General features: G+C 39.1%; 49 protein-coding genes and 3 pseudogenes. 37 read left to right on the top strand and 15 right to left on the bottom strand.

The features are described from left to right. Nucleotides 1–271 precede the first annotated feature (271 nt). Together IV50_RS04225 and IV50_RS04230 are read left to right on the top strand one after the other, a co-directional pair. Nucleotides 272–1126 carry an aldo/keto reductase gene (locus IV50_RS04225; protein WP_057745544.1) on the top strand — a complete coding sequence of 285 codons (855 nt, stop codon included), beginning with the start codon at nt 272–274 and terminating at the stop codon, nt 1124–1126. Nucleotides 1127–1138: 12 nt separating this feature from the next. Further along, a complete protein-coding gene (locus IV50_RS04230) occupies nt 1139–1528 on the top strand; it encodes a MerR family transcriptional regulator (RefSeq protein ID WP_057745546.1) in 390 nt (129 codons plus the stop codon). A gap of 84 nt (nt 1529–1612) precedes the next feature. On the opposite strand, the gene IV50_RS04235 is transcribed toward IV50_RS04230, so the two are convergent. Further along, entirely contained in the window at nt 1613–2563 is a 951-nt protein-coding gene (locus IV50_RS04235) for a LacI family DNA-binding transcriptional regulator (RefSeq protein ID WP_057745547.1), read from the bottom strand. A gap of 160 nt (nt 2564–2723) precedes the next feature. On the opposite strand from IV50_RS04235, the gene IV50_RS04240 reads away from it, so the two are divergent. The 7 genes from IV50_RS04240 to IV50_RS04270 all read left to right on the top strand — a co-directional run bounded on the left by IV50_RS04240 (nt 2724) and on the right by IV50_RS04270 (nt 9961). Then, nucleotides 2724–4049, top strand: a complete 1326-nt coding sequence (locus tag IV50_RS04240; protein WP_057745548.1) for an SLC45 family MFS transporter — start codon at nt 2724–2726, stop codon at nt 4047–4049. A 31-nt stretch (nt 4050–4080) separates the two neighbouring features. After that, nucleotides 4081–5766 (top strand): glycoside hydrolase family 13 protein, encoded by a 1686-nt coding sequence (locus tag IV50_RS04245; protein WP_057745550.1) that lies wholly within the window; start codon nt 4081–4083, stop codon nt 5764–5766. A 308-nt stretch (nt 5767–6074) separates the two neighbouring features. Beyond that, nucleotides 6075–6866: a DUF1254 domain-containing protein gene (locus tag IV50_RS07745; protein ID WP_057745553.1), complete on the top strand. Its 792-nt coding sequence runs from the start codon at nt 6075–6077 to the stop codon at nt 6864–6866. 47 nt (nt 6867–6913) lie between these two features. Next, on the top strand, nt 6914–7435 hold the full coding sequence (locus tag IV50_RS07750; RefSeq protein ID WP_057745557.1) for a DUF1214 domain-containing protein: 522 nt from the start codon (nt 6914–6916) through the stop codon (nt 7433–7435). A 68-nt stretch (nt 7436–7503) separates the two neighbouring features. Next, the gene (locus IV50_RS04260) at nt 7504–7965 is read left to right on the top strand and encodes a hypothetical protein (RefSeq protein ID WP_057745560.1); all 462 of its coding nucleotides are present in this window, start codon (nt 7504–7506) and stop codon (nt 7963–7965) included. A gap of 221 nt (nt 7966–8186) precedes the next feature. Further along, on the top strand, nt 8187–8768 hold the full coding sequence (locus IV50_RS04265; RefSeq protein WP_057745563.1) for a hypothetical protein: 582 nt from the start codon (nt 8187–8189) through the stop codon (nt 8766–8768). 599 nt (nt 8769–9367) lie between these two features. Then, a complete protein-coding gene (locus IV50_RS04270) occupies nt 9368–9961 on the top strand; it encodes an NAD(P)H-dependent oxidoreductase (RefSeq protein ID WP_057745566.1) in 594 nt (197 codons plus the stop codon). 59 nt (nt 9962–10020) lie between these two features. Here the strand turns inward: IV50_RS04270 and IV50_RS04275 are convergent, their stop codons facing one another. From IV50_RS04275 to IV50_RS04285, 3 genes are all read right to left on the bottom strand, one after another. Then, a complete protein-coding gene (locus tag IV50_RS04275; protein ID WP_057745568.1) occupies nt 10021–10461 on the bottom strand; it encodes a hypothetical protein in 441 nt (146 codons plus the stop codon). Nucleotides 10462–10648: 187 nt separating this feature from the next. Further along, entirely contained in the window at nt 10649–11410 is a 762-nt protein-coding gene (pnuC, locus tag IV50_RS04280; RefSeq protein ID WP_057745571.1) for a nicotinamide riboside transporter PnuC, read from the bottom strand. Between the two features lie 245 nt (nt 11411–11655). Further along, nucleotides 11656–12123 (bottom strand): hypothetical protein, encoded by a 468-nt coding sequence (locus IV50_RS04285; protein ID WP_057745574.1) that lies wholly within the window; start codon nt 12121–12123, stop codon nt 11656–11658. A gap of 266 nt (nt 12124–12389) precedes the next feature. Here IV50_RS04285 and IV50_RS04290 point away from each other — a divergent pair, with 266 nt between their 5' ends. Then, a complete protein-coding gene (locus IV50_RS04290) occupies nt 12390–13049 on the top strand; it encodes a VTT domain-containing protein (protein WP_057745575.1) in 660 nt (219 codons plus the stop codon). Nucleotides 13050–13083: 34 nt separating this feature from the next. Here IV50_RS04290 and brnQ read toward each other — a convergent pair whose 3' ends face one another. Then, nucleotides 13084–14427, bottom strand: a complete 1344-nt coding sequence (gene brnQ / locus IV50_RS04295; RefSeq protein ID WP_057745578.1) for a branched-chain amino acid transport system II carrier protein — start codon at nt 14425–14427, stop codon at nt 13084–13086. Nucleotides 14428–14965: 538 nt separating this feature from the next. On the opposite strand from brnQ, the gene IV50_RS04300 reads away from it, so the two are divergent. From IV50_RS04300 to pgmB, 6 genes and pseudogenes are all read left to right on the top strand, one after another. Beyond that, entirely contained in the window at nt 14966–16303 is a 1338-nt protein-coding gene (locus IV50_RS04300; RefSeq protein ID WP_057745582.1) for an FAD-dependent oxidoreductase, read from the top strand. 197 nt (nt 16304–16500) lie between these two features. Further along, nucleotides 16501–17196: a trehalose operon repressor gene (treR, locus tag IV50_RS04305; RefSeq protein ID WP_057745585.1), complete on the top strand. Its 696-nt coding sequence runs from the start codon at nt 16501–16503 to the stop codon at nt 17194–17196. 18 nt (nt 17197–17214) lie between these two features. Next, a pseudogene (locus IV50_RS04310) lies at nt 17215–17706 on the top strand (PTS sugar transporter subunit IIA). A gap of 25 nt (nt 17707–17731) precedes the next feature. Beyond that, entirely contained in the window at nt 17732–19237 is a 1506-nt protein-coding gene (locus IV50_RS04315) for a PTS transporter subunit EIIC (RefSeq protein WP_057745588.1), read from the top strand. Between the two features lie 11 nt (nt 19238–19248). Continuing rightward, a complete protein-coding gene (locus tag IV50_RS04320; protein WP_057745590.1) occupies nt 19249–21606 on the top strand; it encodes a glycoside hydrolase family 65 protein in 2358 nt (785 codons plus the stop codon). A gap of 4 nt (nt 21607–21610) precedes the next feature. Then, entirely contained in the window at nt 21611–22267 is a 657-nt protein-coding gene (gene pgmB / locus IV50_RS04325) for a beta-phosphoglucomutase (protein WP_057745593.1), read from the top strand. Nucleotides 22268–22302: 35 nt separating this feature from the next. Here pgmB and IV50_RS04330 read toward each other — a convergent pair whose 3' ends face one another. Further along, complete coding sequence (locus tag IV50_RS04330) at nt 22303–23412, bottom strand: GGDEF domain-containing protein (RefSeq protein WP_057745596.1); 1110 nt, start codon at nt 23410–23412, stop codon at nt 22303–22305. Nucleotides 23413–23691: 279 nt separating this feature from the next. Between IV50_RS04330 and IV50_RS07755 the strand changes: the two genes are divergently transcribed. The 12 genes and pseudogenes from IV50_RS07755 (at nt 23692) to IV50_RS04385 (ending at nt 33284) form a co-directional block, all read left to right on the top strand. Then, nucleotides 23692–24063, top strand: a complete 372-nt coding sequence (locus IV50_RS07755) for a glycosyltransferase family 2 protein (RefSeq protein WP_057745599.1) — start codon at nt 23692–23694, stop codon at nt 24061–24063. A gap of 39 nt (nt 24064–24102) precedes the next feature. Beyond that, on the top strand, nt 24103–24756 hold the full coding sequence (locus IV50_RS07760) for a GtrA family protein (protein ID WP_141324833.1): 654 nt from the start codon (nt 24103–24105) through the stop codon (nt 24754–24756). Nucleotides 24757–24932: 176 nt separating this feature from the next. Beyond that, nucleotides 24933–26756, top strand: a complete 1824-nt coding sequence (locus IV50_RS04345; RefSeq protein ID WP_236697697.1) for a glycosyltransferase family 2 protein — start codon at nt 24933–24935, stop codon at nt 26754–26756. Next, nucleotides 26753–27877 (top strand): hypothetical protein, encoded by a 1125-nt coding sequence (locus IV50_RS07765; protein WP_057745607.1) that lies wholly within the window; start codon nt 26753–26755, stop codon nt 27875–27877. The genes IV50_RS04345 and IV50_RS07765 overlap by 4 nt, the downstream gene beginning before the upstream one ends. A 68-nt stretch (nt 27878–27945) precedes the next feature. Continuing rightward, nucleotides 27946–28626: a hypothetical protein gene (locus IV50_RS07770; protein WP_141324835.1), complete on the top strand. Its 681-nt coding sequence runs from the start codon at nt 27946–27948 to the stop codon at nt 28624–28626. Between the two features lie 137 nt (nt 28627–28763). After that, entirely contained in the window at nt 28764–29630 is an 867-nt protein-coding gene (locus tag IV50_RS04360) for an NAD(P)H-binding protein (protein WP_057745613.1), read from the top strand. A 206-nt stretch (nt 29631–29836) separates the two neighbouring features. Continuing rightward, on the top strand, nt 29837–30058 hold the full coding sequence (locus tag IV50_RS04365; protein ID WP_057745615.1) for a hypothetical protein: 222 nt from the start codon (nt 29837–29839) through the stop codon (nt 30056–30058). Continuing rightward, nucleotides 30058–30204 carry a hypothetical protein gene (locus IV50_RS07840; RefSeq protein ID WP_156405015.1) on the top strand — a complete coding sequence of 49 codons (147 nt, stop codon included), beginning with the start codon at nt 30058–30060 and terminating at the stop codon, nt 30202–30204. The genes IV50_RS04365 and IV50_RS07840 overlap by 1 nt, the downstream gene beginning before the upstream one ends. A gap of 91 nt (nt 30205–30295) precedes the next feature. Then, a pseudogene (locus IV50_RS04370) lies at nt 30296–31189 on the top strand (3-hydroxyacyl-CoA dehydrogenase). A 159-nt stretch (nt 31190–31348) separates the two neighbouring features. Then, on the top strand, nt 31349–32005 hold the full coding sequence (locus IV50_RS04375) for a phosphatase PAP2 family protein (RefSeq protein ID WP_057745618.1): 657 nt from the start codon (nt 31349–31351) through the stop codon (nt 32003–32005). A gap of 38 nt (nt 32006–32043) precedes the next feature. Beyond that, nucleotides 32044–32706, top strand: coding sequence for a VTT domain-containing protein (locus IV50_RS04380; RefSeq protein WP_057745621.1), 663 nt, complete (start codon nt 32044–32046; stop codon nt 32704–32706). Between the two features lie 143 nt (nt 32707–32849). Further along, nucleotides 32850–33284 (top strand): GNAT family N-acetyltransferase, encoded by a 435-nt coding sequence (locus IV50_RS04385; protein ID WP_057745624.1) that lies wholly within the window; start codon nt 32850–32852, stop codon nt 33282–33284. A gap of 81 nt (nt 33285–33365) precedes the next feature. Here IV50_RS04385 and trhA read toward each other — a convergent pair whose 3' ends face one another. The 4 genes from trhA to IV50_RS04405 form a co-directional block, all read right to left on the bottom strand. Further along, on the bottom strand, nt 33366–34019 hold the full coding sequence (gene trhA / locus IV50_RS04390) for a PAQR family membrane homeostasis protein TrhA (protein ID WP_057745626.1): 654 nt from the start codon (nt 34017–34019) through the stop codon (nt 33366–33368). A gap of 222 nt (nt 34020–34241) precedes the next feature. Then, nucleotides 34242–35060 carry a TraX family protein gene (locus IV50_RS04395; protein WP_057745629.1) on the bottom strand — a complete coding sequence of 273 codons (819 nt, stop codon included), beginning with the start codon at nt 35058–35060 and terminating at the stop codon, nt 34242–34244. 112 nt (nt 35061–35172) lie between these two features. Further along, nucleotides 35173–36501 (bottom strand): hypothetical protein, encoded by a 1329-nt coding sequence (locus IV50_RS04400; RefSeq protein ID WP_057745631.1) that lies wholly within the window; start codon nt 36499–36501, stop codon nt 35173–35175. 109 nt (nt 36502–36610) lie between these two features. Next, nucleotides 36611–37918, bottom strand: coding sequence for a DUF1254 domain-containing protein (locus tag IV50_RS04405; protein ID WP_057745634.1), 1308 nt, complete (start codon nt 37916–37918; stop codon nt 36611–36613). 264 nt (nt 37919–38182) lie between these two features. Here IV50_RS04405 and IV50_RS04410 point away from each other — a divergent pair, with 264 nt between their 5' ends. The 3 genes from IV50_RS04410 (at nt 38183) to IV50_RS04420 (ending at nt 40183) form a co-directional block, all read left to right on the top strand. Beyond that, entirely contained in the window at nt 38183–38560 is a 378-nt protein-coding gene (locus IV50_RS04410; RefSeq protein WP_057745637.1) for a hypothetical protein, read from the top strand. 25 nt (nt 38561–38585) lie between these two features. Beyond that, nucleotides 38586–39371 (top strand): glucose 1-dehydrogenase, encoded by a 786-nt coding sequence (locus IV50_RS04415; protein WP_057745641.1) that lies wholly within the window; start codon nt 38586–38588, stop codon nt 39369–39371. Nucleotides 39372–39619: 248 nt separating this feature from the next. Further along, nucleotides 39620–40183, top strand: a complete 564-nt coding sequence (locus IV50_RS04420; RefSeq protein WP_057745644.1) for a hypothetical protein — start codon at nt 39620–39622, stop codon at nt 40181–40183. 286 nt (nt 40184–40469) lie between these two features. Here the strand turns inward: IV50_RS04420 and IV50_RS04425 are convergent, their stop codons facing one another. Beyond that, the gene (locus tag IV50_RS04425) at nt 40470–41108 is read right to left on the bottom strand and encodes a YczE/YyaS/YitT family protein (protein WP_057745647.1); all 639 of its coding nucleotides are present in this window, start codon (nt 41106–41108) and stop codon (nt 40470–40472) included. A 172-nt stretch (nt 41109–41280) separates the two neighbouring features. Between IV50_RS04425 and IV50_RS04430 the strand changes: the two genes are divergently transcribed. Then, entirely contained in the window at nt 41281–41625 is a 345-nt protein-coding gene (locus IV50_RS04430; RefSeq protein WP_057745649.1) for a YisL family protein, read from the top strand. Between the two features lie 43 nt (nt 41626–41668). On the opposite strand, the gene IV50_RS04435 is transcribed toward IV50_RS04430, so the two are convergent. Next, entirely contained in the window at nt 41669–42454 is a 786-nt protein-coding gene (locus IV50_RS04435) for a sulfite exporter TauE/SafE family protein (RefSeq protein WP_057745652.1), read from the bottom strand. Between the two features lie 69 nt (nt 42455–42523). After that, nucleotides 42524–43777, bottom strand: a complete 1254-nt coding sequence (locus tag IV50_RS04440; protein WP_057745655.1) for a peptidoglycan bridge formation glycyltransferase FemA/FemB family protein — start codon at nt 43775–43777, stop codon at nt 42524–42526. A gap of 308 nt (nt 43778–44085) precedes the next feature. On the opposite strand from IV50_RS04440, the gene IV50_RS04445 reads away from it, so the two are divergent. The 3 genes from IV50_RS04445 to IV50_RS04455 all read left to right on the top strand — a co-directional run bounded on the left by IV50_RS04445 (nt 44086) and on the right by IV50_RS04455 (nt 50014). After that, entirely contained in the window at nt 44086–45336 is a 1251-nt protein-coding gene (locus tag IV50_RS04445; protein ID WP_057745658.1) for a peptidoglycan bridge formation glycyltransferase FemA/FemB family protein, read from the top strand. Nucleotides 45337–45591: 255 nt separating this feature from the next. Beyond that, nucleotides 45592–46791, top strand: a complete 1200-nt coding sequence (locus IV50_RS04450; RefSeq protein WP_057745661.1) for a cation:proton antiporter — start codon at nt 45592–45594, stop codon at nt 46789–46791. Nucleotides 46792–47203: 412 nt separating this feature from the next. Further along, nucleotides 47204–50014 carry a phage tail tip lysozyme gene (locus tag IV50_RS04455; protein WP_057745664.1) on the top strand — a complete coding sequence of 937 codons (2811 nt, stop codon included), beginning with the start codon at nt 47204–47206 and terminating at the stop codon, nt 50012–50014. A gap of 29 nt (nt 50015–50043) precedes the next feature. Here IV50_RS04455 and IV50_RS04460 read toward each other — a convergent pair whose 3' ends face one another. Continuing rightward, nucleotides 50044–50481, bottom strand: coding sequence for a threonine/serine exporter family protein (locus IV50_RS04460; protein ID WP_082626059.1), 438 nt, complete (start codon nt 50479–50481; stop codon nt 50044–50046). Beyond that, nucleotides 50481–51223 (bottom strand): annotated as a pseudogene (locus tag IV50_RS04465) (threonine/serine exporter family protein). The gene IV50_RS04460 and the pseudogene IV50_RS04465 overlap by 1 nt, the downstream one beginning before the upstream one ends. A gap of 155 nt (nt 51224–51378) precedes the next feature. Between IV50_RS04465 and IV50_RS04470 the strand changes: the two are divergent. Continuing rightward, nucleotides 51379–51894 carry a DUF1836 domain-containing protein gene (locus tag IV50_RS04470; RefSeq protein ID WP_057745666.1) on the top strand — a complete coding sequence of 172 codons (516 nt, stop codon included), beginning with the start codon at nt 51379–51381 and terminating at the stop codon, nt 51892–51894. A 113-nt stretch (nt 51895–52007) separates the two neighbouring features. Further along, nucleotides 52008–52808: a LicD family protein gene (locus tag IV50_RS04475; protein ID WP_057745669.1), complete on the top strand. Its 801-nt coding sequence runs from the start codon at nt 52008–52010 to the stop codon at nt 52806–52808. The last annotated feature ends 28 nt before the right edge of the window (nt 52809–52836 follow it).

Genomic DNA, 52836 nt, shown 5'->3' on the forward strand with positions numbered 1-52836 from the left:
TTTGCCTGTCGCTGAAATGACTCTGGATTTTTCTAACAGAATGTTGCCAAAATTGATGACTTTAGATGTAATCGAAAGTAATGATCCATGGATGATTTCCAATGCGAAGTGTAATGGTCAATAAAACTGAAATTTAAAATGACGCTGACTTAAGAAAAAATACCTGCTCTAATTAAAATAAAGCTTGCTTTGGAGTGAACTCCAAGGTATACACTTGAATTATTCAAAGTTAAGAATTAAGGCATATGGATTGAAAAGGGAGATAAAAATTATGACAGATAAGGTGATTTTAAATAAAAACACTGAGATGCCAAACTTAGGGTTTGGTGTATATCAAGTGACTGACCAAAATGAAGCAAAGCAGGCTGTGATTGATGCCATTGATGCCGGATATCGGTTAATTGATACCGCTGCCAGTTACGGTAATGAAAAGGCTGTCGGAGAAGCAATCGAGGATTCAAACGTGTCTCGTGAAGAATTATTTATCACATCAAAATTATGGGTGGATGATACTGGATACGAGGCTACTAAAAGAGCTATCAAAGAGTCATTAGAACGATTGCAGTTAGATTATCTAGATCTATTCTTGATTCATCAACCATATGGTGATGTATTTGGGTCATGGAAGGCGATGAATGAGGCAAAAAATGCTGGTTTAATTCGAGCTGTTGGTGTTTCCAACTTTTCTATTGCGCAAATCACAAATATAGCAGAATTTAGTGGCATTAAGCCCGCAATAAATCAAATCGAGGTTAATCCATTCAACCAAAATAATGAAGCAGTCGAATATCTACAAAACTACGGTGTTCAAGTAGAGGCGTGGGCACCATTTGCAGAAGGTAAGAATGGATTGTTTACAAATGATACTCTGCAAGAAATTGCAGACAATCACAATAAGTCGATTGCTCAAGTTGTGCTACACTGGAATGTGCAACGTGGTATAGTACCTGTTTCAAAATCAACCAAGCCAGAGCGAATGGTACAAAACCTTGATGTCTTGGATTTTGAACTTACTGATAGTGAAATGGAGAAGATAGCACAATTAGATACTGGAGACAGTCAATTCTTCTCACATGAAGATCCAGAGATGATTAAATGGATGGCACATCGAACAGTTGAAAAGTAAGGTGATTGGAAAATGAATGTCAAAGAAGCTAGTCAGAAAACTTGTGTTTCAACAGATACAATTCGTTATTATGAAAAAGAGGGATTAATTCCCAGAATTGACCGAAACGGCGCAGGAAATCGTGAAATAGATGAAAAAATCATTCGAAGGATTACATTCGCAAAACAAATGCGGGATGCGGGTATGTCGATTAAGGCATTGAAGGAATATACAGATCTAGTTGATGATGCTGACGATAATTCTGAGAAACAAAAGGAGATTTTGAGAGAGCAAATTGAAGCTATGCAAGAACGTAAAGATGACATTGATTTCGCAATCAATCATTTGAAGTATAAACTAGAACACTATGATGAACACATGAAAAAAACTGAAGATGTGTTGCATGAATTAGAGAAAAAATGAGTTAGAAGACTCGCATGAAAATCATTGCCAAATAATTAAATTAACAAAAAAGACCTACCAAAAATGGTAGGTCTTTTTTTGTATCTAATCTGCTAATTTTGTGGTTGTTTCCCCTTGAAGTAATGTTGGTGGTATAACCGACTGACGAATATTTTGATGATTTGAACTAATCGCCGAAAGTAATGTTTGAACCATTTTCTGGGCAATTTTTTGTAGTGGTTGACCAATGGTTGTGAGATCTAATGGACTGAGATGGTTAATAAAAATGCCATCGAAACCAACAATGCCAACATCATTGGGGACGGCGAGTCTCTTATCATAACAACTATAGAGGGTACCGAGCGCAAGTCGGTCACTCGCCGCCACGACACCTGTTAATGGTGGGAGGGTGATTGAGTTGAATAATTGACGTGCTTCCTTATCACTATTAGGTAACTGATAGATTGTTTCGGTCATATAGTCTGGAGTTTCAATCGCTTTGAACCCATTTAAACGTTCAACTACGAATTGCTCATTTAAATCGATGCCCAAATAAATCAAATGTTGGTAACCACACATAATGAGATGTTGTTTTGCCAGCATCGTACCAAGTTTATTATCAACATCTACGCTCGCAAATTCAGATTGATTACCATATGCGACAATTGGAAAAGTTAATGCATTCAGCTTAGCTTTATCAGTCGCCCGAGCCCCACTGACGAGAATGCCATCAATGTCATGAAAATGATCGTCCAAGCTACGATGTAGCTCTAAGTTATAACCTTCTTGATAAAGAAAATCGGAGACGTAAGTGATGAGTTGACCAAAATAAGGATCAACATTTGAAACTTCATCAAGCATGACAAAAGCAATTGTATAGGTGCGACTGGTTGCCAGTGCTCGACCAGCACGTTGTTGTACATACCCTAATTCATTAATCGCGCGTTGTACGGTATCGGATATCTCCGTGGAAACTTGTTCGGGGTGATTTAAAACACGCGAAACAGTCATCTTAGAGACGTGCGCCTTTTTGGCGACATCAGCAATAGAAACCATAGTGACCTCCAGTTTATGTATGTAAACCCTTACATGCTCTATTCTATCATGTTTATTCTGTTACCGGTAACACACTTAAAAGCAGTGCAAGCGTTTTCATTTAACTGTATATTAAAGGTACAGCTAGCTGAGCAAATGAATGGAATATAGGAGCAGGAAAATGGCTGAAGTGCATAAAAAGAATTTACCGGAATTAGCAAAGAAAACAATCATGTTAATGACTTTTGGAAATCTGGGTGTTTCCATGGCCTTCTCACTACAAAGTTCGAGCATGGGTAGAATCTTTCAAACCATCGGAGCGGACCCCACAAAGTTAGGATTTTTCTTTATCTTACCACCATTGGTTGGGATGTTTATTCAACCATTAGTGGGCTACTTTTCAGATAAAACGTGGATACCGAAATTGGGTGGCCGTCGGATGCCATATCTTTTAATTGGGGCTTTAGTTTCAGTGCTTATGATGATGTTATTACCAAATTCGGGATCATTCGGCTTTGGCTTTGGATCAACAGCGGCCTTAGCCTTTGGCGCATTTGCCATTTTATTTATGGACTTATCATCAAATATGGCTATGCAACCATTTAAAATGATTATTGGAGACATGGTACCAGACGATCAAAAGAATTATGCTTGGTCATATCAGACAATTTGGGGAAATATCGGAAGTATCTTGGCAACATTGCTACCCTTTATTTTGACAACGATTGGTGTTTCGAACGTTGCTGCTAAAGGGTCATTACCAAATTCAGTGATTTGGGCTTTCTACATTGGGGCCTTTATTCTAGTAGTCAGTGCTTTATTTTCTGTCACATCAGTAAAAGAGTATAATCCAGAAGATTATGCAAAATATCATCAAGTAGAAGAGAAGAAAACTGGTCAAAAGATGGGGCTATTAACGTTAATTAAACATGCTCCTAAAGTCTTCTGGACGTTGGCAGTCGTACAATTCTTTGCATGGGCTGCTTTCCAATATCTCTGGACATATGGATCAGGGGCAATTGCTCAAAATGTTTGGCATACGACGAATCCTTCATCAGCCGCCTATCAAGCAGCCGGGAATTGGTTTGGGATTTTATCAGCAGTCCAAGCGGTCGCTTCAGTTGCTTGGGGCTTTGCCTTATCAAAGACAGCAATCAATCAGCGCTCAATTGCTTACGCTGGTGGATTAATCATTGGTGGAATTGGATTCATGTCAGTATTCTTCATCCACTCGCAATTTGCGTTGATTGCGGCGTTTATTATGATTGGAATTGGTTGGGTAAGTATGAATGCTATTCCATTTATGTATTTGACGAGTGAACTAGATGGCGAAAATGACGGTACCTACCTTGGTTTATTCAATAGTACAATTTGTTTACCTCAAATTGTGGCGTCAGTGGCATCATTTGCTGTCTTCCCGCTTGTCGGACAAAGCATGCCAGCCATGTTATTGATTGCCGGAGCATTGATGGTTTTGGGTGCAATCGCAACACGTTGGGTTAAATAATGAAAATAATAGGAAGTTGAGGGATTTAATTATGGGACACACACGTTGGTGGAAAGATGAAGTGATTTATCAGGTGTATCCACGTTCATTTCAAGATACAAACGATGATGGTATTGGAGATTTACCAGGTGTCATCCAACATCTTGATTACTTAAAGAAATTAGGAATCACAATGATTTGGTTGTCACCAATATATAAGTCACCGATGGTCGATATGGGATATGATATCGCCGACTATCAGGCCATTGACCCGCAATTTGGAACAATGGAGGATTTTGATAATTTATTGGAAGCTGCTAAGCAAAGAGATATGAAGATTGTCATGGACTTGGTCGTTAACCATACTTCTGATCAACATGAATGGTTTCAAAAAGCCTTAGCGAATAAAAATAGTCCATACCGCGATTACTATATTTTTAAAAAGACGACGGATGGAAATGTCCCAAATAATTGGCGCGCTATCTTTGGGGGCTCAACTTGGACCGAAGTGCCAGGGGAACCAGGGACTTATTATTTCCACACCTTTGCGCCCCAACAACCTGAGTTAAATTGGGAGAATCCAAAGTTACGTCAAGAGATTTATCAAATGATTAATTGGTGGATGGACAAAGGTGTTGCCGGATGGCGCGTGGATGCGATTACGCATTTGAAAAAGGATCTGGATTGGGCAAGTATTCCTGCTGACGCTGAGGATGGGCTCGCGTCCGTTGTTAAGAAGGGGCAAAATCGTCCAGGAATCGATGTGTTCTTGGATGAGTTAAAGCGTGAGACCTTTGATAAGTACGACGCTATTACGATTGGTGAAGCGTATGGTGTTCCTGAAAGCGATTTGCCAAGTTACATCGGACCGGACGGCTATTTCTCAATGATTTTTGATTTTTCATATATGAACATTGAAGTGGCTGATGTGAATGAATGGTATCTGGGACCATCAAGTTGGTCGACCAAGGATTTAAAAGATATTCTGTTTAAGAGTCAAGCGGATATAAAAGCTGTTGATGGTTGGAGTGGAAATGTTCTAGAAAATCATGACCAGCCACGAGCGCTATCAAAATTAGTGCCAAATCCAAAGTATCAGACGGGGACAGCAGCAAAAGCATTAGCGACGATGTATTACTTTTTGCCTGGCGTACCATTTATCTATCAAGGTCAAGAAATTGGTATGAAGAATTTTGAACGACACGCTATTCAAGAGTTTAATGATGTTTCATCGATTAATAACTATGAAATGGCGCTAAAGAAGGGCTATTCTGAGGCAGAAGCGTTAAAAACGGTTAATGCGAAATCTCGTGACAATGCTCGGACACCAATGCAATGGGATGATTCAAAGTATGCTGGCTTTTCTAAACATGAACCGTGGCTTGAAATGGGTAATGATCGCGCAGGTATAAATGTTGTTGATGAGTTATCGAATGCTGACTCTGTTTTGAATTTTTACCAACGGATGGCCGTGATAAGAGCAGATGCGCATTACCATGATACTTTGATTGATGGGACATTGATTGAACTTCAAAATGTACCAGATAATGTGATTGCTTACCAACGAGAACTGGATAATCAAGTTATAACAGTGCTTATTAATCTTGGCACACATGAGGAAGAGGTAGCGCTACCTGAGGTGGCAGACCAAGTGATTTTAGATAATAACGTGCATGTAAGAACTACTGAACCGAACATAGTATTACCACCGTACACATCGATTGTCTTCGCTTCATAAGACGAACTTGAGTTATTTATAACAATGAAATGAATTAATGCCGCTAGATGAACGCATATTACAATGTGTTCATTTTTTGTATATAAAATGAGTTTGTGTGGGATGCGTACGATTCAGCTATTTTTCGATAATTGTTTGGGAATAGCAGTTATACACAAATACAGTGGTACATTAATAAAAATATGGACTTATCACTTTTAGTTGTAAGGTTGCTTTTGTTTACATTAGTCATCTTAATTGATACTGTAGTGTTCTGATTGTATTTAAGTTATAATGAATTAAAAATAAATTAGAGTTGGAGTATGTATATGACAAAGTTGAGCGATTTACCTCTTGAAGTGAAAGCAGCCATTTTCGGTAAGCCATTAGTTCAAAATATTGATCAAATTAAAACGTCAGTTTCAGAAGGTTTTGGTTCAAGTCCTAAGGCGCCATACAATGAGTTTAGTAATGCCAGCACTCTTTCAGATGCAAATAATCATTTCGTCAGTGTGAATAACGATACGCTTTACTCACAAGTTATGATGGACTTGTCAGCTGGGCCAGTCGTACTTGAAATTCCGGAAATTAATAATCGTTATTATGTGTTCCAATTGGTAGATGCCTGGACAAATAATTTTGGTTACTTAGGACAACGTACTTTGGGTGAAAAGGGTGGCAAGTTTATCTTTGCTCAAAGTGACCAAATGAATGATATTCCTGCCGAATATAGTGACTATCAAGTCATTAAAGCACCTTCACAAGTAATTGCAGTTGTTGGACGAATTGCATGTACTGGTGAGGATGATTTGGTGAATGTACATGCCTTGCAAAAGCAACTGGTAGTGCATGGTGTCAATGAAAATGCTGAAATTACTGGAACACCGACTGTCGATACGGACGACACCGATGCTTTGATTTTCTGGAAGAAGTTACGTACGTACATGCAAGCTTACCCAGTTTCAGAATCATTCAAGCCAATTTTTGAAGATATTGAAAAGCTAATTGGTTTAAATGATGACCGCAATGCGAATGATTATTTTGCTGCTCTGTCTGAAGAAGCGCAACAAAAGTTGATTGACGGAGAAAAAAAGCAACTAAGGTTATTGTTGATCTCTTAGAGAATTCAAATGCGCGTACTGAAAACGGTTGGCAAGAACAATTCCACGTGTTTGATTACAATGTTGATTACTTTGAGTTTGGTGCATTAAAGGGTAAGGAATGGGAAGTGGGTTATGCCAAGACCACCGAAGCCTTGGAAGAAGCCAGCGTTTTGAGAAATGTAGCAGCGACGGCAGGATTATGGGGAAATAATGGCTATGAAGCACTATACTTCCCTACATATGTTGATGGCTCTGGCAACCAACTTGACGGTAATAATGTGTATGAGCTAACTTTTACGGAATTGCCTCCAGTTGATGCTTTCTGGTCAATTACCATGTATGATGCTGAAAACTTCTTCTTAGTTGATAATGAAATTAATCGTTATTCAATCGGTGATCGTACGGCAGGTATTAAGTACGAGGATGACGGGTCATTGAAAATTCAAATTTCTGCTGAGAAACCAGAAGATACAGCTAATTGGTTGCCAGCGCCGAAGGGGCGTTTCCGACCTGTTCTACGTGCCTACTTACCACAAGAAGCAATCTTTAATGAGACGTACAAGCTTCCTGGAATTAACCTAAAGTAAGTTTTCCTGGGGCATGAAAAATCTTGTCGTTTAATACATGAGACAATTTTTAAAGAGCGGAGCAGACAATGCGAATTTTATTAGTAGCGATTATCAGTACCTTAGCCTCAATCCTACCAGGTGGTTGGATGACGGTTTTTGCCTTTACTTTTTTGCATAATTGGATTTTAAAGATTTTTCGATTTGTTTTCCTAGGCAACAAATATGTTGCTTTCAGTTTAGAGCAAACTGGAGAACATGAATTGACGCTGGAAAATTCAGGAACCGAAGAAATCACGGACGTTGCACTTCAAGTTAAAGATGCAAAGCATAATAAAATCGCTAATGAAGATCTTTTGGACTTCAAACCAGGCGATACTGTAAAGATTACCATCGACGCCGAAATTAAAAATACTGAATACCTTGAAGCTGAGCATCTTTATAAGAAGCACGCACGTCATAAGCGTGTATTCATGCCAATGTACAATAAGTATAAGCACCAGCAACAAAAAGCAAAGCGTGCGGCAAAGAAACAAGCAAAATCAAATTAGGTATCTTAAAAAGACATATCCAATAGGGGTATGTCTTTTTATTAGTCGTTTAGTGAGGGGATTAAACAGCACCGGCTTAGATGCGAGAGATAATCACGCAGTGGGATTTTAATGTGAACGTACCCATTCATGGCAATAAATACATGGGATAACACTGACTAGTGCCAAGCTGATAACTCATATATAATATGGGTATGAGACTAGTGAGATGGAGAAGATAAATGTCTGATAAAGAAACACGAAGTGGACGTCATGAAGCAAAGAAACGGGTACCGTGGATTTTAGTAATTATGGTTGTATTAGTTATCATCGTAATTGGTGTAACAATCGGGGGTGTGATGGGATCCCAAGGAACTAATAAAAGAAGTGTGAACGAGTCTTCAAAAATCTCCGAATCAAATCCATCAACCAAATCTTCAACTGTAATAGAGAGCAGTAGTGAAGAAGTTTCAGGATCACTGGATTCAGATGCAGTAACGAATAGTGGAGATGATACGCGGTCGACTGAAGCGACATATAGTAGTGTTTCTGATGTGCCGATCAATGAAGATGTTGACGAATTACCAGCAGATGCAAAGCCTGATGGTGCAGGAAATTATGTATCTTCCGATGACAGGATTGCGTATATTCCACAAGATAATGGCACCTACATAACCTTGCCAACTAGTGCAACGCCATACACAGGACGGGGTTACAAACAGCAGCTAAAGAGAGCTGAGTTCAAACGCGAAAACCTAGAAAAGGGCGTTAATAAATTAAGCGATGAACAATTGCGTGTATTAGAAGAAATCGGCGAAAACTAAATTCTATACAAGAGGTGAAGTAAAACAGACCTACTTAAATCATTAGGTAGACTTGTTTTTTTCTTATTTGTATATCAATTGGATGACGCAATTTTTGACGTAGAATCTGTTATCAAGCTAAATCAATTGTTTGGGATAAAGCAGATGGACTTCGTCTATACACGGATTCTGCAAATGTTAGTCCAGGAAAATATCACAGCAATTTGATGTGGACCATTAAAAATGGTTATTAATTGGACATTGGTAAGGTTAGATGACATGAAGTGAATAAATTCAAATACTAATGACTGATTTGAATTTAATTGACTGTATAAAAAATAGCAAGAGCTCGCAAAGTTGTAATGCGAGCTCTTTTTTATAAAAATTTTTTTTAAATAAAGCAGGTGATTATTAATTCAGGGATTAAATGTGAATGATATATTTTTTTATACATATATTTAGTTTTTTATCTATCGTATGCGTGTGCTACAGTAAAATAAAATGCCTAATTTTACAATGCGTATATGCTTTTTACTGTGAATTTATTACTAGAGAAATATTTTTTATGATGATACGATGTATATACAAAATAAATTAATGCAAATATGAGGGACTAAAAAATGAAAACAGTTATTGTATATAACCATCCATATAAGAAAAGCTTTAATCACGCAATCCTAGAACGCATTGTCTCAACAGTACAGTCAACAGGTAACGAGGTTGATGTGATTGATTTAGATGAAGATCAATTCAATCCAGTTATGTCGACTGAAGATTTAGCAGCCTTTGTGAATCAGAAACCAGTTGATCAAGCATCGATTGGATATATTAAAAGATTGAAGGAGGCAGACCATTTGGTATTTATTTTCCCAATTTGGTGGGAACTAATGCCAGCGATGATGAAGGGGTTCATTGACAAGGTGATTTTTCTTGGTGGAACATATGAATATGCTAAGAATGGTATTAAGATGTACAGCCAGTTGCCAAAATTACAATCGGCAACAATTGTGACCACGATGAATACACCGAAGCCATTTTACAAGGTGGTATATAGTAATGCGATTCAACGTGCGATGGTGCGGGGAACGCTTAAATTATCAGGGATGAAAAATGTAAAGTGGATCAGCATGAATATGGTTAAGATGGCATCTGATAAGAAACGGCAAAAGTGGTTAGACAAATTAGAAACTTTTTTTCTGAAACAGAATGAGTAACCGATTGCATAATAAAAACAGCCAATTAGTACGCTAACTGGCTGTTTTAGTCTTTTAAATTAAATTGCTTTAACTTTTTGATTTGTTAAAATACGCGACACGATAAATGCTAAGGCGAATGCAGTTAATACCACGATGATTAAGATGAATAGCCAAGTATTGACATGATGGCTGAAGTGTTCCATTACCTCAAAGGTTGAGCTACAAGCTTTGATATATCCAGCCAGCGCAACGAAAAACCAAGCAATAGCTTTATTTCGAAGGGAGTTGAATGCTTTTAAAGCGGCTTTTTGTTCATCGGTGAGTAATAACTTTAACTGGTTTAAATCACGTAAATGTATTTTACGATCTGCGAATGCGTGATTATGAATTTCATCAAAATCAATATTTGCTAACAAGAGATCGCGCTGTTCGTCTAATTCTAAATAAGCCTGATAAAGTGGAAATATGAATAATAACCATTCCGCGATGCAAACCATGGTTGTGCCAAAAATACCCATGTTGAGTACCCCTAATTTCAGTAAGATTAAAGATAAATCTTATACCTTCTAAATATAGTTGTCAAACATTTTAAAGTAGCATAGGCTGAATCTTTGTAATAGAAAAAACTCCCAGATGATGGGAGCTTTTTTTTAATTTGGATTAATGAATAATCTTATTCGTCATTGGTTTATGCGTGTTTTTAATTTAATTTTCGCGCATCCATTGATAAGTACCATAAAATGAATTTAGTAACATAATGATATTGGTTGTTAACATTGTCGTTGATCCAGCTTGGCCTTGTTGAAGTAAGTGAATGTAAATAGCGACATTCAAAACATTAATTGTTATCCAGAATAGCCACTGAGAGCGTTGACCGAATGACATCAAAATTTGTCCAACAATACCAAGGGGTAATAATGCTGCTTCAAAAAGGGATAACACACCATGATTCGCAGCAATATTTTGGTTTAGTACAAAATAAAGAATAACTGCGGCCGCTATAACTGCGGCAAATTGAAGATGGGTGAGACGCTTTGCATGCACGCGATTACTGTGCGTTGCATTTAAGTCATTTTGCCAGAAATACATGCCAACGAATTGCATAATGATATAAAAATATTGGGTATAAGTCGAACCGATTTGATGGTTCATCATGGCGATAATCAACCAAGCAATTGCGGAAATTAATCCCCACGCATAATTAGCTAGAAGTCCCTTATTAACAAAAATGAGGGAGACAACCATCGTTAGTCCGGCAATCAGTGAGATGATAGCACCTGTTGAATAGTCGTGGGCTGAATAGAAAACCGCAACTTGCGCAACAAGCATGATTGTAAGCAGAAGCCAGTCAATTTTTGTAAATTGGTTAACTTCTTTGGCTTCATACTTCGGACTGAAGGCGTGAATTAAACCTTCAAAAGTTGTTGTAAGGACAGACTTGCTTCTATTGAGAATAGTATTAGACATTGGTTTTCCTTCCCATAAATACTGAATTTCCAGTGTTTCTAAGGTGTCTTGACACCCTAGAGAATATCATAACAATATGACTGATCAAAAGGAAGGCTTTAATGGTGCTTTTTAATTTATTTATGATGGTTTTAGCATTTAAATAAATGTTATAGAGATTATCCGTGTATTGAAACGTTTTATGCAAATGTTATGAATCCAAACCAATAAAAAAGAACCATCAAGTACATGGTGGTTCTTTCTTATTATTTAATAACAGTATGTTTAGGATCATTAACCGTAAAACTTCCGTCAGGGTTTGGGTAAGCAGTTAACAAACTCGTATGATCATTATCTGATCCAATTAATGTATATGAGTTACCTGCATTGCGTTTAACTGCTAGTGTTGACGCATTTGAACCGGCTAGGTCATTTTCACGTGCAAGAGCACGCAATTTTTCAGTCAATTGTGGCACAGTCACTGTATATTTAGCTTCTGTTTTAGATGACTTGGGTGAGCTACTTTTAACGTCAACTTGTGATGTACTAGAAGATGGAGCGTTGGTATTGGTTTTCGATGTTTCAATTTTTTGAGAGGAGCGTTGGTTCGATGATGATGAATGATTTGATTCATTTGTTTTTGAATAACCAATGAAACCACCAAGACTAAAGCTAGCACCCACTAGCAAAATCAGTATGACAAGAGCAACAAAACTTTTAACGTTTTTTGACATATTCAGATTCCTTACCATGAATTATTTTCTAAATTAAGTATAGCATTGATTTAGAAGATATCGTGTGAACTACGATTAATTGCTCATAAAGTGAAGGGGGGGCGCACCGTGTATATAAACTGATACGTTGGTTAGGCGAGTTTAGACACAATTGTCATAAAATCGTTGGGTATTTCTCAAATAGATGATACATAATTATGTCGCAATATGATAAAGTAGATTTTTATGATATTTATAATAATAAAACAGAGTGAGGAATATTTTAAATGAATGCTATTTCTACAGTTATCAATGTGTTTTTACATCTTGATAAGTATTTAGACCAATGGGTGAATGTTTTAGGACCATGGACGTACGTCTTAATCTTTGCCGTAATCTTTATTGAAACGGGATCAGTTGTGTTTCCATTTTTGCCGGGAGATTCATTGTTGTTTGCAGCAGGTGCTGTAGCAGCATTGCCAAAGAACGTGCTGAATCCGGTCCTATTAATTGTAATCGTTTGGATTGCTGTTATCTTGGGTGATTCATTGAATTTCTACATTGGTAAAAAGGTGGGATTGCCACTTATTCATAGTAAATTTGTGGGACGGTTTGTGACTCAAAAGAACTTGGATGATACCAATAAGTTCTTTGAAAAGTATGGTATCTTTGCCGTGATTTTGGCGCGTTTCATGCCAATTATCCGAACACTTTCGCCATTTGCAGCGGCACTTGCTAACTACCCATACAAGAAGTTTATGATGTTGGATATGATTGCTGCAACTTTGTGGACATTAATCTGTATTCCAGCCGGTTACTTCTTCGGCCGTATCCCATTTATTCAAGATCACTTCTCACTTGTGATTTTCGGGATTTTGTTCATTTCAGTTATTCCAGCTATTGTTACTGGATTAAAGTCTTACTTAACCAAAAAGAAGCATGCCTAAATAAAAATGACCTACCATTTCTGGTAGGTCATTTTTATTTAGCGTTTTGTCGTTTAACGGCGTAAACGCTTAAACCAAGCAGAGCACCAACTAATCCTGGTAGAACCCAACCAAGTCCTTGACTCGCGAATGTGACATATTGGTGGTAGAACGTAATAACCGGCAAGACCAATGCATTTTTTGCCAGTGGTGAAGCAGCTAACGCATCAAAACAGGCTGATGGTGTTACGAATAGCATGGTCAATTGATAAACGATTTGAGAGCCATTAAAGTATTTTTTAGTGAGTGAAAGGACGATTAAAGCAAGTACAAATGGGTAGATAAACATCAACACTGGCGCAGACCATGAAATGATGTTCGTTAAACCAGCATTTGCTGTTGCAAATGAACCAATGGCTGAGACTGATAGCCAAACATTATATGAAAATTTCGGAAAAATCAGATGCATATCATGTGCAAAAGATGAAAATAATCCGACTGCAGTGGTGAAGACAGCTAAAATCACGAGTACGCCAGTTAGAATCGAACCAAAAGTACCAAAATAATGATTAATGATAGCCATCAATGAAATTCCGCCATTTTCTGCTGGCTTCATGATTGCAAGACTTGAAACACCTAATGCAATGAGAGCGGTATAGATAATAGCTTCAAAAATAATGCTTAACAGCCCTGCCTTTGCGAGTGTCTTTGAAACAGCAGCCCCACGATAACCAAGTCCGCGCACTGCGTAAACAACTGAAACAGCAAGTGCTACCAGTGCAATACCGTCCATAGTGTTATAGCCATCTAAGAAACCTTGCATAAATGTATTGGTCTTATACGCTGTAGCGGTGGGTTGATTGAGATCACCCATGGGATTAAAAGCTGAAACAATGAGAATAAAGGCTAAAAGTACAACTAAGATTGGTGTTAAATATCGACCAATCCAGGCTGTTACACGCGAATCTGTGATACTGAGAAAAAAAGCAAGTCCAAAGAATAAGGCTGAAAAAATAACCATACCGAGGGTTTGCCATTGTTCAGGTAAAAAGGGCGCAATCCCCATTGTAAAACCTGTAGCAGCAGTACGTGGTGTACCAAAGAATGGCCCGATTGTCATATGAATTAAGACAAGTAGGGCCATACCGAACCATGGGGCGACAGGTTTAGCTAAATCATAGACGCTTTGTGAATGTGTTGTTGAAACAGCCAACATGGCCAAATAGGGGACGACAGTCCCAGTAATCAAGAAGCCAGCAGTTGCCAAAACCCAATGTGAGCCAGCCATTTGACCAAGTTGAACTGGGAAAATAAGATTACCAGCTCCAAAAAACATCCCAAAGACTAATGATGCCATAAGCAGTAGATCGGTAAAAGATTTTTGACGCGAATGTTGCATAATGGAATACCTCCTAATGTATACCGAGTAATAAAAAAAGCACAATTGGCTACAACAGCCAATTGTGCAAGAATGTCCGCATTCCATACAATTGAACTGCTCGCTTTGTTGGTTTAACAAAGTGAGCAACTCAAAGGAAAGCTTACTTCGTTAAACCGAAATAATCTTAATAATTGCAATATGTTCAATTGTTGGATTCATAAGACGCATAACAATGGACTTCCTTTTTTATATTAATGATTGTTCATAAGATTAAAACTAAATGATAAAAATGTCAACAAAAAAAGAGTTATTTTTGAAGATTCATGGATTGAATTTTATGCAATGCGTATATTCAATCGGCCACCAAGAAATGACTCCCCCTTAATTGAACACATCTGCCAATGTGTTCGATTTTTAATGTAAATGATACCTTGTGGTAACACTTACCATTAGTAACTGTGTGTATAATATTATTAATGAGTTCACAAAGCTAAAGCGAATTAGATTGTTTTGTGAATATGGATGCTATGACAGGGTTAAAAAATGGAGGTCAACTATGAAGGTTGCAGTTATCGGAAGTACACACGCTGGTGTTTTTGCAGCGAAACAGATTAAAGCTGAAGTTCCCGATGCCGAAGTGCATGTCTTTGAGAAGAACCAAACAGTCTCGTTCCTTTCTTGTGGAATTGCCTTATGGATTGGGGACCATGTTTCATCGACAGAACGTATGTTTTACGAATCACCTGAATCATTAGAAACTCAGGGCATTCAAATGCATATGCAGACAGAGGTGACCCAAGCTGATTTAACCGATAAACGTCTTAAGATTAAAAATTTGACGAATGACGAAATGCGTGAAGAGCAGTTTGATAAAATTATCATTACGTCTGGCTCAAAGGCTGTTATTCCACCCATTCCAGGGATTGATAGCGATAAAATTTATATGAGCAAGAGCTGGGATGATGCAAATCGCTTAAAGGCACAGACCGAAGATGTAAAGCGTGCCATTGTCATTGGAGCTGGGTATATTGGTGCCGAATTGGCAGAACAATTGTCACTTGCAGGGAAGCAAATCACCTTAATTGATGCACTTGATCGCGTTTTGGCAAAAAATGTATCACCAAAGCTGTCTGAAATCATTGCACGCAAATATGAAGAACATGGTGTAACTTTAGCCATGAATGAAAAAGTGGTTGGTTTTGAAGATACTGCTGATGGCATTCGTGTAAAAACTGATCGTGCGGAATATGAAGCAGATATCGCTATTCTCGGCATTGGATTTATTCCAAATACAGATTTAGTTGCTGACCAACTCGACACATTACCAAATGGTGCTATTAAAACTGATAAGTATATGCAAACGTCACTCCCTGATGTTTATGCCGCTGGGGATGCTAGTGCAGTGTTTTACAATCCCACGCAAGCGTATGATTACATTCCATTGGCGACAAATGCTGTACGACAAGGAATGTTGATTGGACGTAATATTTCACAACCAAAGGTAGCATATCCAGGGACGCAAGCAACATCAGCTGTTGAACTATATGAAACGGCGATTGGAACAACTGGGTTAACTAGTGTTGCTAATGCTGAAGCTAAGGGAATCTCAGCTGATGCAGTTACTATCGAAGAAGATTACCGGCCTGATTTCATGTTATCCACTGAACGTGTCGTTGCTTCTTTAGTTTGGGAGAAGGAAACGCGTCGCATTATTGGGGCAGAATTCTTGTCAGCACACGACGTTACACAAGCGGCGAATGTCGTGTCAGTTGCTATTGAGAATCAGATGACAATTGATCAGTTAGCGCTTTCTGATTTCTTTTTCCAACCAAACTTTAGTCAGCCAATTAATTATATTTCATCTGTGGCCATGGCCGCAGTTGCAAAAGCTTAATGAATTAAAGATAAAAGAAGGCAAACAGATGCCTTCTTTTTTTTGTCATTTTTTTGTCAAAAAAGTTGTCTGCACAAACAAAACCAGTCCAGTAGGGATTTATACCAACATGACTAGTCAAGTTCAAGCACAACCGAAATTACGTTGTTGTAAACGCTTACAAATGCTGATAAATTAAGAGTGTAAGGAGAACAGACATGGAAAAATATCGAGAGATTTATCAAGATATCCAAGCGCGGTTACTCGAAGGTGAATTTGAACAAGGTAAATTATTGCCAAGCGATCATAAACTCATGCAAAACTATGGTGTTGCACGAGAAACTGTTCGTAAAGCAATGAAACAGTTAGCCGAGGATGGTTATGTGCAGAGGTTACGAGGGAAAGGCACCATTGCTATTGATCAACGACAATTTCATTTTCCATTATCCGAAATCACAAGTTACACGGAGTTAGTGCAGAGCGAAGCTTTGAGTTCACAAAATCAATTAGTTGAATTTGAAGATGGGTGGTTGCCAAAGTTGTATGGGGAATCAGAACCTGTCGCAGTGAAGCGTGTGGTGCGTTTGCGTAAGGTGGATGGTGAAATCGACATCATTGATTATGACTATGTCTTGCAATCTGTAGCCCCCCAATTAACCGCTGAAGCAGCACAGCAGTCACTTTTCAAATATTTTGAACAAGATTTGGGATTGGAAATTGATTATGCGATTAAAACATTGACGGTGGAACTTGCAGATGCAGATGATCGGCGGTATATGCAGATACCTGCGTATGCGCCAGTGGTTGTTGTTCGAAGTAAAACATATTTAAAAGATAGTGCGGTTGTCTCGTATACTGAATCGCGACATCGTGCTGATCGGTTTTCAAGTGTTATTTTTGCTAAAAGGCATTAAAAGGGAGGGTATATGACAATGTTTGGATTTAAAAAGAAGCATGAACTTATCGATGATGAACGGATTTTTGCTGTGGCGAGTGGGGAACTAATACCACTACAAGATGTTGATGATCCAGTCTTTTCACAAGGGATGATGGGGCGTGGTTATGGGGTGAATCCGGTAGAAAATGCAGTTGTGCAAGCACCGGTGTTTGCTAAAGTCACCTTGGTTTAAGGTCATGCGATTGGTCTGGAACGAGCAGATGGATTGCAATTTCTGATTCATATTGGGATTGATACTGTGAATTTAAGTGGGCATCCATTTAAACCGATTGTTGCTGAAGGGGATATTGTTGAAGCTGGTGATGAACTGGTTAAAGTTGATTGGAATGAAATTACGAATCATGGATTAGCCAAAACGGTGATGGTGGTGATGCCAAATGAACAGAAACTCGGGGCGGCTGTCACGATTAATGATCAAGTTCGGAATATTGAAGTTGGAGCTGAAATAGGTACGGCAACACGTTAGCTAGCTATACTAGGGGGATTAAAAAATGGGACAACATTATAAATCACTAGCCAGTGCCATCATCACTGGTGTTGGGGGACCAGATAATATTAATTCAGTGATTCACTGTATTACGCGTCTGCGCTTTTATTTAAAGGATGAAACTAAGGTAGACAAGACCAGTTTAGAAGGACTTGATGGGGTTGCTGGGGCAGTTTACAACAAACAACTTGGGCAGTATCAAGTCGTGATTGGACCAGCAGTCGAGGATGTCTATGATGAAGTCATACATCAGTTAGGTTCAAATTATGCGGGAGGAACAGATGAAACGGATCCAGAAATAGATGATGGTCAAGCCGTTCATCCACGACCCAAAACCATAATTGGCTGGATTAAGTATGCTTTTCAGCTTTTAATTGGGACAATCACTGGATCTATGATTCCAGTTATAGGATTGTTGGCAGCCTCAGGAATTCTCAAAGGATTTTTGACGCTCTTTACGCAAAATTTACATTGGATTAATCCAGAATCATCAACTTACATTATTTTGAATGCGATGGGTGACTCGGTCTTTTACTTCTTACCCATTCTGGTTGGATTTTGTGCTGCCCGTCAACTAAAGTCAGATCCAATTGTGGTTGCTACAATCGCGGGGGTCTTGGTTCATCCGTCAATCGCGGCGATTTGGGCGACACCAACTAAGGGGATGCCAACTTTGATGGGTGTTCCATTGAATGCTAACTTCTTCGGATTACCAATTCACATTCCACAGTATGCTTATTCAATCTTTCCAATTATTTTTGCGGCGTGGATGGCACGTCCAGTTGGGAAATGGCTTAAGAAGCACACACCACTCGCCTTACGTTCGATCTTTGTGCCGCTCTTTACCGTATTCATTGTGACAACAACGGTCTTAGTTGTAATGGGGCCAGCTATTTCGCTTGTATCTGCTGGATTAGCTGCAGCGATTAATTGGTTAGTGACACTAAATGAAGCGGTTGCTGGATTTATTATTGGTGGTTTCTATCAATGCTTGGTTATCTTTGGCCTACATTGGATGGTTATTCCAATTATTTCGAACGATATTGCTTCAACAGGTCATTCGGTTTTGAATGGATTAATTAATTTTACAATGATTGCACAAGGGGCAGGTGCCTTAGCAGTATGGGCTAAGACAAAGCATGAAGACTTGAAAGGGATTTCATTAGCTGGGGCCTTATCGGCTTTTGCGGGGGTCACTGAACCTGCTATGTACGGTGTCAATTTGAAATATGGTCGTGTCTTTTGGATGGCCAACATTGGTGGTGCAATTGGTGGTTTCCTGGCTGGATTGATGAAAATTGATATGTTTGGCTTTACGGGTTCATTAATTGGCTTTCCATCATTCTTTTCACCACACAATCCATTTAATATTTGGGCCTTTGTCATTGCCGCTACGGTGACATTAATCATTTCATTTGTTTGTGTCTATTTCTGGGGATTCTCAGATGCAGATATTCAAAAAGCAAAAGCAGCCGAGAAGAAGAACGTCTTTAAGGACGTCATCGAATAAGGGGAATAATTATGAATCACGCAAATTGGGAATTAGCTTATCATGATGTGACACAAGCAGCTAAATCATACGGAGAGGAAGCGCTCTTAGCCTTGGGTAATGGGTATCTGGGCTGGCGCGGGGCGCCAGTGTGGTCAACTTTTAGTGATAACCACTATCCGGCGTTATATGTAGCTGGTGTTTTTAATCAAACTAAAACGCCTGTCGCTGACCGAATTGTCGTTAATGAAGACCTAGTCAATTTACCAAATTCACAATTGATTCAGACTTGGATAAATAATCAAGCACTTGATGAGCATAATGTAACATCGCGGGAGAGTCACTTGTCTTTTAAGACCGGCGAACTGTTTGAGACGTTTACATTTGAGATTGCGGAAGGTCCAGTGACCATTAAAACAACTAAGCTAGTTGATCCAATCGACTGGCATCAAATTGGATTGACATTTGAATTAGAAGCTGGGTTTCCAGCGCAAGTAACATTGCGTAGTGTAATTGACGGCAGTGTGACGAATCAAAATGTGAAACGTTATCGTGATTTTGACGCACAAGAATTTGATGTGAGTGACATTGATGCGGCTAATCGACAAGTTTATGTCCAGACGCGTCAGTCAGGGATTAGGATTGGGATTGGGGCGGAAACACACGTCAGTCAACAAAATAAACTGGTTGCGGGGCTGGTCGAAGCAACTGAAAATCAGTTAGTGGAGCATTACGAGACTGATTTATTACCGAATGTGCCAATTTGCTTAACCAAAACGATTTCTATTGTGACAACACAAGAAGAATCACAACCAATTACTGATGCGTTGGCAGAGCTTATGGCAGAAACGAATTTTGATTTAATTCGGAAGCATAGTACCGCATATTGGAACGATATTTGGCAAACTTCCGATATTGAAGTAGTCGCTGATGATTCCCGGTTGCAACAGTTGATCCGATTAAATATCTTTCATTTGCGACAAGCCGCTCAGAGCAAGGCCAACGCACAATTAGATGCTTCTGTTGGATCACGTGGCCTTACTGGCGAGGGGTATCGTGGACATATTTTTTGGGACGAACTGTTCCTAGTGCCATATTATGCGGCAAATGATCCAAAAGCCGCCCGTGCATTAATCCAATACCGGATTCAAAGACTTGCGGGAGCGCAAGCTAATGCTGAGAAGGAAGGCGAGGCGGGAGCCATGTATCCTTGGCAGTCTGGATTATATGGCGACGAACAGGCCCAGGTCATCCACCTGAATACGGTTGATCAATCTTGGATTCCAGACAATTCCCGCTTGCAACGACATGTGAGTTTAGCCATTGCCTATGATTTGTGGGTATATACCCGTATGACTGGGGATGTTAGTCTACTTCAAAATGGTGGATTAACCATGGTACTTGAGATTGCTAAGTTCTGGCTAAATAAGGTAACGAAGGCAAATGATGGACGCTATGATCTCGCAGGGGTTATGGGACCAGATGAATTCCATGAGGCATATCCTGGGGCAACAGCAGCGGGTGTGCAGAACAATGCCTATACAAATGTGATGTTAGCTTGGCTTTTGAATTGGATACAAGAGTTGCAAACAGCTTTACCTGCCTTTGAGGCGATTGCCGCCAGCGCTAATTTTGACGACAAGTTATTGCAACGTGTTATTGCTGTGATGCATGGTCTTCGGTTGGAACGCAATGATGCGGGCGTTTTTGCCCAGTACGAAGGTTACTTTGATTTAAAGGAACTTGATTTCACCGCATACGCTGAAAAATATGGTGATATTCATCGCGTTGATCGGATTTTGAAGGCTGAAGGAAAGTCTCCAGATGATTATCAAGTTGCCAAGCAAGCAGATTCTTTGATGCTATTCTACAACTTTGATGCCGAATTAGTGGCAAATTTGATTGAACAACTTGGTTATCAGCTTGAACCGGATTGGTTAGCTGTTAATCAGAGTTATTACCTAGCGCGAACAGTGCATGGTTCCACAACATCCCGACCTGTCTTTGCGGGGATTGATGTCACTTTGGGATTATTAGATGAAGCAGAAAAATTGTTAGCGTATGCGATTCGTTCCGATGTGGACGACATTCAAGGTGGGACAACCGCCGAAGGAATTCATACAGGTGTGATAGGGGAAACGCTAGCAGTAATTCAAAACCGATTTGCTGGTGTTAATTTAATGAGCGACATACCAGAAATAACGCCTAAATTACCTGCTGCTTGGCAATCAGTGCACTTTAAGCAACAGTATCAAGGAATCGTATTAGATATTATCGAAACACATGATTGGATATCGGTTACTGCGGATGAGCAGTTACAGATAAGTGTGGATGGTGAGACGTATACGATAACAGATGGCGAACCGTTGGTTGTCACTTTAGGGGAGTAATGACATGGAATTCACAGATATTAAAGGAGTCGCTTTTGATTTAGATGGTGTATTAGCGGATACAGCTAAATTTCATACGCAAGCCTGGCGACAGTTGGCTGAGCGTTTAGGTGTAAAGTGGACACCACAGTTACAAGAAGATTTGAAGGGGATTGACCGGATGGGTTCGTTGACGTTGATTTTAAAGTCTGGAGGCTTGGAAAATCAATATACGTCTGATGAACAACGTGATTTAGCTGAACAGAAGAATGCTGCGTATAAAAAGCTGATTGAGACGTTGACACCGGTCGATATTTTACCAGGCATGCAAGCATTTTTAGATGAACTGAAGGAACATGATTATAAATTGAGTGTTGCATCGGCTTCGAAGAATGCGCCAGCCATTTTGGAGCGACTTGGCCTTTCAGATTATTTTGAGGGGATTGTAGATCCGGCAACATTGACCGCCGGTAAACCTGACCCAGAAATTTTTGAACGAGCTGCTGAAATATTACATCTTGATCCAACGCAGGTCATGGGACTTGAAGATTCAAAAGCAGGCATTGAATCAATTCGAGGGGCTCATGAATTAGCCATCGGGATTGGCGTTCCTGGAGATGTAACGTTTGATGCAACTTCGGATATTTCGCTCAACCAGATAAAAAATCATTTTGATAAATAAAAAAAGCCTCACTCAGTGTTTGCTGAGTGGGGCTTTTATGTTGCTGGTTCATCAAATGAAAAACGGTTACGTCCATTGGTCTTAGATTGAAATAAAAATAAATCTGCTTTTTCAAAGGCACGTAAAGTGTGGTAATTATGAAAAACGGTATGGCTGACACCTGCTGAATATGTAATCGGCGTTGGCAAGCTTAGCGAACTCTGGGCATAAAGTTTCTTTTGAAAACAGAATAGTACAGACTGAATGATCTGCTTATCAGCCATCAAATCACTCGTTTCAGATGTCACTAACAGAACAAACTCCTCACCACCGTAGCGATAAATGCGATATGGACGATCTGGAATCGTTTCCGCTAAGGTTTCTTGCAGGGTATTAGCAAAAAGTTTTAGCGCAAGATTACCATGTTGATGCCCGTACGTATCGTTAATGCTCTTAAATTTATCGATATCCATAATCACAATCCAAGCGTCACGATTAGCAATGGGCGCTTTTTGGAATAGGTCGGTTGTTAACTGCTGATAGTTATAAACATGCGTGAGTGCATCATGGGATTTGTCATAAAACAATTCGTTACGCAAACGTGTGCAAACGGCATTGATATAACAAATTAACCAACTTAAGAATAGATAGGCAACTAAAATGCAAATAAATACGCTCAATGATTTAGGCGTTAGAATATCTTTAAATTGGTAACTCTGCCAAAATTCTAATCCAGAAAAGAATATCGGTAGCAGGATGGCCAAGTATTTCTTGTTCTTAACACCAATCGTTAGGACGGCTAATACAATCATTAAGATGATTTCACTAATGAATAAGATACGTGCATCGTGATGTGGAATGGGCGCATAGCGTCCAATGTACAGTGCCATTAGCCAAGGATGGATTGATGCACAGAAGATGACTTTCCAAGGTGCGGTGTCCAAGCTAATAAAGAGTAGCGGTACAAAGTAAAGAATTAAACGGTCGACCAAATTGGCATCAAGAATCAGAATGATATAAGTAAAAACGATGTATAGAATAACTATAATGAATTTTGGGAAAAGTTGATCACTATAGATTAACATATTTTGATAAACATAAACTAGGGCGACTAATATACTGGTGATAAAAAACACCACGATTAGAAAACCCGCAAAAGTGTGCATGTAAAAGTCTCCTCTATGAATCATGACGCTTAGACCATTTATGATAAAATCGAATAAGCACGACAGCGTCCCTTAGTATATCGAGTTTGTGCTCATAACTCAAATTAACTGTACCAATAAAATATAAAACTATTGACTTAAGCTGGTTAAATATGGCGCATATCGCTTTTGTATGTTTACCATTAAAATTTTATATGTTAATATACATGCTTAGACAAATTGTTTCTAAGTTAGTTTGGGGGGAGCTAGCTTAGAAAAACACATTAGAGGGGGGTTTTTATGGGGGAATTTGGTGTGCTTATTCCGGCACTTAATCCAGATGAAAAATTGGGTCAGTTGATTGATGAACTGATTAGAGAACCAATTTTGAATGAAAATATTATTATTGTTGACGATGGATCAAGTCCAGAACATCAACATTACTTCAACGATATTCGAGCGCGTTACGCAGATGAGGTGGTTGTGCTGAAACACGAGCAGAACCAAGGTAAAGGCGCTGCTTTAAAATATGGATTGAGCTATTTTAGAGAATGGTATCCTCAGATTGAGGGCGTGATTACGTTAGATGCAGATGGCCAACATGCCATCTCAGATGTTTTAAAGTTAACGAAAGCCTTTAATGGCAAGGATTTAGTCATTGGAAGTCGATAATTTAGTAAAGATATTCCTTTCCGAAGTCGGTTTGGAAACGTGCTTACTAATAAACTGACCCATTTTTTCACAGGATTAGATATTTCAGATACACAGACCGGATTAAGAATTGTGCCAAGTATCTATGAGCCAGTGCTACAGACATTTCCCGAAAATCACTTTGAGTTTGAATTCAAGATGTTACTCAAAGCGAAAGATAGTGGTATTGAAATCAAAGAGGTCCCAATTCAAACCATCTACATCGATGATAATGCATCCTCACATTTCCGAGTCATTGCAGATTCAATTTCAATTTATGCACAATTTATGAAATTTATTTTTTCAGGAATTGTTTCTTTTTTGCTGGACATTAGTTTGTTTGCCATTTTTTTGCAACTCATGGGAACTGAAAGTTTGAGTAGTGTAATGTGGGCCACGATTGCTGCCAGATTAATTTCAGGTGTTGTGAATTATGGTTTGAATCGACAAGTCGTCTTTGAAAAACAGGGCGATAACACATTGATGAAGTATTGTATCTTAATGGTGGTCCAAATGGTGTGTTCAGGGGCTTTGACCTATTTGATTGCGCATACGATTAGTCAGTCTGGTAATGTTGCTCTTGCCACGGGTGCAAAGTTGATAGGGGATGGCATTCTTTGCTTACTGAGTTTTCAAGTGCAAAAGCACGTTGTCTTCAAACGGAGGTCAGCATGATCTCAACTAAGAAAAAATTGATGTATGTCTTATCGTGCGTCCTAACTATTTTATATTTAGTTTGGCGCGTTGGGTTTACGCTGCCATGGCATGCCTCGCTATGGTTAATTGTTTTTGCCATTATTTTGGTTGTCTGCGAGATAACCTCAAATTGTACAGCGTACCTAACCATCTTTTTGCGATTGCGCGTATCAAAACATCAGTTAACGCAACATCTTGATGACTTGGCATATCCGACAGGGATGCCTTTGCCTGACGTGGACATTTTGATTGTCACACATGATGAAGATGTCGCCTTGCTACGTAAAACAGTCAATGCAGCTGTGAAATTACGTTATGACAATTCAGCTGGTGTGACTGTTTGTATTGCTGACGATGGAAATCGACCTGAGGTAGCAGCGTTAGCCTCAGATTATGGTGTTAAATATGTCGGACTTTCAGGTAATACGGAAGCTAAGTCGGGGAATATTAATCATGCGTTGAAAACGTTAAAGGCGCCATTAGTGGCCATTTTCGATGCTGATATGATTCCATATTCAACCTTCCTTGATGCCAGTGTCCCACCTTTCTTACAAAATTGGGCGCAAATGCAAGAAGATCAAAACCAAAAACCACTGGGCTTTCTACAAACGCCACAAAGTTTTTATAATGCTGACATTTTCCAATATAATTTATTTTCTGAGAATATTGTTCCGAATGAACAAGATTATTTTTCTCGGGATATCAATGTTTTGAATAGTGCTAATGGAGCTGCCATTTTTACCGGATCAAATGCGTTATTTTTACGTGAAGCAATTGATGCCGTGGGCGGCTTTCCAACTGACACATTAACTGAAGATTTTGAGTTAGGTGCCCTAATTAATTTGCAAGGCTATGTGAGCTACTCTACTCAAGTGCCGCAGGCGAGTGGTTTATCGCCACTTGATTTGAAAGGTGTGATTACGCAACGCAAACGCTGGGCTCGAGGGGTGATGCAGTCATGTCGAAATTTGCGAATTTTTACTAACCGTCATTTTCCAGCTGTTAATCGCCTTATTTTAATTAATAGTTATTTATATTGGTGGTCATTTTTTAGAAGAGTTATTTTCATTATGGCGCCGATTCTATTTGCCTTATTCAATCAACCAGTCGTGATGGCTAATTTTTGGCTATTAATGTGTTTTTGGGCGCCAGGGTATTTCTTACAACATTGGGTTTTGGGTGATACATCAGGACCAATCCGTAATGAGCGATGGGGTGAGGTACAAGAAACCTTTTTTGCGCCATTTTTGGTGGTGCCTGTTTTACTTGAAAGTCTCGGAATCAAAGAGAAAAAATTCATTGTAACTGATAAGTCTAATAAAACATCGTGGCGTGATCGATTATATCTGCTCCCATATTTAATATTATGGGGGATGATTTTACTGGCATTGATTAAGTTCAATTACGGTAAATTCGGTTCAGAAATTTTGTACGGAAGTGTCATTACATTTTGGCTATTAACGCATTTTATTAACTTAACATTTTGTTTGTTTATCGCCAGTGGCCGACAATTGTTCCGTTCAACTGAACGCTTTTCACGAAGTTTGTCTGGTGTTGTTCAGCTTGGACGAGTGGACATCAACATTCAGACAATAGATCTTTCAGACACAGCGCTTAAATTTAAATTAGTTGATGTACAGACTTCACTCATTGGTGTTGGCGAAGATCATACGGTCACGTTGCAGGTGCCAAATGAAAAACCAATTATACTGCAAGGCACGATTTTGCGTGTATTTTCACTTGATGATGGCGTCTATGCGGTTATGCAACTACAAGAGCAAGATCAAACACCTGAGCAACTGAATGCTTATTTACGACTCGTCTATGATGGAGCCAATGCAAATCTGACGAGTGAACAAGATAAGTGGATTACGACGCTAGATGTATTGTGGCTGAATGTTATGCATCGTGTTGAGAATTGGCGGAAACGCATCAATCGTCGTTTAACTGAAAAAGTGAAACGAGGTAAATCATTATGAATATTTTCGGCATTTTAATGCTCCTTGGATCGTTACTGGGTTACGAACGAATGCTCCGCGTGTGTGGCATCTCGCCTTACCTGGCATGGATTACGGCTTTTTGGATTCAAACGGTTATTTTATATTTGTTTGGTATGTTGAATCAGCTCAACCTAGGGATTTACTGCGTTAACGGGCTGGGTTGGCTTTTATTGATTGGTTATATCATTCGGATTTTTGGCTTAAAGAAGGCGCCCTTACCCGTTGAAATCCATGCTTTTGATGTATGGATGATTGTCTTGGGTGGCCTGCTCGCCATTGGTATTTATCACAGTATCATGGTCCATTATGATAATTTTTCACATTGGGCGACAATAGTGAAATTTATGCATTTCACGGGACGCCTACCAACAAATGCCAGTCTAGATGGGGTTATTTCATTTACGTCATATCCCCCCGCGATGGGATTATTCATTAATTACGTAATACACTTTGTCGGATTTAGTGAATCCAATATGCTTTTAGCGCAGTTCTGCTATATTTGGGCTGCCGTGTACAGTGTTTTTGGTTTCATGCGCGATAAGACGCGCATGATGTTATCAGGATTGTTAGTTTTGGCCATCGCCATTACGATGATATTTAATGTCCAAATCCGATTTAATAATCTGTTGGTCGACTACGTGCTCGCGGCTGTGACTTTAGCTGGGCTAGCAGGCGTTTATGTTTACCGCCAGCAATACAGACAACAATTTATTCATGTCATTTTGGCTGTTGCTAATTTATTATTAATTAAAAATTCCGGGGCATTCTTTGCAGGTATTATCTTTGCTTATTACTTGTATATGCTCTTTAAAATTAATGGCATGTGGCACAAGCGCTGCCAACAGTGGCAAGTAATCTATCGCGTTGGTCTTAAAAATATGGCGCTATGGGTGTTGGCTATCATTGTAAGTGTAATGCCGTTTTACTGGTGGCAACAACATGTGAAACATACTTTTCCGGAATCAAAACATCAAATTGATACAGCTTCATATGGGCAACAGCTATCGGGTGAGCACACGTCATATTTGATTGATATTGCCCAAAAGATGTTACATGCGAATGCTGATTTAGGCACGCTATCAACGCAGGGCTGCTATTAATTAATGGCGTCTTACTTGCAACGTGGTTGGGAATGCGTTGGCTGGGCCTTAAAAACCGATTGTTAAAAATGACAATACTGTTCGATGGCTTATTCCTGCTTTATTATGTAAGCATCTATGGCATGTATATTTTATCAATGCCACGGGCTGAAGCCGTTGTCTTAGCGGGATTCGAACGATATCTCTCAACAATGATTATTCTGTTAATCCTCTTAAGTGCAGCTACCTTAGTCATTACCTTAGATGAGCATTTTAAAGAACAGGATTTTAACAAACGTGATTTAAGGTCGTTTAGTTCGTTACCTGCCAAAAAGTGTTATCAATATGCTGGAATGTTTTTCTTCACATTTTCAGTCATTGGTGTGAATTCAGAAATCGGTGGTATGCATTTTAACGACCGCCTGAATGAACATGCGCTGCCACAGTTATTAAAGCAGGTGACACCTGAAATTAATCAATTGAACGATCAACGGATACTGTTAGTTGATGCAGATCAGGATGACGTGAATTCATATTATGCCGATTTTGTGGCAAGATACTATTTCTTCACTGAAAATGCTGATGCTAAAGAAGCTTTCAATGTTTCACCAGATCAGTTTAAAGATATTAATAGTCAATATGAATACATGGTGATGCCTAAGCCACACCAAACTTATCAAAAACTAGCTCAAAAGACATACCGTGAAAACATTACCACCGGAACCTATCAAGTTTCCGAAAATGATTTGAAGCGTAAGACTTTACCATAAACATCAGCTAAGTGTTAAAACAACACTTAGCTTTTTTAATGCGCTAATGACTGTTAAAAATACTCGCGATTTAGTTACTGAATGAATTTAGTGATATAATGTATTAAAAGTAAGCAAATACGAAAGAGGGTATATCAATGAAATTTGCTGTTACAGGCGCAACAGGTCGTTTTGGAAGTCAAGCTGTAAAAATGTTGCAGGAACAATTGACAGATCATGATCAAGTCATTGCCTTAGCTCGAAACGTTGAAAAAGCCGAAGCGATGTTTGGAGCAGGGGTTGAAGTGCGACCGGGATCATATGATTCAGTGGATACTTTAACGAAATCAATGCAGGGCGTGGATAAATTATTATTTATTTCATCGCAACCCAATGCTGATTTTCCACGATTGGACCAACACAAAAACATTTTGAGCGCTGCACAAAATGCGGAAGTTCAGTTTATTGTGTATACTAGTTTCCCACATGCTGATAAAGTTGATAACCCACTTTCAGGTGATCACAAGGCAACTGAAGCTTTAATTCGTGAAACGGGTATTGCGCATACGTTTGCACGAAATAATTGGTATCTTGAAAATGAAATGCCGCTTATCAATAAAGTGGTCAATGATGGTCAGGCCATTTATTCAGCCGATAGCGGTAAAGTAGGCTGGGCGCTCGAAGTTGAATATGTTCGAGCTGCAGTGAAGTTATTGCAAATGGATAATCCAAAAGAAATCTACGAATTTTCTGGTCGTGCCCATACCTTTGAAGAGCTTGCGGAAACTGTGGCACGTGTGACAAGCAATACGCTCGAGATTGAACAAGTTTCAGATGCTGACTATAAGCAGAGCTTATTGAATGATGGGTTCGGCGAGTCAACGGCAGACTTATTTGTGGTTTTCCAACAATTAATCCGTAACGGTGACTTAGCAAATGTACGTAACGATTTATACGAAGTTTTAGATGATGATGTACCTAATTTTGAAGAGGGCGTCAAGACGGTTCTTGGCGTTGAATCATAAGTGGACGAAGACAATAAGAGGCCTGGGCTAATGTGCGCATTAGTGCGGTCTTTTTTATTATTTAACGCAATTTAATAGATGTTATATATATTTAGATATAACTAGTTGTGATTTCCACCTTTTTTATTTTACAGAGGATTACATTTGTGTTAAGATAGTGTTAACAACCAGGGCGGTTGGAACTATATTTTTTCGGAGGACTTATGATGGCAACGATGCGAGATGGATTAAAAGCAAACCGCGAAGCGGCTGAAGAAGCAAAAGCTAAGCAAATTGATGAAGCTTTAACAGATGCAGCCGAGTCAAAAGCAACCGATGCAGATGAAGAATATTATAAGCACGAAGAAGAATATTATAAGCACGAAGAAGAACATTATAGTAAAGCGGGCTGGGTTAACGAAAAGAAAGCTGAAGAAGGTGAGCGATAATGGAAGAGCGACACGAATTTGAAGCTGCCGATGCACGAGAAGTGGAAGATGAAAAGCGTAAAACTGAACGCTTAGAGAAACAAGCACGGTTTACAGAATCAGCACACGAAACGCGTGAAGCTGAGTCTGGCGAAAAGAAAATTTAAGTAAAATCGTGAATTAGATATCCGTTTTTTTTGAAAGGGTCTCAAAACACGACAATAGTAGTGTGATTTGTGGGTATTCAAAAAAGGAGAAATGAAAATGAAGAATGTTTTAGTAGCAGGTGGTGGAACCTTAGGTAGTCAAATCGCTTATCAGAGTGCTTATTTTGGTAAGCAAGTAACGGTTTATGATGTTAGTGATGCAGCGATTACTGCAGCCGAAAAGAAGATTGATGGTTGGGCTGCCAGTTATCGTACAGATATGCATGCTACTGACGATCAGATCAATGCGGCTCATGCTAATTTGACTTTTTCAACTGATTTAGCCGAAGCGGTTAACGGTAAGGACATTGTGATTGAAGCTGTGCCAGAAAACTTAGACATCAAGAAGAGTTTCTATAAGGAGTTATCAGCGGTAGCTGCGCCCGAAACAATTTTTGCTTCAAACTCATCAACGATGACGACTTCTGAGTTGAATGGATTTACCGACCGACCTGATAAGTTTTTGAATTTGCATTTTGCTAACCAAATTTGGGTGCAAAATACAGCCGAAATCATGGTCTCAGATAAGACGGATCCTGATGTTGAAAAGGCAGTTGTCGCATTTGCCCGTGAAATCGGGATGGTGCCAATTGTCATGCAGAAAGAACAACATGGTTATGTGTTGAACGCGTTATTGGGACCTTTCACGAATGCCGCTTTGGCTCTATGAGGTAACGGTGTGGCTGATCCGCAAACAATTGACAAGACATGGATGATTGCTACTGGAGCACCACGTGGGGCTTTTGCTATCATGGATGAAATTGGGTTACCAAGTTTGCACACAATTCTTTCGAATGGACGTACAGATGATGTGCCGGATGGCTTTGATGCAGGATTAGACAAAATCCAACAGATGGTTGATGAAGGCTATAAGGGCCAAGAAAACGGTAAGGGATTTTATAACTATCCTAATCCAGCCTATGAGTCAAAAGATTTCTTGAAGTAATAACATTTAAAAAAATCGTATTCCGTTAATCGGGATGCGTTTTTTTGTGTTTTTGAAACGGGTTTGGCTTAATAAAATGCCGGCGGCTCAACGGTTTAGCGTGTTTTAAGTTAGTAGAGCTATAACTAAAATAAATAAAAAAAGAAGTTGGGACACTGTATGTCAAATGAAGTTCAAAACAAACCTACGCACAGATTATATATTGGAGCAGGAATATTTTTTATACTGTTTTTAATGCTTGGTAGCATGGTGGTCTTACATGGGGAAATCATCAATGAGTTTGATCACGCAATTTTCAATTTTCTAAATCCTGCGGAAATGCCTTTTTTAACGATGTTTATGAATGGTATATCGGACTTGGGTAGTCCAGCATTTAATACGGTATTAGCGATGTTAATTGTGGTTGTGTTATCGCTTTTTCGTCACTTTAGGTTAGGAATATTCATTTTTATGACTTTTTTTGGTGGAAGTGCGTTAGCGCTTTTATTTAAAGTATTGGTTCAACGACCACGGCCATCTGGAAAACTTGTGATTGATTCTGGTTATAGTTTTCCGAGTGGACATGTGTTTACAACGAGTATGATTGCTTTCGCGTTAGCACTAATCATCTATAAGAAAAGTCAGTCAGTATTAGTACATGATGTAACCTATGTGTTAGCAGGTTTATGGGTCATGACGGTTGCAATTTCCCGAGTCTTTTTACGAGACCACTACCCATCTGACGTTTTAGGGAGTATGCTATTAGCATGTGCCGTAATTTGTTTTGCACTTGGTCTTTTTCGCCAAGTCATGAAAAATATGGGGCGAACAAGTTAAATCCATTGTAGGAAAAAAGGAAATGGGAAACGTTTGAAATGAATACAGTTTCGACAGTTATAGATGTCTTTTTACATCTTGATAAGCATTTAGACCACTGGGTGAATATTTTAGGACCTTGGTCGTACGCATTGATTTTTGCAGTCATCTTTTTTGAAACAGGATCGGTTATCTTTCCGTTCTTACCTGGTGATTCACTACTTTTTGCAGCTGGAGCAGTAGCGGCTTTGCCGAAAAATATGTTGAATCCTTTTATTTTGATTGCGATTGTTTGGATTGCGGTTATTTTAGGTGATACGCTAAACTTCTTCATTGGTCGTCGTATTGGTTTGCCGTTGGTGCATAGTAAGGTATTGGGGCATTTTATTTCTCAAAAGAATTTGGATGATGCCAATCATTTCTTTGAAAAGTATGGTGCTTTTGCAATTATTTTGGCGCGTTTTATGCCCATTATTCGGACACTATCGCCCTTTACAGCAGCGCTATCCGGTTATCCATATAAGAAATTCATCATGTTGGATATGATTGCGGCAGCACTGTGGACTTTGGTATGTATTCCAGCCGGTTATTTTTTCGGACGTATTCCATTTATTCAACAACATTTTTCTCTCGTGATTTTTGGTATCCTGTTCATCTCTGTTTTGCCAGCAGTTATTACAGGGATTAAGTCATACCTTACGAATAAAAAGAATGCAGCTTAGTGTAAGCTGTAAAATAACAGATGATTTATTGAACCTGATTTGTTAGTGTAGACTGACAGGTCGGGTTTTTAAAATTAATTTGTTAAAAAATGAAGTATAACAGCATGTTCAATAACATGTGCTTTTAGAGAACGGAGGTAGTTATGGATAAAGTTGATATTAAAAAGCAAACCGGTCTTGGTGAATTGGCAGATGATGCTTTAATGATTCGAGATGCTGTTTTTATTGCTGAACAAAGGGTTCAAGAACAGCGCGAGCATGATGATGAAGATCAAAATAGAATCCATTATGTAGGCTATTTGGCCGATAAGCCGGTAACAACGGCTAGAGTGCAGGTGCAAGGAGATAATTGGCATATTGAACGTGTCGCAACCCTTAGTCACGCACGTGGGCGTGGATTAGCGCAGCAACTTATGCAACAAATTATGACAGATGCTAGACTTCAGTCGGCGAGGTCGATGGATCTTAATGCTCAGGTAACTGCAAAACCCTTTTACGACAAGTTGGGGTTCACGCAACGTGGGGATGTCTTTCTGGATGCTGGGATGAATCATGTAAACATGCAACGAGAATTATAGTTGCGTGTTACATGTAGACCTCTAAATGGTTTTATTTAAAACAAAAACACCACTTGTTCTTTTGAACGAGTGGTGTTTTTTCTAGAAAAGCATGTCATAGATAGAGATGTACATTAGGGTAGCGGCAATCAAAACAAAAATATGCCAGTAAACATGGGCATACGGAATTTTGGGTAGGAGATAGAAAATAGCGCCAATCGTATAAACTATGCCACCGGCAAGAAGTAGGATAAATGAGGTTGGGGAAAGTGCGGCATATACCATCGGAAAGACCAAAACGACCAGCCAACCCATGCAGACATAAATAATAACGGAAAGCCATGGCCAACGACCAACAAAAAATAAATCATAAATGAGTCCGAGGACTGTACACCCAGCAATTGTAAACCAAATTGGCCAACCGATATTAGGTGGTAAAAATAGCCAAGTATACGGGGTGTAACTTCCTAAAATAATGAAGTAAATACCGGAATGATCAAAAAATTGGAAAAGCTTACCGGCTTTGGTAAAAACAAGGGCGTGGAAGAGCGTTGAGGCGAGTAGAAAGCCAATCATCGAAATCGCATAAATAGAGAGAGCTGTTAATGTGAGCGATGACAGATGATGTTGCCATGCTTTTACGAGTAATAATGTAGCACCGATGATTGCAGCTAGGGCCCCCAGTGCATGTGTGATGGTGTTTAACATTTCATATTTGATAAGGTAGTGTCTGTTTGACGGTGTTAGGCTTGGCATATTAGACCTCTCTTTAATTATCATTAGTGTTATACAAGATAATGTTAAACCTTTCATCTAGTTTTGTAAACCAGATGAACTTGAGATTATTAAATAAATCATCATTGACAAACTTTGAAAGTAGGTATGCGCAATTGGTGATAGTTTAGATGAAAGCGTACAAATTTTGTTTGTTATATCGGTAAGCAAAAAGACCACCACTACTGAAGTGATGGTCTTTTTTTAGAAAATGTGGATTAAATCATAAATGATATAGATGACAGTTAAGTGAGCTGGGTAGAAGTAGTAAAAGAAGTTTTTATCCCACTGGGAACCATTTCCGCCACGCTTCCCATTATATAGGCCAAGCAAGGGAACCGCGATAACCATCATGAATTCAGATGAAAAGGTCAAGTAACTGAACAGGCTTTCATTTGGTACCTGCATTTGATAGTAGTTGAAAATAGATTTTGCCAAAAGAATAACTGAAAACAGTAGGATAAATGATAAGACCCATTTCTTCTGGTTGTGAGAAAAGTAGCAGACCAGAACGATTGGCAGTAGATAAATGCCACCTTCAACCATCAAAGTGACCAACATCAAAAGCGAGATGGGCAGTGCCAACATGATTTTAGTCTTTATGTGAGTTTGATGACGTAGCATTTCAATCAACCAAATGACTGAAAACATCAAGGCCAGGGTTATGAAAATATTGTGACCGCTTAGAAATAGTAAAAAGAAGCTGAATTTATGGGTGAAAGTATCAAACGCAGCCCCAGTGATCCAATTTTGAATGGTATTAATGACGAGCATAACGCTTGCACCAAGTATTAAGCGTTCCAAGTATTTACGACGGCTATGTGTGTAGAAGAAGCCTTCTACAAGTAAGAAAGTAAAAACTGGTGCGACGAAACGCCCTAAAAAACTAAACCAGTCGGGAGTCACCTCGGGGAAGTAACTATTGATATGGTCAATTAGCATAAAGAACGCGGCGATAAATTTTAATTGTGTGCCATTTAATGTGAAACCTGACAGGGGCTTGTTGGTTGCATGTGTATCCATAAGTGCTATCCTTTATAAGTTATTATATACAAAATAGTATTATAGATAATAAAAGTAGCGCCGTCAACAAGAAAGAATCAGTTTTGGCGTTTTTGATCAAGCGATTTAAAGATTACGCTGATTGGCTAATTGCTTTTAATATAGCAATAGCGGTATCAATCTGAGCTCGCATTAATTGCATATCAGGTTGTGTAAAGGGTAGTGGCTCAAGGAATAGCCATTCAGGCATTGTAATCATCGCCATATTTGGAATACCGCGTTTATAAATTGGCATGCCTTCGCCAAAATAGGCTGCCTGAGTTGGATCAAGGTAGGTGATATCATCGATGTCATCGCAGGTAGTTATCATCTTTTCTAAAAGATGACTGGTCTCATTATCAGTATTTAGGTAAGCATAGTTTTCTTGTGGAGTGGATGACTGCACAAACTGATGGGTTTGATTATCGTAATAGTGTAAACAGCCGAGATGTTCCAATGTTAATGCAAATTTTGCTTTAAGGTGTGGTCCTTGCCCATCCCATAGTTCGGGGAACTTATCTAACCAACGCCCAGTTGCTTTTGCGTTGTCCGGTCCCATTTGGCGTTGTTGAAAGTGTCCGCTAACGAACGCGACAATCAGGGTTTGAGGAAATGTTGTTCGTGAGTCCTTTAGATATTTGAGAATGGTGAGCAGGGCGATTGGACCGTTTTCCTCAATGGCATTGGGGCCATCGGTATGTGTCGTGAGCAGAAGAGATTCGTGGTTATCTGGATTAGTGCCAGGTATTTTAACGAAAAAACTTTCTGTTTCGGTATTCTCAACATAGTTTCCGACTAGTGTTAAGGTGACAGGGGTTTTTGAATCCGCCATTTCTCGAAGGGTATCAATTTGTGCCGCATTAGTCCACACCGCAGGGATGTCCATAAATTCATTCTGGAAAGGTAGGATCTCTTTGCCTGATAATTCTGGACTTAGGTTCTCCCAGACGAAAATAGCGCCGACGGCACCTTTCGTTTTAGCTGCTGCTAAAGCATTTATGGCTATGGCTGAAATATTCATAGGGTGCATAATTTCTTCAGAATTGAATGTTGCAGTGCCTACTTTTGAAATATCCATAATGAATACCGGGATTTTACCTCTAACATCTTGTGAGACATTAGTATCAGCAAAAATAAGTGGAGCCGTAATGCCCGTATCCGAAGTTAATCCAGAATATGGGAAGTATGATGAAAGTGGGATTTCTTGGTTAACAGACCTGACACTATATGCGGTTGCTTCCCAAAAATTTAAATAGTGAACATCAGAGGTGATTGCATAGTCTAACTTTTGAATTTCCTCTTTTAACCAATTAATTGACTCTTTATGAGTTGAGTTGGCCGTAAGACGTGGGCCGTAATCATTTAGGTGAGACTGCCATTGATTTAACTGTTTATTTAATGTAGGAAAGTTTGCGATTGTCATAATTACACCTAACTTTATTATTTTTATTGTAATTATATTATATCAAATAAGTGCGCATACTTATGGCGTATAAAAAAACACGCTCATTATGAGCGTGTTCAAAAGATGCTTAAATTTTCTTGATGGCAGGGAAATGGTAAGTGCCATTAATAACATCTTCAGTTGGCAAGTATACGCGAAGTACGGGACGGAAATCGGCATCTGGTGATGGTAACCAATTTGCGTCATCTTGGGGTTCCTTGTGAGAGATGCGGATTGTAAGTCCACCATCTTCGTCGTACTTAATGCCCTTAGTGCGATCACCAATTGAATATCGATCAATTGGGTTTTCAACAAGGGTAAATCCAGTCGTATTGTACATTGTCACTGACCAAAAAGCATTTGTTGGTGGTGTTTGTTCGAAGTGAACTTCGTAATCGTGACTTCCGTTTAATTGCTTATTATCTGAATCAACGTAAATTGGCAGATAAACTGCTTCAAATCCTTGGTTTCCCCAAAGGCCACCCAAAGCAGCAGCACGAATAAAGTTAGCTTGTACCAATTCCTTTTCATTGCTATGTGGTAATTTCCACTCATCGGTATCTAGTGATCCGAGTTCAAAGTAGTCGAAATTATAATCGAAAACATGAAAATCTTTTTGCCATCCATTTTCGACAGGGAACGGTACATTTTCAAGGAGATGCTTAATTTGTTGTTGTCCAGTCTTAGGCGCGGCAAGCAAGGCTTGTTTGGCGTCGTCTGAAATGTTACCATCAAAAATACCGAGCGTGCTATACTTATCAATCAAGGGTTGGTAACGTTGGGCATAATGGCTTTCATTGAAGTATGCTTTGAACTTGTTCCAAAAAATCATGTCATTGTCGCCAGTTGCAGTAGGAATGCCAGCTGGCTTGGCTTCCTTATTCATTTGGTATAGGTGAAGATTTGCCTGTAAAGCTTTCACATTTTGAAGGTCTGCTTCATCTGTAACAGCGATACGACCAACAATTTCCATGAAGAGTGTTGGCGCAGTAATTTGTGTATACCCCTCAGGTAATTCCCCCTCGTAATCAGCAGAGGTAATAACAAATTTTCCACCATTACCACCAATTGAGCGTTGACCAATGTATGCAAAGTTGTTGGTCCAGGCATCAACAAATTGAAAAACATAGTATCGATCGCCCATATCTGGGATTTCTAATAGGACAGGACCAGCGCTCAAATCAAGTTGAGCGTTGTTATACACAGTATCATTGTTTGTTGTCACGAACTTGTCGCTTGCATCAGTTAATTTTTGTCCATAACTAAATTGGTTGTAAGGAACGGCAGGTAATACACCAAATCCTTCTTCAACTGATTTCTTCATTTGGTCTAGGTTATAGACCAAAGGAACAGCAAAAATGTACGCTTCTGCGGCTAAATCTTGTAGATTACTCATTTCATCATACCTCCGATAGTGTGGCTACTTCTGTTGACTAATTGTAACACTCCTACAGATGGTAGCAAATATTTTGGGATGGTAAATGGCAAAACGCTGTGAGTCTACGTAATTTTAAAGGTCACGTGTTTCCTTGGTACATAGCGATTTGTGGTTGTTTATGAATGTAATATTAAAGCATTTATATAAAATCGTTTCATATAACACGTTTGCAATATTAGTAATATTCGTGATATATTAAAGATAAGCAAATGCAGGAAGTATTTGTCGGGAAATGAAAATTTGAATTCGGAGGGTACTATTCATGAAACCTTACTATTAGTTGGTAAGGAAAATGCAACGACACTTTTGACGAAGTACTATGGTGATGCAATGCCTGAAAAGTCTGAGCATCGGGGTCGCGCTCGTAAGGCATTTGAAGCACTTGAACAGGTTCCAGACTATTCACTAGTCCTAGTCTATGAAGACGAAAACGGTGCAATTCAAGTTCTTGTCAAAAACATCACTGAAAAATTTGATAAGTTGATTAAGACATCATTTTCAAGTAATTCAAATGATTTTATCAATAACTTGCTCAATGTTGGTAAGTTAGTTGATCCAGAGAATGAAGACATCTACGAAGCATTTAAAATTGAAGCCTAATTTATAAATAATAGGAGAGTATTGTATGTATACTGATTTACAAGGAAAGACTGCCGTCGTTACTGGCGGAACTACTGGTTTGGGACTTGCAATTGTTACACGTTACCTTGAAGAAGGTATGAATGTTGTGGCTGATTACATTGGTGAACTTAAAGTTACCGATGATTTGAAGGCTATTCAAGATAAGTTTGGTAACAAGTTGGTAACTTTCCAAGCAGACGTTTCAAACGAAGAACAAGTAGCAGCTTTAGCTAAGGCTGCTACAGATAACTTTTCATCAATTGATGTTTGGGTCAACAATGCTGGGATTGAGAAGCCTTTCCCAACAGCAGATATGCCATACGACGAATGGCAAAAGGTTATTGATGTTAACTTAGGTGGTGTTTTCTTGGGTACGCGTGCAGCACTTCGCGACTTCGAGAAGAACTTCAAGAAGGGTAGCATCATTAACATGTCATCTGTTCACCAACAAATTCCTTGGTCAACGTTTGCCCACTATGCTGCTTCAAAGGGTGGAACTAAGATGTTCACTGAAACAGTTGCATTGGAATACGCTGAAAAGGGTATCCGTGTAAACAACATTTGTCCAGGTGCCATTGATACACCAATCAATGCAGCGAAGTTCGCTGATCCTGTTCAAAAGATGCAAACACAAAGCATGGTACCAATGGGTGAAATTGGTAAGCCTGAATATGTTGCTGATGCAGCTGCATTCTTGGCTTCAGAACAAGCCCACTACATTACAGGTACTTCATTGGTTGTCGATGGTGGTATGGAATTGTACCCTGCCTTCCAACACGGTGCTGGCTAAAATTAAATTTAAACAAAAGACGCAACTTAGGTTGCGTCTTTTTTGTTCAATTGGACAGGTTGAACTAGTCTTTTTTGCACTCAATTAGTGCGATTGCAAAAGGGCTTCAAAAATGAATCGAAAGGGTGTATAATAAGACTTCATATATTATTAATACGTTATTGTTACACTTTTAGTTTTACAGAATTTAGCAATATTATATTTTTATATAAACGCGTTGTTGAAAGATGAAACTTGAAGAGGTATCTATGAATTTTGTTACAGTGTTAAATATTATCATTGCGGTGATTGCAGGAAGTGTTATTTTTATTACGCGTTCAATTGTATGGCATCGCGTTTTGAAAGTTAACCGCAATCCAATTCCAGAAATGACGCTCGTGACTTTTTTGAAAAAATATCACTTTGATTCTAAAGAACACTTTGATCGGGACACGTTAAATGAGTTCCTTAATGATATTAACGACAATGATTTTAACCATGTGCTAGATGAACTTACAGAACAAGCGAATATTGTCTTAGATCCGAAAGCCAGCGAGATTGAACAGGAAAAAAGATACAAGCAAATGGTGGAAAGCTTTAATATCATCAAAAAAAGATTTAAAAAATCAATGACTCGCGGGGAGTTATTCATTTTTGATCTGCGTCGGGTGGCCGTATTGACACTTGCGGTGGCGATGACAATGCTTTTTGCAAACTTTACATGGGCCCAACAGGATGGAGGAATGTTACCTTATCGTGGCCTTTGTCTCATCTTGTGTGGGTTTACATTGATTTGCTTAGGATTGTGTGGGTTGCCTTACTCTTTGCAATGATAAAGCATCTCATACGGTAAACATATAGTGGTTCGCAAAGATTTAATGATTGAATGTTATTTTAACGGCCATGACCAGCTGAGGGCACTTGGATTGAGCGTATTTTAGACCAATTTTGAACTGCTGGCACTTTAAGTGACGCTTTGATTATAAACGGTCACTGTCGCATTATTCGCCTAGAAATCTGTCATCATGATGAAAATTTGGGTTGTTGAACATGATAGATGTCAAAATGAATAATCAAAAAACAGGTTTGCAACATGTTGCAAACCTGTTTTTGTATGCTTTATTTTGTATGTGGGGCAATGTGTTTTTGATACAAATATGTTTTTTTGAGTAGGCGACGCCAAGTTGAAATGAAGATGCCATTACATGTGGCACAAACTAGCGTTCCAATCCCAATGGGACCGTGCAGGAAAAATGCCAAAATAGCGATAATAATATCTTGAGTTAAACGAACATAACGATATCGGATGTGACGGTTATCAGCGACAATCGGAGCGACACTATCATAAGGTGATTTACCCAAATCAGACAGCATTTCAAAGCTGGTACCAAGTGAAAACATTGCTACACCGATAATTAAAGCCAGACCCATCACCCAAAGGTTTTGTGATAGATGGAGTGGTTTGAGCAGTGGTGAAATGTATTGGATTAGAAAACCCGTTGAAACCATGCCAAGTAAGGTCCCAACGCCAATGTCTGATCGACGTTTTAGAAAAACAAAGAGCAAGAAAAAGCCATTAACCAGAATATGGATTAAACCAAGCTCGATATGAAAAGTTGATGAAAGCCCCAGGGTGAACGAAGTGAATGGATCGACACCGAGTTGGGCCTCACGTAAGATAGATGACCCCGTTGCGTGCACGGTTAATCCAATGATTAGGCATAACAAGCGATAGATGATACGGGTATTAAATTTCATATAAAAATGGAACCTTTCGATTATAGATGTTAGGGTTACTCAATCGAGTATACCTGTATTGTACTTGATATTGATTATATTGTATTGAATATAATTAATAAATACGTACTAATTTTATTTTCTAAAGTGTTATACAATGAGAGGTGAGAAAAAATAAAGGTGGATAATCAAAATGATATTTGTTTGGATTCATTTAATTACATGGGTAGTATTATTCGTTGTTGTGAGTGTAGCGCTTTTTTCACGAAATGAAAAATTGAGTAAAATTAATATGACGGTTGCGCGCCTAGGGTACTTGTTTGCAATTGCTAGTGGCCTTATGCTTGTGCCATATGCATACAACGAACATCCTGGACTAACAATCCTGAAGGTTGTGGTTGCAGTCGTATTGATTGGATTAATTGAAATGGGCTTTGCGCGTAAACAACGACAAACATTGCATACACGGGTTGCTTTTATCATTATGTTACTGATTTTAATTGTGGGATTATTTGGTATTTATTTAGCAAAAATTTAGAAAGTAAAAAAGCGTCCGAATTAAATTTCGAACGCTTTTTTATTTAAATAATTTGTGAAAGATTGTAGAGATTCAATAAAATAATTCCAGATACCATGATGATGAATAGTTTCTGAATCACATGGTTCGGTAAGCGTTTGGCTAAGGCTGATCCAAGGAGACCGCCAATAATTGCTGCCGGAATAATGTACATCAAAAGATTCGTCTTATATCCAGAGAAACCATGTGTTTTTACGCTCAGTGACAGTAAGGATGCTGCTTGAGAGAAAAAAATGATAACCAGAGAATATAAGTTAGCAGATTTAATCGGTGTACTGAACATGAAAACGAGTAAGGCGGTATTCATGGGGCCACCACCGATACTTAAACCACTTGAAAGTGTTCCGAGACAAAGTCCAGTAAAGAAATAATAGTAGGGTTTCTTTAGTGTGAGGTTGGCATGGGGCCAAAGGCTATTTAATAAGATAATAATCAGGACACCGATGGTGATGACAGTTTGACCAATAGAAACGACTTTGAGCGAGGACGCATATCTAATGAAGGTTTGTAAAATTTCACCACCTAATAAACCACCTAGGATAGATCCAGCTGCCAAAACTAAACTCGTTTTCTTATCAATGTTAATACCGGAACGTGTTTGGCGATAGATTGAAACAATCGACATGGTTAAAACGGCGACAGTTGAGAAGAAATTAATATTGTTTAAATTGTCCTGATTAATAAAGTCCATGGCAGGCTTGATAATAATACCGCCACCCATTCCCGAAACAGCACCCAGAGTATTCGCGAAAATGATAATTAAGATGTAAATAATCGTAGTTGATGACATAGTAATCCTTATTAATGGAAGTTATCCATAACATTCGTATGATTCACAGGGCACGGTGTGAAGACCGGCTTAGTCTGTTCCCTTAATCTTTTTACCAAGACGGTATAATTGGTACTTAAATCCTTGTACTGGTCGATCGAAAGTACCGACTTTTTGTTCAACATGACCATTGAACTTGGTTTTGAAATTCATGACACCATCTGATCCATCGAAGCGGCCGTCAATACCAAGGAAGTTATAGCGATCAATGCCAAGGTCATGGGTCATTTGAATCATATAATCTTGAATCTGATGTGGACCATAGAATTCACCATATTGTTCATATGAACCCGAGAAGAGATAATCAACTTCTTGTGGTGTAATCATAAATTGGGCACCGGCTAATACTAAGATATCTGAATTCTTTTCAGCTTGTAGTTCAACGATGTTGGCACGGCGTTTAGTGTGATTGTCACGTTGCTTATTTAGATCGGCTAATTGCTTATTGATTCGGCCTGCGTTACCGCCATTTGCTAACTTTTCTTCTAGGTCAGCAATTTTTTGGTTTACATCGACTAATTTTTCATCTAAATTGGCGATGTATTCAGGGAAATGTAACTCAGCAACGACGAATTTTACGCGTTCGCCAAAATCGTCATAGGTTGTCTCGAAATAGTCGAGATCTTTTGTGTGAAAATTGCGGCGGATACTTGTGTCATCTAAAATCTTTTTGAAGAGAGGCAATTCATCACGGCCTAATTCGCGGACGTGTACACCAGTGGCTTGCTTCTTCAATGCTTGTTTCACCATCTTGTGGTAAGACTTATGAATGTCATCGGCACTCATGCCAGTTAAGTCCTTTACGTATTGCCATGGGACAGCTTGCGTGTCAGTCATGCCATAAAGAAATGGCTCGTGCTTGTAACCTAATTCAGTCATTTTATGCATAACGGTTTCATCAGGCTCTGAGAGTGGCGTGCCTTCATCATCAAATTTCTGGTAAATCGTGTTGGGAGAGACGGTGATGAACATGATGTTGTGCTTCTTTGCGTAATCTTGTAGTTCAGCAAAGAAGGTGTCAACAAGCTTATCAGCATGCCAATCATTGACAACTGGACCATATTCCAAATTGTATTTCACGCCTAATTTAACTGATTGCTTCGTCAATAGCGAACCAATCAAGATGTTGTTATCGTCGTCAACTAAACCAAGAATGAGAGGGTTGTGTTGACGGTGGTTAAGTAATTGATATTGTTGACTGCTTTGCGTAAAACTTGCATCGGCATTTTGATCAACAAAGGCATTCCAGTCATCCAATCGTGTGGATAAATCGACAAATTTCATAAGTTAGTCTCCTTATAATTTGTTATGTATTTTGAGTTAACACTAACAGTGGCAATTTAAAAAATATATCATTATTTACTATAGTATAGTTATACAACTTTCACAAAGTTTTCACCCTGATTATAAGAAAATTTAAAGCAATCAAGCTCAAATGACGTCAATGACTCTAGATTCACATAAATAAAAAATATGTTAAAATGATTGACGACGCATACATGTTGGAAAAATCATAGGTATTGCCTATGTGGCCAAAAAATGAACGCGAGTATGTCGCTACCAATACCAAATTGATAAGGATACGCATTAAAATGAATAAATTTAAATTTGTGGAGTTAACGCCTGCCGAATGGGCACCATTTGAGCATAATCAACCGAATGGTGGGATGTTACAATCAATCGAACAATATGAATTACTAAAAGACCGTGGCGCCGAAGCTAAGATTTTGGGCTTAAAGCATGATGGCAAGTTAATTGCCGGTGCTGTCGTTACCTTTAATGCGATCCGCGGAGGTAAGGAAGTCTTAATTAACCATGGACCAGTTCTTGATTACGAGGATCATGGACTTTTGCACACTTATTTAGAACATTTAAAAGCCTATGCAAAGCCATTGGGTGGGCTATACATCAAATTTTCACCAAACGAAGCGTATCAGATTTTTGATAATGAAGGTCATGGTGTTGCTGATCCGAATGAGATGCTTTTAAATCGCATTGAAAAAATTGGCGCGATTCATTTACCTTTTGATAAGGGAATGACAGCGACGAATGTTGCTAGTTGGATTTACGAAAAGGACTTACGCCAACTGAATGATGAGACGCTAACTGCAAGTTACGCTCCTGATGTAAAATATTATTTGAAAAAAACGCAGCAATTTGGCGTGAAGTTACGTGAATTGACACGAGAAGAGTTACCCGCCTTTAAGGCCTTAACTGAAGACACAGCTAAGCGCGTTGGTTTTGCGGATAAGCCCCTAGAATTCTATCAAATTTTCTTTGATGATTATGGAGAACGTGCGCATTATGTCGTAGCAGAAATCAATTTTGTTGACTATATCAATAATGAAAAAGATGTCATTGCAAAATTGGATGAAAAGTTAACCAAGTTGGGCGAACGGTTGGCTGTGAAGGAAACCAAAAAAAATCGGGGACAATTCAACGAGTTTACCGATCAAAAACAACAACACCAAAAACGTATCCAAAAAATTATGGATATGTTTGGCGAACAAGTCCCAACGGATGATGTGATTATTGCTGGGGCCTTGTTTGTCGAGCAACCCCAAGAAATGTCATACTTATACTCAGGTATGTACGAGCAATATAAAGAATTCTTTGGTCCATATCTGATTCAAGACACTATGATGCGCAAGACGATTGCAGCGGGCTTACCAAAGTATAATTTCTTGGGTATCTCTGGTGAATTTGATGGTAGTGATGGCGTCTTTAAATTTAAGAAAGAATTTAATGGACAACCGGTGCAAATGCTAGGTGAATTTGAATATCCAATTCGACACCTAAAGCACAAAATGTACAAGTCACTCAAACGTATTTTAAATCGATAAATAAACTAAGCCCGCTACGGTAAACGTAGGGGGCTTTTTAATATGAAGAAAGTCTAAAAAATAATGATATTATTCAACTTACTTAAAGTTAAAAAAATTGAATAATATTAGCTAATACCATTACGTGCTTGGTAAATACATGTTAGTATAGTATTAGAGAAATATTATTTGTAATTTTAATTTTACACTGTGAAGTTGTAATTTTATCAAAAGTGAACTGTTAAGTTTGGATTTACATAAATTGGAGGTAGTTATATGAGTGAAATGGGCATGATTGCCATTATGTTACTAACAGCGTTACTTTCGGGAACGTTGTTTAGGAAAATGGGGTTGCCGTCTGTTGTTGGACAGTTGGTAGCGGGAGTGATTGTTGGACCAGCGGTATTAAACTGGGTTAAACCAACCAATCACATCGAGTTTTTAGCGGAAATTGGGGTAATGACCCTGATGTTTATTGCGGGACTTGAAAGTGATTTGCGCTTACTAAAGCGATATTTAGTTCCAGCTATATCGGTTGCTTTCTTTGGTGCGTTACTACCAGTAGGTGCTTTTTATTGGTTCGGGACATCAGTGCTACATGAGTCAGTGACGATGTCAATTTTCTTTGGAATTGTCTTTGCGGCCATGTCAACGTCAATTACGGTTGATGTTTTAAAGGAGTATAAGCGCTTAAAGACCAAGAACGGTCAAACGATATTAGGGGCGGCCATTTTTGATGATGTTTTCGCGATTAGTTTGCTGTCAGTATTTCTGGTATTTGCAACCAAGGGCGCTACAACAGGTGGCCACGGTGGTTCATCACACGGTATTGCGGTTACGCTAATGCTACAAGTTGCTTTCTTTATTTTGGCATTTTCAATTATTCGCTGGGTAGCAACACCAGTCATGCACTGGTTTGAAAAATTAGATTTCTCATATAGTGAAATTTTAGGCGCTTTCATCATGCTCTTTAGTTTGGCTAGTTTAGCGGAACTCTTTGGGTTGTCAGCGATCATCGGAACATTCTTCTCAGGTGTGGCCATCGCTGAAACAAAGGTCGCACATAAAGTCGAAAAGGCTTCTAATGTGGTGTCATATACATTCTTTATTCCAATTTTCCTTGTATCAGTTGGATTGAATGTAAAGTTTGACAGTATTATGGATTACTTACCAATGATTATCTTTGGTACGGTCATTGCGATTCTTTCAAAGGTTATCGGAAGTGGATTTGGAGCCAAAATTACGGGATACAGCTGGCTGGATTCGGCAATTATCGGTACCGGAACTGTGCCACGAGGTGAATTCTCAATTGTTATTGCACAAATGGGACTTGCTGCAGGGGTGATTGACGATGAGGCCCAAGGGATGCTTTTGATTATTATTATCTTAGCGACGATCATTGGTCCGTTGATGTTGCGTTATCTATTTAAGTTTGACCATTCAAATGAAAAACATCCAAGCAAAGCAAAAGCATAATTGTTAATTTTAAAAAGCTGTTTTTGGTTCATGACCAGAAATGGCTTTTTGCATATAATCTAAAATCAAAAAATGATTATTTATTTGATGTTTTACGGTCTTTTTGTTTGTTATTTCTTATTTATTTGATGTTTTACGGTCTTTTTGTTTGTTATTTCTTATTTACTTAAATTTTTAGCTTGTCTTAACGAGGGTGTATAACGGAAAATGATTTTCATAAAGCTCTAATATAGTCGTGAAAATCCCATAGGTTAGCGTGATTTTGTTGCTCATTTTAAATGATTGACGTTGTAAAAGTTATACGGTAAAATTAAGAATATTAAGAAAACCTTATGAAATTAAATAAATATAAAGAATTTAGCAAATATCCCCCAAACAGAAATGTTAAAAAAGATTATCAGAGGATCAATTTATGACGCGTATGAAGATGTATAAAAGTGGAAAGTTCTGGGTCAGTTCAGCGGTAACAGCGCTTGGAGCAACCAGTGCGCTCTTAGGCGGTTCAAGTACACAAGCCCATGCCGACGTGGCGAATGATCAACAAGTTGCTCAAGCAACTGAACAAAATAAAACGGCGGCTGCACCAAGTGCTGCGGACGTGCAAGCCCAAATCACTGCGGCAATGAACACAAATCCAACTAACGTACAAGTTGATACTGCGACGCAAACACCAGTGAGTGCTGCTGAGGCAATGGCCACAGCTAATGAAAAACAGACGTCAACAGAAGGACCAGCCGCGGTTAATGTGAACCAAGATGTTGATTCAGTCCAAGAAAATCAAACTGAAACTGATGCTGCGCCGGATAATCTAGCCGATTCGTCATCTGATGTGACGACAACTGAAGAGGGGTCAAGTGATTCGGTTGAACAACCAAGTGAACAAACTGTCGTTGATGACAAGTCGAACCAAGCACATGTAATTGAGGATACGACGTCGGAGGTAGCTCCCAAGGTCAAAGAGCCTACGCCAGAAAAAAACAGTAAGCCTGACACGTCAACTGGGGATAAAACTTTGCCTGGAGTAAAGACCGAGACAGCTGATAAAACGGTTACGCCAAAGCAAATCACACCAAAGACGACTACGCCCAAGGTAGCTGATAAGGTGGAAAAGCAAGTTTCTTCAAAAAAGACAAATAAGACAGTTGCGACGCCGAAAAAGGAAGCCAAAGGTGCGACTGTTTTGACGGCAACGCCAAAGTCAGTTAAGGCAACACAATATTATAATTATTCCGCAACCCAAAAAGCGAATGCTGAATTCTTATACCGTTATTTCTCGGCTCGTGGATGGACACGTAGTGCTATTGCGGGAATGTTGGGTAATATGACTGTTGAAAGTTATTTGTTGCCTGATATCACTGAAATCGGTGGCGGTGGCGGATATGGATTGGTGCAATGGACACCGGCTAGCAAACTGATTAATTGGACACGTGCGAATGGCTTGGATTATCGAACACTTACCGGTCAAGCTGCACGAATTCAATACGAAATGACGCACGGTATTCAATTCTATCCATCATATACAAGTAGTATGACGGCAGCGCAATATATGAAGAGCAATGCGTCAGCATATACGTTAGCAATTGTCTTCTTGGCAAATTATGAACGTCCGTATGATAGTAACCAACCGGAACGTGGTAATATTGCCATGTACTGGTATAACTACCTTGGTACGATTAATTTATCAGACAATACTAACAAACCTGCACCAAAACCAACACCGAATCCAACGCCAAAACCACAAGCTAAGAATGGCTATGTGTGGGAAGGATCAAACCTTTATTACTATAACAACGGAAATAAAGTTAGTGGCTTGCGGACGTATGGTCAAAATGGTTTAGAGTACTATCACCCAACTACCAAAGCGCAAGTGCGTAACCAACAAGTACGGATTGGAACGGCCGTTTATTACTTCAATGGTGAAGGAGATGCCATTACTGGGTTCCGCAAGTTTGGCAAAAACTCGGTTGAATATTATGCGCAAAACCACAAGCGTGTGTCTAACACGTATGTTCAAACCGGACAAACTTATTACTACATGGATGGGAATGGTCAAGCTACGGCTGGGTTGCGTCGCTACAGTAAGACCGGTTTGGAATACTATAATCCAACGACGCGTCTACAAACGCGCAATAACTACGCTAAGGTTGGAAATAATTACTACTACTTTAATGGTGAAGGTGATGCCGTAAGTGGTTTCCGTAAGTATGGAAAGAATGGTTTGGAATACTATAACCCGACCACACAAATTCAGACGCGTAATAATTATGTCCAGTCTGGAAAGAACTTCTATTACTTCAACGGTGAAGGCGATGCCGTAAGTGGTTTCTGCAAGTATGGGAAGAATGGTTTGGAGTATTATAACCCAACTACGCACATCCAACAGCGTAATAATTATGTACAATCTGGAAAGAACCTCTATTACTTTAATGGTAATGGAGATGCTGTAAGTGGTTTCCGTAAATATGGAAAGAATGGTTTGGAGTACTATAATCCAACGACACATATCCAACTACGAAATAATTATATGCAATCTGGAAAGAACGTCTATTACTTCGGTGCTAATGGCGATGCCGTAAGTGGTTTCCGTAAGTATGGAAAGAATGGTTTGGAGTACTATAACCCAACCACGCACATTCAACAACGTAATAACTATGTGCAAGCTGGAAAGAATCTGTATTACTTTAATGCAAATGGTGATGCTATCACTGGTTTGCGTAAATACGGGAAGAATAAGTTAGAATATTATGATCCTAAGAGTTATATTCAAGCCCGAAATCAAACAATTACGCTTGGTAAGCAGAGCTATTACTTTGGTAGTAACGGGGATGCAGTTGCTGGAACAATCAAGCGCAATGGCAAAATTGAATTTTACAATCCATCAAACTATACTCGCCGTAAGACACCTGGATACGTTAAGTTAGGCAATACTTATGCTTTCTTGGATAACAACGGCTATGGTGTTACGGGATTGCGTCGCTATGGTAAGAATGGTTTGGAATATTACTCACCAAAAACAGGTCTACAAGTACGTAACGGTCACGTCAATGTGAATGGGATTGTTTATTACTTTAATCGTGAAGGGGATGCCATTAACGGCGTTCGAAATTTGGGTAATGGGTACATTGAATACTATGTGAACCATGCCCGTGTGCAAAATAAAACCATGAAGGTTAACGGCGTTATGTATCGTTTCGATGCTAATGGTCGCGGTAAGCGCATCTAAAAAAAGCCTCGTCAGTTGACGAGGCTTTTTTAGCGCTTTGGAAAAGTTAGTTTAAAAAGTATTTCACCAACAATGAAGCCAACGGCCAATGCCGTTGCGATAAGTAAAACTGAAATGATCTCTGACCCAGCTTGGTGACTACCCAAGGTTAAATTTTTCATCCCCATAGCAGCCATACCACCTGGTACTAATGAAACCAGACTTGGAATATAAATCATAGTGACCGGAGTTTGATACTTTTGTGCAAAAACATTCCCTAAATAACCGATGACAATGGTGGCAATAAGGTTTTGCCAAACGATGTGTTGCGAATATAGTCCGAAAATACAATAGGCTAACCAAGAAGCGGCTCCCGTCAGGCCGGCTGGGATTAGCGCACGTCGAGGGATATTTGTTAATAAACCAAAGCCGAATGAAGAAATAAATCCAAAAGCAGTTTCTACGAAAAGCTTAATCCATGGTTGCATTAGTGACACACCTCAATTGCTAAAATCACACCAAAGGCAATGGCGCCGGCGACAAAGAAAGCATATGTGATACGTACGATTCCAGAAATAATTTCTTTTGCGATAATTTCACGAATTGCGTTAGTAATCGCAACACCGGGTACGAGTGGCATGAGCGAACTAATAATTATATTATAAAGGTTGTCGCCGATGTGAAATTTGACGAGTAAACTAGCTAGTAAGCCAATTGTGAAACCACCAACTACTTCAGAAATATACGGGAAATCATAGTAGTTTGTAATTTTTTACTGAAAATGAAGGCCAGTAACCCGACGAAAAAACTCAAACTAAGGTCGGTCCAAGTTGCTTTGAATACCAGCATTGGAGCCATTGAAACGAGACCGGCGCCAAGTACTTGTAACCAGAAAGGTGTTTGAGTGACGGTTTGATCGAGGTCGATAACTGCTTGATTAAATTGGTTAAAATTGATTTTCTGTTGTGTAAAGTCACGTGAGAGTTGGTTGATTGCATCGACTTTCTTAAGATCATAACCACCCATTTTAGGCTTAATGAATAGAGTATCGGTTGATTCATTAATCGAAATGAAAATAGCTGTAAGTGTTGAATAACAGACAATGGGTGTTTGAGCGGCTTTACCAATGTGTTCAATTGTATTTTCAATGCGAAAAGTTTCAGCGCCGCTGTTTAAAAGCAGATTACCAACTTGGCTGCAGGTTGCTAAGAGTTCTTTTTCAGTAGGCATAATTGATATCCGTTTCTATGAGGAGTTAGCAATTAACAATACAGGTATTATATCCTGAATCGTGCAGTATCAGTCCAAAGAATGGTAAAAAATTGAGTTTCGAATAGCAATAAGGTAATATCTAGTTATGAAGACTAGCTGATGAAGGGGATAACATGACAAATACGAAACTAAACAAATGGGATGACTTTAAATTGCCCAGATGGGATACCCTACCTGGTATTGATTTATATCTTGATCAAGTCATTGAATTAATTAATGGGTACTTAGCACCCGTAACGCCAGCCGACGAGAAGAAAATCTTAACCGCATCAATGCTTAATAACTATGTTAAGCAGGATTTGATGCCCGCCCCAATAAAAAAGAAGTATTCACGCCAACATTTAGTTTTTTTAATTGTGATTACGTTGATGAAACAAACATTTACATTGAGCGAAATTAAAAGTGTGCTGACCGAAGCATTAGCGCATCAATCAATTAAAGCCTTTTATGACGCTTTTTGTGATAAACAAGAAAAAGCGTTGCATTTTGTTGAAAACTTTCAAACAACTGAATCAGAAATGGCGGCAGCGCAACCGGATGCGCAGCTAGAGGAGTTGGTCACAATGGCGATTTCAACTAGCCTTTACAGCAAGCAATTGATTGCTGATTTAATTGGGACAGAAGAATAGTGCATTAGCGTACTGTGTGACGTTTTGTTTGGAAGGGGTTCTTGCAACTGGTATAATAAGTAGACGGGTTGCGTTAGCAACAGCCAAATAAACGACTAAGGAGCAAGGAACCCATGGTAGAACGTTTAAAAACCGAAACCGTCCACGCCGTGATGCTTGAAATGCTGAACGATGTCGCGACTTTTGCAAACGAACACGACTTAAAGTTATTTCTATTAGGTGGAACGCTATTAGGCAGTGTCCGCGATGGTGCTTTGATTCCATGGGATGACGATGTTGACGTGGGTTTCATGCGTAAGGATTATAATCAATTTTTGGCAACGTACCAGCCAAGTAATCCACGGTTTGAGCTACTAACTGAAACGAATCCGAAAAGCCTGGTTCCTTATTTACGAATCGTTGATCGACAAACACAGGCAGAATCAGACTATTATGAGCAAACCCATGGCATCTTTATTGATATTTTCCCCATTGACGCATTTAATAAAAAATCATGGCAATTAAAGTGGTTTTTTGTGAAGCAAAAGGGATTAAATATTTTGCGCAATGTCGGTCGCTCAACAGATCGTTATCCAAGTGATGCAAAACTTGTTGGTTTAAAACGTGTGTTAAAAATGTTATTGCCACATCTTTCGGCCCATCGTGTAGCGCAAAAACAAAGTAAGATGGCACAAAAATTTGCTCAAGGTGCCCAACAGCCAACGCAAGCCGGCGTCTTAAATGGGATGTATGGACCGAAAGAAATTTTTCCGGTGACCATGTGGCAAAAGGCACATCAAGTGACATTTGAAGGGATGCCGGTTTGGCAACCAGATAATGCGGATCAATATTTGACCCAATTCTTTGGTGATTGGCGTAAACCAGTAAAAAATATCGATAAACATGGCAGTTTTTATTTAAAGGAGAAAAAATAATGATATATGCACAAGTAATGGCGGGTGG

It is taken from the genome of Weissella viridescens, from assembly GCF_001437355.1.
In the GTDB taxonomy this organism is placed as follows: domain Bacteria; phylum Bacillota; class Bacilli; order Lactobacillales; family Lactobacillaceae; genus Weissella; species Weissella viridescens.

Bases quoted from the DNA above. Each gene is read 5' to 3' on its own strand.
- brnQ (WP_057745578.1), bottom strand. From the start codon at position 14,427: ATGCAACATTCGCGTCAAAAATCTTTTACCGATCTACTGCTTATGGCA.
- IV50_RS04450 (WP_057745661.1), top strand. From the start codon at position 45,592: ATGAGTGAAATGGGCATGATTGCCATTATGTTACTAACAGCGTTACTT.
- IV50_RS07840 (WP_156405015.1), top strand. From the start codon at position 30,058: ATGGAAGAGCGACACGAATTTGAAGCTGCCGATGCACGAGAAGTGGAA.
- IV50_RS04300 (WP_057745582.1), top strand. From the start codon at position 14,966: ATGAAGGTTGCAGTTATCGGAAGTACACACGCTGGTGTTTTTGCAGCG.
- IV50_RS04290 (WP_057745575.1), top strand. From the start codon at position 12,390: ATGAATGCTATTTCTACAGTTATCAATGTGTTTTTACATCTTGATAAG.
- IV50_RS04275 (WP_057745568.1), bottom strand. From the start codon at position 10,461: ATGGGTATTTTTGGCACAACCATGGTTTGCATCGCGGAATGGTTATTA.
- IV50_RS04430 (WP_057745649.1), top strand. From the start codon at position 41,281: ATGATATTTGTTTGGATTCATTTAATTACATGGGTAGTATTATTCGTT.
- IV50_RS04400 (WP_057745631.1), bottom strand. From the start codon at position 36,501: ATGACAATCGCAAACTTTCCTACATTAAATAAACAGTTAAATCAATGG.
- IV50_RS04225 (WP_057745544.1), top strand. From the start codon at position 272: ATGACAGATAAGGTGATTTTAAATAAAAACACTGAGATGCCAAACTTA.
- treR (WP_057745585.1), top strand. From the start codon at position 16,501: ATGGAAAAATATCGAGAGATTTATCAAGATATCCAAGCGCGGTTACTC.
- IV50_RS04405 (WP_057745634.1), bottom strand. From the start codon at position 37,918: ATGAGTAATCTACAAGATTTAGCCGCAGAAGCGTACATTTTTGCTGTT.
- IV50_RS04455 (WP_057745664.1), top strand. From the start codon at position 47,204: ATGACGCGTATGAAGATGTATAAAAGTGGAAAGTTCTGGGTCAGTTCA.
- IV50_RS04230 (WP_057745546.1), top strand. From the start codon at position 1,139: ATGAATGTCAAAGAAGCTAGTCAGAAAACTTGTGTTTCAACAGATACA.
- IV50_RS04460 (WP_082626059.1), bottom strand. From the start codon at position 50,481: ATGCAACCATGGATTAAGCTTTTCGTAGAAACTGCTTTTGGATTTATT.
- IV50_RS04425 (WP_057745647.1), bottom strand. From the start codon at position 41,108: ATGAAATTTAATACCCGTATCATCTATCGCTTGTTATGCCTAATCATT.
- IV50_RS04245 (WP_057745550.1), top strand. From the start codon at position 4,081: ATGGGACACACACGTTGGTGGAAAGATGAAGTGATTTATCAGGTGTAT.
- IV50_RS04470 (WP_057745666.1), top strand. From the start codon at position 51,379: ATGACAAATACGAAACTAAACAAATGGGATGACTTTAAATTGCCCAGA.
- IV50_RS04360 (WP_057745613.1), top strand. From the start codon at position 28,764: ATGAAATTTGCTGTTACAGGCGCAACAGGTCGTTTTGGAAGTCAAGCT.
- IV50_RS04265 (WP_057745563.1), top strand. From the start codon at position 8,187: ATGTCTGATAAAGAAACACGAAGTGGACGTCATGAAGCAAAGAAACGG.
- pgmB (WP_057745593.1), top strand. From the start codon at position 21,611: ATGGAATTCACAGATATTAAAGGAGTCGCTTTTGATTTAGATGGTGTA.
- IV50_RS04315 (WP_057745588.1), top strand. From the start codon at position 17,732: ATGGGACAACATTATAAATCACTAGCCAGTGCCATCATCACTGGTGTT.
- IV50_RS04380 (WP_057745621.1), top strand. From the start codon at position 32,044: ATGAATACAGTTTCGACAGTTATAGATGTCTTTTTACATCTTGATAAG.
- IV50_RS04285 (WP_057745574.1), bottom strand. From the start codon at position 12,123: ATGTCAAAAAACGTTAAAAGTTTTGTTGCTCTTGTCATACTGATTTTG.
- pnuC (WP_057745571.1), bottom strand. From the start codon at position 11,410: ATGTCTAATACTATTCTCAATAGAAGCAAGTCTGTCCTTACAACAACT.
- IV50_RS04475 (WP_057745669.1), top strand. From the start codon at position 52,008: ATGGTAGAACGTTTAAAAACCGAAACCGTCCACGCCGTGATGCTTGAA.
- IV50_RS04415 (WP_057745641.1), top strand. From the start codon at position 38,586: ATGTATACTGATTTACAAGGAAAGACTGCCGTCGTTACTGGCGGAACT.
- IV50_RS07770 (WP_141324835.1), top strand. From the start codon at position 27,946: ATGACAATACTGTTCGATGGCTTATTCCTGCTTTATTATGTAAGCATC.
- IV50_RS04260 (WP_057745560.1), top strand. From the start codon at position 7,504: ATGCGAATTTTATTAGTAGCGATTATCAGTACCTTAGCCTCAATCCTA.
- IV50_RS04445 (WP_057745658.1), top strand. From the start codon at position 44,086: ATGAATAAATTTAAATTTGTGGAGTTAACGCCTGCCGAATGGGCACCA.
- IV50_RS04240 (WP_057745548.1), top strand. From the start codon at position 2,724: ATGGCTGAAGTGCATAAAAAGAATTTACCGGAATTAGCAAAGAAAACA.
- IV50_RS04385 (WP_057745624.1), top strand. From the start codon at position 32,850: ATGGATAAAGTTGATATTAAAAAGCAAACCGGTCTTGGTGAATTGGCA.
- IV50_RS04320 (WP_057745590.1), top strand. From the start codon at position 19,249: ATGAATCACGCAAATTGGGAATTAGCTTATCATGATGTGACACAAGCA.
- IV50_RS04270 (WP_057745566.1), top strand. From the start codon at position 9,368: ATGAAAACAGTTATTGTATATAACCATCCATATAAGAAAAGCTTTAAT.
- IV50_RS07765 (WP_057745607.1), top strand. From the start codon at position 26,753: ATGAATATTTTCGGCATTTTAATGCTCCTTGGATCGTTACTGGGTTAC.
- IV50_RS04420 (WP_057745644.1), top strand. From the start codon at position 39,620: ATGAATTTTGTTACAGTGTTAAATATTATCATTGCGGTGATTGCAGGA.
- IV50_RS04375 (WP_057745618.1), top strand. From the start codon at position 31,349: ATGTCAAATGAAGTTCAAAACAAACCTACGCACAGATTATATATTGGA.
- IV50_RS04235 (WP_057745547.1), bottom strand. From the start codon at position 2,563: ATGGTTTCTATTGCTGATGTCGCCAAAAAGGCGCACGTCTCTAAGATG.
- IV50_RS04435 (WP_057745652.1), bottom strand. From the start codon at position 42,454: ATGTCATCAACTACGATTATTTACATCTTAATTATCATTTTCGCGAAT.
- IV50_RS07755 (WP_057745599.1), top strand. From the start codon at position 23,692: ATGGGGGAATTTGGTGTGCTTATTCCGGCACTTAATCCAGATGAAAAA.
- IV50_RS07745 (WP_057745553.1), top strand. From the start codon at position 6,075: ATGACAAAGTTGAGCGATTTACCTCTTGAAGTGAAAGCAGCCATTTTC.
- IV50_RS04395 (WP_057745629.1), bottom strand. From the start codon at position 35,060: ATGGATACACATGCAACCAACAAGCCCCTGTCAGGTTTCACATTAAAT.
- IV50_RS04365 (WP_057745615.1), top strand. From the start codon at position 29,837: ATGGCAACGATGCGAGATGGATTAAAAGCAAACCGCGAAGCGGCTGAA.
- IV50_RS04440 (WP_057745655.1), bottom strand. From the start codon at position 43,777: ATGAAATTTGTCGATTTATCCACACGATTGGATGACTGGAATGCCTTT.
- trhA (WP_057745626.1), bottom strand. From the start codon at position 34,019: ATGCCAAGCCTAACACCGTCAAACAGACACTACCTTATCAAATATGAA.
- IV50_RS04330 (WP_057745596.1), bottom strand. From the start codon at position 23,412: ATGCACACTTTTGCGGGTTTTCTAATCGTGGTGTTTTTTATCACCAGT.